The 55590-nt window shown below is 69.3% G+C and carries 53 protein-coding genes, 1 tRNA gene and 1 riboswitch (2 of these 55 running past the window's edge); of the genes, 32 read left to right on the top strand and 22 right to left on the bottom strand.

Translation table 11 applies throughout. The features are described 5' to 3' along the window. Nucleotides 1-645: the 5' portion of a protein TolQ gene (gene tolQ / locus MFF13_RS02320; RefSeq protein ID WP_147750589.1), read on the bottom strand. The gene continues 72 nt to the left of window position 1, outside the view; 645 of the gene's 717 nt are visible here — the first part of the coding sequence; it begins with the start codon at nucleotides 643-645; its stop codon lies off the left edge, out of view. A 438-nt stretch (nucleotides 646-1083) separates the two neighbouring features. On the opposite strand from tolQ, the gene MFF13_RS02325 reads away from it, so the two are divergent. Further along, nucleotides 1084-2337: a methyl-accepting chemotaxis protein gene (locus MFF13_RS02325; protein WP_238270648.1), complete on the top strand. Its 1254-nt coding sequence runs from the start codon at nucleotides 1084-1086 to the stop codon at nucleotides 2335-2337. Nucleotides 2338-2411: 74 nt separating this feature from the next. On the opposite strand, the gene ybgC is transcribed toward MFF13_RS02325, so the two are convergent. Next, nucleotides 2412-2831 carry a tol-pal system-associated acyl-CoA thioesterase gene (gene ybgC / locus MFF13_RS02330; protein ID WP_238270657.1) on the bottom strand — a complete coding sequence of 140 codons (420 nt, stop codon included), beginning with the start codon at nucleotides 2829-2831 and terminating at the stop codon, nucleotides 2412-2414. Nucleotides 2832-3363: 532 nt separating this feature from the next. On the opposite strand from ybgC, the gene MFF13_RS02335 reads away from it, so the two are divergent. The 8 genes from MFF13_RS02335 to MFF13_RS02370 all read left to right on the top strand — a co-directional run bounded on the left by MFF13_RS02335 (nucleotide 3364) and on the right by MFF13_RS02370 (nucleotide 10017). Next, nucleotides 3364-3720: a septal ring lytic transglycosylase RlpA family protein gene (locus tag MFF13_RS02335; protein ID WP_238270665.1), complete on the top strand. Its 357-nt coding sequence runs from the start codon at nucleotides 3364-3366 to the stop codon at nucleotides 3718-3720. Between the two features lie 77 nt (nucleotides 3721-3797). Continuing rightward, nucleotides 3798-4112, top strand: a complete 315-nt coding sequence (locus MFF13_RS02340) for a polyhydroxyalkanoic acid system family protein (RefSeq protein ID WP_147762711.1) — start codon at nucleotides 3798-3800, stop codon at nucleotides 4110-4112. A gap of 107 nt (nucleotides 4113-4219) precedes the next feature. Then, nucleotides 4220-4432 (top strand): hypothetical protein, encoded by a 213-nt coding sequence (locus tag MFF13_RS02345; RefSeq protein ID WP_147750585.1) that lies wholly within the window; start codon nucleotides 4220-4222, stop codon nucleotides 4430-4432. Between the two features lie 67 nt (nucleotides 4433-4499). After that, nucleotides 4500-6311, top strand: coding sequence for an ABC-F family ATP-binding cassette domain-containing protein (locus tag MFF13_RS02350; RefSeq protein WP_147762712.1), 1812 nt, complete (start codon nucleotides 4500-4502; stop codon nucleotides 6309-6311). Between the two features lie 121 nt (nucleotides 6312-6432). Continuing rightward, nucleotides 6433-8454: a BON domain-containing protein gene (locus tag MFF13_RS02355; RefSeq protein ID WP_238270667.1), complete on the top strand. Its 2022-nt coding sequence runs from the start codon at nucleotides 6433-6435 to the stop codon at nucleotides 8452-8454. A gap of 22 nt (nucleotides 8455-8476) precedes the next feature. Beyond that, nucleotides 8477-8764 carry a hypothetical protein gene (locus MFF13_RS02360; protein ID WP_306422386.1) on the top strand — a complete coding sequence of 96 codons (288 nt, stop codon included), beginning with the start codon at nucleotides 8477-8479 and terminating at the stop codon, nucleotides 8762-8764. 91 nt (nucleotides 8765-8855) lie between these two features. Beyond that, nucleotides 8856-9188 carry a hypothetical protein gene (locus tag MFF13_RS02365; protein WP_147762715.1) on the top strand — a complete coding sequence of 111 codons (333 nt, stop codon included), beginning with the start codon at nucleotides 8856-8858 and terminating at the stop codon, nucleotides 9186-9188. Between the two features lie 112 nt (nucleotides 9189-9300). Further along, complete coding sequence (locus MFF13_RS02370; protein ID WP_238270678.1) at nucleotides 9301-10017, top strand: YidB family protein; 717 nt, start codon at nucleotides 9301-9303, stop codon at nucleotides 10015-10017. A 340-nt stretch (nucleotides 10018-10357) separates the two neighbouring features. Here MFF13_RS02370 and fabF read toward each other — a convergent pair whose 3' ends face one another. The 5 genes from fabF to MFF13_RS02395 all read right to left on the bottom strand — a co-directional run bounded on the left by fabF (nucleotide 10358) and on the right by MFF13_RS02395 (nucleotide 14940). Next, nucleotides 10358-11620 carry a beta-ketoacyl-ACP synthase II gene (fabF, locus tag MFF13_RS02375; protein WP_147763876.1) on the bottom strand — a complete coding sequence of 421 codons (1263 nt, stop codon included), beginning with the start codon at nucleotides 11618-11620 and terminating at the stop codon, nucleotides 10358-10360. Between the two features lie 99 nt (nucleotides 11621-11719). Further along, the gene (locus tag MFF13_RS02380; protein ID WP_066926221.1) at nucleotides 11720-11959 is read right to left on the bottom strand and encodes an acyl carrier protein; all 240 of its coding nucleotides are present in this window, start codon (nucleotides 11957-11959) and stop codon (nucleotides 11720-11722) included. A gap of 302 nt (nucleotides 11960-12261) precedes the next feature. Further along, nucleotides 12262-12999, bottom strand: a complete 738-nt coding sequence (gene fabG, locus MFF13_RS02385; protein WP_147763879.1) for a 3-oxoacyl-[acyl-carrier-protein] reductase — start codon at nucleotides 12997-12999, stop codon at nucleotides 12262-12264. Nucleotides 13000-13184: 185 nt separating this feature from the next. Beyond that, nucleotides 13185-14120, bottom strand: a complete 936-nt coding sequence (gene fabD, locus MFF13_RS02390; RefSeq protein ID WP_147763875.1) for an ACP S-malonyltransferase — start codon at nucleotides 14118-14120, stop codon at nucleotides 13185-13187. A gap of 97 nt (nucleotides 14121-14217) precedes the next feature. Beyond that, nucleotides 14218-14940 (bottom strand): carbonic anhydrase, encoded by a 723-nt coding sequence (locus MFF13_RS02395; RefSeq protein ID WP_147763874.1) that lies wholly within the window; start codon nucleotides 14938-14940, stop codon nucleotides 14218-14220. Nucleotides 14941-15117: 177 nt separating this feature from the next. Here MFF13_RS02395 and rpoZ point away from each other — a divergent pair, with 177 nt between their 5' ends. From rpoZ to MFF13_RS02415, 4 genes are all read left to right on the top strand, one after another. Beyond that, nucleotides 15118-15528, top strand: coding sequence for a DNA-directed RNA polymerase subunit omega (gene rpoZ / locus MFF13_RS02400; RefSeq protein ID WP_147727742.1), 411 nt, complete (start codon nucleotides 15118-15120; stop codon nucleotides 15526-15528). Between the two features lie 169 nt (nucleotides 15529-15697). Further along, nucleotides 15698-17944: a RelA/SpoT family protein gene (locus MFF13_RS02405; RefSeq protein WP_147814170.1), complete on the top strand. Its 2247-nt coding sequence runs from the start codon at nucleotides 15698-15700 to the stop codon at nucleotides 17942-17944. 172 nt (nucleotides 17945-18116) lie between these two features. After that, nucleotides 18117-18707 (top strand): orotate phosphoribosyltransferase, encoded by a 591-nt coding sequence (gene pyrE, locus MFF13_RS02410; protein ID WP_238270687.1) that lies wholly within the window; start codon nucleotides 18117-18119, stop codon nucleotides 18705-18707. A 339-nt stretch (nucleotides 18708-19046) separates the two neighbouring features. After that, entirely contained in the window at nucleotides 19047-19709 is a 663-nt protein-coding gene (locus MFF13_RS02415; protein ID WP_147753490.1) for a LabA-like NYN domain-containing protein, read from the top strand. Here the strand turns inward: MFF13_RS02415 and MFF13_RS02420 are convergent. The 3 genes from MFF13_RS02420 to dapA form a co-directional block, all read right to left on the bottom strand. Next, nucleotides 19706-20278: a peroxiredoxin gene (locus MFF13_RS02420; protein WP_147763871.1), complete on the bottom strand. Its 573-nt coding sequence runs from the start codon at nucleotides 20276-20278 to the stop codon at nucleotides 19706-19708. The genes MFF13_RS02415 and MFF13_RS02420 overlap by 4 nt on opposite strands. Nucleotides 20279-20481: 203 nt before the next feature. Then, complete coding sequence (smpB, locus tag MFF13_RS02425) at nucleotides 20482-20955, bottom strand: SsrA-binding protein SmpB (protein WP_147753492.1); 474 nt, start codon at nucleotides 20953-20955, stop codon at nucleotides 20482-20484. Between the two features lie 21 nt (nucleotides 20956-20976). Further along, entirely contained in the window at nucleotides 20977-21876 is a 900-nt protein-coding gene (gene dapA / locus MFF13_RS02430; protein WP_147763870.1) for a 4-hydroxy-tetrahydrodipicolinate synthase, read from the bottom strand. 203 nt (nucleotides 21877-22079) lie between these two features. Between dapA and MFF13_RS02435 the strand changes: the two genes are divergently transcribed. The 4 genes from MFF13_RS02435 to MFF13_RS02450 all read left to right on the top strand — a co-directional run bounded on the left by MFF13_RS02435 (nucleotide 22080) and on the right by MFF13_RS02450 (nucleotide 27217). Beyond that, nucleotides 22080-24404 carry a lytic transglycosylase domain-containing protein gene (locus tag MFF13_RS02435; protein WP_147763869.1) on the top strand — a complete coding sequence of 775 codons (2325 nt, stop codon included), beginning with the start codon at nucleotides 22080-22082 and terminating at the stop codon, nucleotides 24402-24404. A gap of 156 nt (nucleotides 24405-24560) precedes the next feature. Then, nucleotides 24561-25388: an ABC transporter ATP-binding protein gene (locus MFF13_RS02440; RefSeq protein WP_238270689.1), complete on the top strand. Its 828-nt coding sequence runs from the start codon at nucleotides 24561-24563 to the stop codon at nucleotides 25386-25388. A 25-nt stretch (nucleotides 25389-25413) separates the two neighbouring features. Further along, nucleotides 25414-26202 (top strand): ABC transporter permease, encoded by a 789-nt coding sequence (locus MFF13_RS02445; RefSeq protein WP_147763867.1) that lies wholly within the window; start codon nucleotides 25414-25416, stop codon nucleotides 26200-26202. A gap of 13 nt (nucleotides 26203-26215) precedes the next feature. Next, on the top strand, nucleotides 26216-27217 hold the full coding sequence (locus tag MFF13_RS02450) for an ABC transporter substrate-binding protein (protein ID WP_147763866.1): 1002 nt from the start codon (nucleotides 26216-26218) through the stop codon (nucleotides 27215-27217). Nucleotides 27218-27238: 21 nt separating this feature from the next. Here MFF13_RS02450 and MFF13_RS02455 read toward each other — a convergent pair whose 3' ends face one another. Beyond that, nucleotides 27239-28663, bottom strand: coding sequence for a hypothetical protein (locus tag MFF13_RS02455; protein WP_147828212.1), 1425 nt, complete (start codon nucleotides 28661-28663; stop codon nucleotides 27239-27241). Nucleotides 28664-28913: 250 nt separating this feature from the next. Then, nucleotides 28914-31616 (bottom strand): excinuclease ABC subunit UvrB, encoded by a 2703-nt coding sequence (gene uvrB / locus MFF13_RS02460; RefSeq protein WP_238270698.1) that lies wholly within the window; start codon nucleotides 31614-31616, stop codon nucleotides 28914-28916. Between the two features lie 196 nt (nucleotides 31617-31812). Between uvrB and MFF13_RS02465 the strand changes: the two genes are divergently transcribed. Next, nucleotides 31813-32055 carry a hypothetical protein gene (locus tag MFF13_RS02465; protein ID WP_147763863.1) on the top strand — a complete coding sequence of 81 codons (243 nt, stop codon included), beginning with the start codon at nucleotides 31813-31815 and terminating at the stop codon, nucleotides 32053-32055. A gap of 15 nt (nucleotides 32056-32070) precedes the next feature. On the opposite strand, the gene MFF13_RS26340 is transcribed toward MFF13_RS02465, so the two are convergent. From MFF13_RS26340 to MFF13_RS02475, 3 genes are all read right to left on the bottom strand, one after another. Beyond that, a complete protein-coding gene (locus tag MFF13_RS26340) occupies nucleotides 32071-32193 on the bottom strand; it encodes a hypothetical protein (protein WP_281406043.1) in 123 nt (40 codons plus the stop codon). Between the two features lie 90 nt (nucleotides 32194-32283). After that, entirely contained in the window at nucleotides 32284-32595 is a 312-nt protein-coding gene (locus MFF13_RS02470) for a hypothetical protein (protein WP_147763862.1), read from the bottom strand. A 98-nt stretch (nucleotides 32596-32693) separates the two neighbouring features. Then, entirely contained in the window at nucleotides 32694-33224 is a 531-nt protein-coding gene (locus MFF13_RS02475) for a metallophosphoesterase (RefSeq protein WP_147763861.1), read from the bottom strand. Nucleotides 33225-33426: 202 nt separating this feature from the next. Between MFF13_RS02475 and MFF13_RS02480 the strand changes: the two genes are divergently transcribed. Then, nucleotides 33427-33503, top strand: a tRNA-Pro gene (locus MFF13_RS02480). Nucleotides 33504-33690: 187 nt separating this feature from the next. On the opposite strand, the gene MFF13_RS02485 is transcribed toward MFF13_RS02480, so the two are convergent. Further along, entirely contained in the window at nucleotides 33691-34332 is a 642-nt protein-coding gene (locus tag MFF13_RS02485) for an SspB family protein (protein WP_147763860.1), read from the bottom strand. Between the two features lie 322 nt (nucleotides 34333-34654). Here MFF13_RS02485 and MFF13_RS02490 point away from each other — a divergent pair, with 322 nt between their 5' ends. Continuing rightward, nucleotides 34655-35467: a CPBP family intramembrane glutamic endopeptidase gene (locus MFF13_RS02490; protein WP_238270700.1), complete on the top strand. Its 813-nt coding sequence runs from the start codon at nucleotides 34655-34657 to the stop codon at nucleotides 35465-35467. A 7-nt stretch (nucleotides 35468-35474) separates the two neighbouring features. Here the strand turns inward: MFF13_RS02490 and MFF13_RS02495 are convergent, their stop codons facing one another. Beyond that, entirely contained in the window at nucleotides 35475-35912 is a 438-nt protein-coding gene (locus MFF13_RS02495) for a response regulator (protein ID WP_147763859.1), read from the bottom strand. 217 nt (nucleotides 35913-36129) lie between these two features. Between MFF13_RS02495 and argJ the strand changes: the two genes are divergently transcribed. Genes argJ through MFF13_RS02510 form a run of 3 tightly spaced genes read left to right on the top strand, consistent with a single transcriptional unit; the run spans nucleotide 36130 to nucleotide 38509 of the window. Then, a complete protein-coding gene (argJ, locus tag MFF13_RS02500) occupies nucleotides 36130-37380 on the top strand; it encodes a bifunctional glutamate N-acetyltransferase/amino-acid acetyltransferase ArgJ (RefSeq protein WP_147763858.1) in 1251 nt (416 codons plus the stop codon). Further along, on the top strand, nucleotides 37377-38084 hold the full coding sequence (locus MFF13_RS02505; protein WP_147831254.1) for an SIMPL domain-containing protein: 708 nt from the start codon (nucleotides 37377-37379) through the stop codon (nucleotides 38082-38084). Before argJ ends, MFF13_RS02505 begins: the two co-directional genes overlap by 4 nt. Further along, nucleotides 38081-38509, top strand: coding sequence for a (deoxy)nucleoside triphosphate pyrophosphohydrolase (locus tag MFF13_RS02510; RefSeq protein ID WP_147751604.1), 429 nt, complete (start codon nucleotides 38081-38083; stop codon nucleotides 38507-38509). Before MFF13_RS02505 ends, MFF13_RS02510 begins: the two co-directional genes overlap by 4 nt. A 6-nt stretch (nucleotides 38510-38515) precedes the next feature. On the opposite strand, the gene MFF13_RS02515 is transcribed toward MFF13_RS02510, so the two are convergent. Beyond that, nucleotides 38516-39049 carry a GcrA family cell cycle regulator gene (locus MFF13_RS02515; RefSeq protein WP_147763856.1) on the bottom strand — a complete coding sequence of 178 codons (534 nt, stop codon included), beginning with the start codon at nucleotides 39047-39049 and terminating at the stop codon, nucleotides 38516-38518. A 415-nt stretch (nucleotides 39050-39464) separates the two neighbouring features. On the opposite strand from MFF13_RS02515, the gene MFF13_RS02520 reads away from it, so the two are divergent. From MFF13_RS02520 to flaF, 3 genes are all read left to right on the top strand, one after another. Further along, a complete protein-coding gene (locus tag MFF13_RS02520) occupies nucleotides 39465-40652 on the top strand; it encodes a patatin-like phospholipase family protein (RefSeq protein WP_147813199.1) in 1188 nt (395 codons plus the stop codon). A 78-nt stretch (nucleotides 40653-40730) separates the two neighbouring features. Next, nucleotides 40731-42356: an ABC-F family ATP-binding cassette domain-containing protein gene (locus MFF13_RS02525; protein ID WP_147813197.1), complete on the top strand. Its 1626-nt coding sequence runs from the start codon at nucleotides 40731-40733 to the stop codon at nucleotides 42354-42356. 82 nt (nucleotides 42357-42438) lie between these two features. Beyond that, the gene (gene flaF, locus MFF13_RS02530) at nucleotides 42439-42798 is read left to right on the top strand and encodes a flagellar biosynthesis regulator FlaF (protein ID WP_147751609.1); all 360 of its coding nucleotides are present in this window, start codon (nucleotides 42439-42441) and stop codon (nucleotides 42796-42798) included. A gap of 348 nt (nucleotides 42799-43146) precedes the next feature. Here the strand turns inward: flaF and MFF13_RS02535 are convergent, their stop codons facing one another. Next, nucleotides 43147-43536 (bottom strand): flagellar biosynthesis repressor FlbT, encoded by a 390-nt coding sequence (locus tag MFF13_RS02535; protein ID WP_147751610.1) that lies wholly within the window; start codon nucleotides 43534-43536, stop codon nucleotides 43147-43149. A gap of 241 nt (nucleotides 43537-43777) precedes the next feature. Between MFF13_RS02535 and MFF13_RS02540 the strand changes: the two genes are divergently transcribed. After that, entirely contained in the window at nucleotides 43778-46048 is a 2271-nt protein-coding gene (locus MFF13_RS02540) for a DUF1522 domain-containing protein (RefSeq protein ID WP_147763853.1), read from the top strand. 251 nt (nucleotides 46049-46299) lie between these two features. Here MFF13_RS02540 and MFF13_RS02545 read toward each other — a convergent pair whose 3' ends face one another. Together MFF13_RS02545 and thiC are read right to left on the bottom strand one after the other, a co-directional pair. After that, on the bottom strand, nucleotides 46300-46467 hold the full coding sequence (locus tag MFF13_RS02545; protein ID WP_210248451.1) for a hypothetical protein: 168 nt from the start codon (nucleotides 46465-46467) through the stop codon (nucleotides 46300-46302). A gap of 376 nt (nucleotides 46468-46843) precedes the next feature. Continuing rightward, on the bottom strand, nucleotides 46844-48733 hold the full coding sequence (thiC, locus tag MFF13_RS02550) for a phosphomethylpyrimidine synthase ThiC (protein WP_147761449.1): 1890 nt from the start codon (nucleotides 48731-48733) through the stop codon (nucleotides 46844-46846). A 74-nt stretch (nucleotides 48734-48807) separates the two neighbouring features. Next, nucleotides 48808-48916: riboswitch (TPP riboswitch) on the bottom strand. 118 nt (nucleotides 48917-49034) lie between these two features. On the opposite strand from thiC, the gene MFF13_RS02555 reads away from it, so the two are divergent. From MFF13_RS02555 to MFF13_RS02565, 3 genes are all read left to right on the top strand, one after another. After that, a complete protein-coding gene (locus MFF13_RS02555; protein WP_147761448.1) occupies nucleotides 49035-49871 on the top strand; it encodes an alpha/beta hydrolase in 837 nt (278 codons plus the stop codon). Between the two features lie 66 nt (nucleotides 49872-49937). Next, nucleotides 49938-50306, top strand: a complete 369-nt coding sequence (locus MFF13_RS02560) for an HNH endonuclease family protein (protein ID WP_147761447.1) — start codon at nucleotides 49938-49940, stop codon at nucleotides 50304-50306. Between the two features lie 174 nt (nucleotides 50307-50480). Further along, on the top strand, nucleotides 50481-51566 hold the full coding sequence (locus tag MFF13_RS02565) for an acyltransferase family protein (protein ID WP_147761446.1): 1086 nt from the start codon (nucleotides 50481-50483) through the stop codon (nucleotides 51564-51566). A 37-nt stretch (nucleotides 51567-51603) separates the two neighbouring features. On the opposite strand, the gene MFF13_RS02570 is transcribed toward MFF13_RS02565, so the two are convergent. Continuing rightward, nucleotides 51604-51855: a PilZ domain-containing protein gene (locus tag MFF13_RS02570; protein WP_147761445.1), complete on the bottom strand. Its 252-nt coding sequence runs from the start codon at nucleotides 51853-51855 to the stop codon at nucleotides 51604-51606. Nucleotides 51856-52132: 277 nt separating this feature from the next. On the opposite strand from MFF13_RS02570, the gene MFF13_RS02575 reads away from it, so the two are divergent. Together MFF13_RS02575 and MFF13_RS02580 are read left to right on the top strand one after the other, a co-directional pair. Then, the gene (locus tag MFF13_RS02575; protein WP_238270711.1) at nucleotides 52133-54334 is read left to right on the top strand and encodes a transglycosylase domain-containing protein; all 2202 of its coding nucleotides are present in this window, start codon (nucleotides 52133-52135) and stop codon (nucleotides 54332-54334) included. A 189-nt stretch (nucleotides 54335-54523) separates the two neighbouring features. Further along, nucleotides 54524-55590: the 5' portion of a sensor domain-containing diguanylate cyclase gene (locus MFF13_RS02580; protein WP_238270713.1), read on the top strand. 538 nt of this gene lie beyond the right edge of the window; 1067 of the gene's 1605 nt are visible here — the first part of the coding sequence; it begins with the start codon at nucleotides 54524-54526; the stop codon falls past the right edge of the window.

A 55590-nucleotide genomic window follows, 5' to 3' on the forward strand; every position in this document is an offset into this window, starting at 1 on the left:
CAGGCGCGACTGCTGCTTGGAGACCGTGGCCTGGAGCTTGTTGTAGGCCAGCACGGCGGGAATCGCCGCGAACAGGCCGATCGCGGTGGCGAATAGCGCCTCGGCGATGCCCGGCGCCACCACGGCGAGCGAGGTGTTCTTCGAAGCGGCGATCGAGGTGAAGGCGGTCATGATGCCCCAGACCGTGCCGAACAGGCCGATATACGGGCCGGCCGAGCCGATGGAGGCGAGGAACAGCAGGCGGCCCTCGAGGCGCTCGACCTCGCGCTGGATCGTCACGTCGAGCACCTTGTCGATGCGCTGCGACAGTGACTGGATCTGGCGGCCGGTGCCCTCGAACGAGCGCTTCCACTCGCGCATCGCCGCGACGAACAGGGCGGCAAGGCCCGTGGCCGGGCGGTCGTTGAACGAGCGGTACAGTTCCTCCAACGAGCGGCCGGACCAGAACGCGTCCTCGAACGCGTCCATCTCGTCCTTGGTGCGGCGGAACAGCAGCGTCTTGTCGACGATGATCGCCCAGCACCAGATCGACGATCCGAGCAGGCCGATCATGACGAACTTGACGACGACGTGGGCCTGCAGGAACAGCCCGAGCAGCGTCATGTCGGCGACGGGCGCAGCCTGCATCGCATCGGCTGGGTTCATGGTCGGTGGTCCTCACGTCCCCATGGCGGAGCGGCTTCCGAGGGGGAAACCCTCGCGACATCCGGCTGAACCATGGGCGATGCCTGAAAAATCGCCCGCGAATCTGTCGAAAGTAGGGTCGTCGCCGCAGCGCACCCTCGACGTCTCGGCCGAGTGAAGCGCCGAACGCGGTTAAGGAAGCGTTGCACGCCGGACCAGGGCGGATCGCAGAATAAGGATGTTATTTCAATCGAGCGAGACACTACTCAAATCGAAGGCGACGAAAGTATTTGTTTTATATTAAATGTATTTGATTTCTCATCCTAAGGTTGTAATCTTTATATTCGTCAAAATACCGAGTAAATTAATGGCTTTTTTACCCTGATCGGCGATTCATGGTCGAAGATCCTCGTCAACGCGCTCGTGGTGGGCCCGAGCTTGGGTCATCGATGGGTTTCCATGGCATTCCTGACATTGCGCCGGAGCGCGAAGGCTCCTTCCGTCGAGACGATGACCGAGTCGCCGCATGCGGTCGACTTCGAAGCGGTCCTCGGAGCCTTGCCCACCAACGTTCTGGTGTTGAATCCGACCACCGCGGCGATTACTTATGCGAACAAGCGGAGCGTGGAGACGCTGAACGCCCTGCGGCAGCACCTGCCGTCCGTCGTCGATCCCAACCGCATGGTCGGCCAGTCGATGGACGTGTTCCACAAGAACCCCCACCACCAGCGCTCGATCGTCGGCGATCCGTCGCGGTTGCCGTGGCGCACCAAGATCAAGCTCGGCCCCAAGACCCTCGATCTTCACGTGTCCGCCGTCCACGCCGCCAACGGCGAGTACATCGCCGCGGTGCTGTCCTGGGCCGACGTGTCGCCGCTCACGGACGGGATCGCCAGCTTCGACCGCACGATGCAGGCCGCGCTCAATCAGACCGCCGCCGCCACGGGCGCGATGCGGCAGGCCGCCGACAGCGTGCTGAACGCCACCGGACAGACCTCTGAGAGCGCGGGACGGGCGGCCTCCAGCGCGGCGGAGACCACGGTCAACGTGCAATCGGTGGCCGCGGCCGTGGAGGAGTTCAGCGCCTCCAATGCCGAGATCACGCGGCAGATGACCCATTCCAGCAGCGTGACGGCGCAGGCCGTGACGGAGGCGCAGCAGGCGATGGAGAACGTCAGCACCCTGTCTGAGACCTCGCAGCGCATCGGTGTCGTCGTCGGGTTGATCAACTCGATCGCGAACCAGACCAATCTCCTGGCCCTGAACGCCACCATCGAGGCGGCACGCGCCGGCCCCGCCGGCCGGGGCTTCTCGGTGGTGGCGGCCGAGGTCAAGGAACTGGCCGCGCAGACGGCCAAGGCGACGAGCGACATCTCCGATCAGATCAACATGATCCAATCCGCCACCCGGATGACCGTTTCGTCGATCGAGCGGATCTCCGAGGTGATCAAGGGAATCGATGCCGGCTCGACGACGGTCGCCGCGGCGGCCGAGGAACAGGCCGCCGCCTCGGCCGAGATCAGCCGGAGCGCGCGCGACGCCGCCGACCTGACCACCGAGGTGAGCGGCGGGATCAGCGAGGTGGCGGCCAGCGCCGCGACCTCGACGGATTCAGCGCAGACCGTGCTCCAAGCCACCACCGACATGGACAACCAGATGGCCGAGGTCACGCGGGCGGTCGCGACGTTCCTGGAGGAAGTCCGGCGGATCTGATCGCGCCGCCCCCCTTCACGAGAACGTCTTCGAGCGACGCCGCTGCCGACTCGCTCGAAGGCGAAGCGCGTGCATCAAAGGCTGTCGGGAGCGGACAACGCCCGGCGCAGACCCGGGGGCAGGCGGATCGCCCGGCCCTCGCGGACGCAGGCCACGACCACGGACGCGCGGACCAGGAGGTCGTCGCCGCGGAGCACCTCCTGGTGAAGGTGCATCGAGGCGCCGCGCAACTCGTGCGTGCGGGTGAGGATCGTCAGCGCGTCGTCCATCCGCGCGGGCTTCAGATAGTCGATCTCCATCCGGCGCACGACGAAGACCAACCCGTCGGCCTCGCGATGCAGTTCGGATTGGTCGCCCGCCAGCCCGCGCAGCAACTCGGTCCGGCCGCGCTCCATGAAGCGCAGATAGCTCGCATGGTAGACGAAGCCCGAGAAGTCGGTGTCCTCGTAGTAGACGCGCACCGGCAGCGCGTGGGCTTCGATCGATGACGTCACGGTTCGGCGCCGCTCCTGCGCAGACTTCCAGAGGGACAGGCCTGACGAGCCGGCGCCTTGCATTCGGACGAGGCTACCACGTTTGCCGATCGTCGGGACCTTAGTACCGGGTTGGCTCGGTGTTTGGTCGCCTGCCGCGGTTCCGAGGACGCGTCCGCGAAAGCCGGCCGATCGATCGCAGGCTCGCCCTGAACCGAGCCAAAAGCGCCGTCCCGATCCGCCGCGACGCAACGGCCAAGCTCAGTCCTCGGGCGGGCGGCAGGGTTTCGCTGAGCGCAGATCTTCGCCGCCTTACGCGGGTTTGGCGGCTCCCGCCGAAGCCTGTCGAAGACTATACCGCAGCGTAATCGCGCATTCACGCGTAGAAAAATCGAAGTCTTGGATGCATGATCGTTGCTTGAGCGATCGAATGTTAAGCTGCGTTGAGGAATTCGGCCGGAATGTGATCTGGATGCCCAAAATGTGCGGGTCTTATTTCAGCCCCGTTCGGTCTCGATTGGCGCCGCCCTCGTCAACGACCAAGGACCGAAGCATGCACATCCGACCCGTCGCCAAGATCGCCGCCGCCACCCTCGGAACCGCCCTGTCGCTCGTCGCCGCCACCCAGCCGGCCGCCGCCCAGAGCGGAGGCGCGTCCTGGTACGGCAGCGGCCATCGCACCGCGAGCGGCGAGCGCTTCAACCCGAACGGGATGACCGCCGCCCACCGCAGCCTGCCCTTCGGCACCCGCGTCCGCGTCGAGAACCAGCGCACCGGCCGGTCCGTGGTGGTGCGGATCAACGATCGCGGGCCGTTCGTGCGTGGCCGCATCATCGACCTCTCCCGCGGCTCGGCCCGGGCGCTGGGTATGGGCGGTACCACCTACGTCTCGCTGCACGTCATGAACTGATGCGGATGCCGGCCGGCGTTGCCGCGCGCGCCGGCCGGCCCCATCTCCGAGCCTGAACCGGAGACGCAGCGGACATCATGGCAAAACCCCTCATCGTCGACATCCCGCACGACCTCGGCCGCGACGAGGCGCGCCGCCGCATCGAGACCGGCGTCGAGCAGGGGCGGGCGCTGCTCGCCAAGAGCGGCATCAGCATCGAAAATCTCACCTGGACCGGCGACCGGCTCGATTTCGCGATCTCCGCGATGAAGCAGAACATGAACGGCCAGATCGACGTCGGCCAGGACAGCGTGCGGGTCGAGTGCCACCTGCCGTTGTTGCTTGCGCTCTTCGCCGACAAGGTGAAGCGGATGGTCGGCAAGGAAGGCAACCTGCTCCTGACCAAGAAGTAGCGCGCAAGGCGGCGCGCGCCGGAACACCCGGGGCGACCCCGCCGTTCACGCTCGTCACGCGGCGCGCGCTCAAGACGCGCCGCGACGTCAAGCGAGGAGCGTTTCCCATGGCCGATCCCGGCGCGATCCCCGAGGTGCCGACGAACCCGACGCCTGCCCCCGACACGCCCTACGACCCGCCCACCGTGCCGAGCCCGGGCCCGAGCCCCGAGATCCCGGGCGACAGCCCGAGCGAAGCGCCCGGCATCACCCCAGCCGAGGTTCCGGTGACCACGCCCGGCATGCCGACGCCGACCGGCCCCGCGAACCCGGTTGCCTGAGCGCGCTCCGGTTTACTTGAGCCGACTTCGATTTGTGGTGAGGCGGCCGCGCTGCCATAAGCCCGGCATGGCCGCCCCACCGCTTCTGACCCTTCAAGACGTCGCCCTCACCTTCGGCGGCACGCCCCTGATCGAGGGGGCGGGTTTCTCCGTCGCGCCCGGCGAACGCACCTGCCTCGTCGGCCGCAACGGCTCGGGCAAGTCGACCCTGATGAAGATCGCCGCCGGGCTCGTGGAGCCCGATCGCGGCGTCCGCTTCGTCCAGCCGGGGACGACGATCCGCTACCTCGCGCAGGAGCCGGATTTCTCCGGGTTCGCCACCACCCTCGAATTCGTCGAATCGGGCCTCGGCGATGGCGACGCGCATCACCGCGCCCGCTACCTGCTCGAAAGCCTCGGCCTCGACGGCAGCGAGGACCCGACGCGGCTCTCGGGCGGCGAGGGCCGCCGCGTGGCGCTGGCGCAAGCGCTGGCACCCGAGCCCGACGTGCTGCTCCTCGACGAGCCGACCAACCACCTCGACCTGCCGGCGATCGAATGGCTCGAGGCCGAGCTGAAGGGGACGCGCGCCGCGATGGTGCTGATCAGCCACGATCGGCGCTTCCTCTCGGCCCTGTCGCGCGCCACGATCTGGCTCGACCGCGGGGTCACCCGCCGCATCGAGCAAGGCTTCTCCGGGTTCGAGGCTTGGCGCGACGCCTTCTTCGAGGAGGAGGAGCGCGACCGGCACAAGCTCGAGCGCAAGATAAACGACGAGGAGCACTGGCTCCGCTACGGCGTCACCGCCCGGCGCAAGCGTAACGTCCGCCGCCTCGGCAACCTGCATGCGCTGCGCAAGGAGCGCCGCGACGACCGCCGGCCGGTCGGCACCGTGACGATGCAGGCCGGCGAGGCCGAGGCCTCGGGCACGCTGGTGATGGAGGCCAAGAACGCGAGCAAGAGCTATGGCGAGCGCCGGATCGTCGCCGACCTGTCCCTGCGGGTGATGCGCGGCGACCGCCTCGGCATCGTCGGCGCGAACGGCGCCGGCAAGACCACGTTGATCAATCTGCTCACCGGCAAGCTGCAGGCCGACGACGGGAGCGTCCGCCAGGGCACCAACCTGAAGATGATGTTGCTGGACCAAGCCCGCGCGGTGCTGGAGCCGAGCATGACCGTCACGGAAGTGCTCACCGGCGGCAGCGGCGACGCGGTGGTGGTGAACGGCGTCAGCCGCCACGTAGTCGGCTACCTCAAGGACTTCCTGTTCACCCCCGAGCAGGCGCGTACCCCGGTCTCGGTGCTCTCGGGCGGCGAGCGCAACCGCCTGCTGATCGCCCGCGCGCTGGCGCAGCCGGCCAACCTCCTGGTGCTCGACGAGCCGACCAACGACCTCGACCTCGAAACGCTCGACCTGCTGCAGGAGATGCTCGGCGACTATTCCGGCACCCTGATCTTGGTGAGCCACGACCGCGACTTCCTCGATCGCGTCGTCGGCAGCGTTCTGGTCTCGGAAGGGGAGGGGCGCTGGGTCGAGTATGCCGGCGGCTACACCGACATGGTCAACCAGCGCGGCGTCGGCGTGCAGGCCCGCGCCGGCGCCAAGGGAAAAGCCGAGGCGCGCGGAAAGAGCGAGCCGCGCGAGAGGGCGGATGCCGCGCCTGCTGCCAAGGGCAAGCTGAACTTCAAGGACCAGCACGAGCTCAAGACGCTGCCTGCCCGCATGGAGAAGTTGCAGGGCGTGATCGCGCAGCTGCGCACGGTGCTGGCCGATCCCGGCCTCTATGCCCGCGACGCGGCCCGGTTCGACAAGGCGTCGGCGATGCTCGCCCAAGCCGAGACCGAGCTGTCTGGGGCGGAGGAGCGCTGGCTCGAACTGGAGATGCTGCGCGAAGGCTGAGACCATCCCGGCCTTCATGATGCCGCGATGGCGGTCCATGCCGTCCGGCAAGCCTCGGGGGCGTCGCCGGTGTTGCGACATCGTCCGCTCGCCATGATCCGCTCGTAATGAACCGCTCGCCATGACACACCAAGGCCTGCGTTCCGCGGGCTGGCTCCTCGGGTTGCCTGGGCTCGGCCTGATCTGGGTCGGCGCGACGCTGTATGCCGCGCCGGATATCGCCGCGCGGATCGCGGCGGCGGGCGAGACGGTGGCTCAGGCGACCGAGGCGGGATCGCCCGAGCCGTGGCTGCGCGTCTCGGTCCGCGGGCGTGATCTCGTCGCCGAGGGCGAGGCGCCGGGGCCGGCCGCCCGCGCGGCGGCGCTCGCCCGATTGGAGGCGCTTCCCGAGCCGCGCCGGATCGTCCCCGAGATCGGCCTGATCGAGACGGCCGCGCCCTTCGCCTGGAGCGCGACCCGGACTGCGCCGGATCGCATCGCGTTCTCTGGCAGCCGCCCGGCGGAGATCGGCCGCGCCGCCTTGCGGACGCGTCTGGCCGCCGAGATCCCCGATGAGACCGCGATCGACGACGCGGCGCATGCCGCCCGCGGCGCGCCGCCGGATTTCCCGGCGGCAGCAGCCTACGCCGTCGCGCGCCTGCGCAACCTCGCCGCCGGCGGGACCGCGACGGTGACCGACCTCTCGATCGCGTTCTCAGGTGCGGCGTTGGACCTCGCCGCCTACGACGCCCTGCGCACTGCGCTGACCGACCCGCCGCCCGGCTACACCATTGGGCGCATCGACATTGTGCCCGCGCGGGCCGACGACTTCACCATGAGCGTGTCGCGAAACCCCGGCGGCGGGCTGGTGCTAGACGGGTTCGTGGTTTCGGAATCCGCGCGGGCCGAGATCGGGCGCCTAGCCGGCGAGATCTCCGACGGCACCGCGGTCACGGACCGGATGCGCACCGCACGGGGCCTCGCTAAGGACGTCGACCCGGATGCGCTGGCGAAATTCCTGATCCGCCTGGTCGGGCTGATGCAGGGCGGCGGCGCGCGCTTCGACGGCGCGCGGGTGTCGGTGGCGGGCGATGCCGTGGACAGCCAGGCCGTCGGCGAGATCGAGGCGGTGATGCGGGACGCCCGGCCCGCCGGGGTCGGGGCGGGCTCGGTCGCGCTTGCGGTGAAGCCGCTCTCCCCCTACCGCCTCGCGATCCGCCGCGAGGCTGACGGCGTCAGCCTGTCCGGCCACCTGCCCGATGCCGAGGCGCGCGACCGGCTGCTCGCCGTGGTGCGCCCGCGCTTCTTCCGCGAGCGCATCATCGACCGCACCCGCATCGCCGACGGCGCGCCGCCGGACCTCGCTGCGGCTCTCACCGCCGCGGTGCCGGTGCTGGCGAGCCTGTCGAGCGGCGAGGTCGCGGTCGCCGACCGGACGCTGATCCTCTCCGGGACGAGCCTGTATCGCGAGGCCGCGGCGCGGGTCGCCGCGACCCTGCCGGCGGCGATGCCGGCGGGATGGACCGCGAGTGTGGCGGTGGTGCCGAAGAACCCGGCGCCGACGCGCGACCCCGAGACCTGCCGCAGCGCCGCGACGGCGCTCGTCGGCGGCACCGGCCTGCGCTTCGCGCCCGGCTCAGGCGCGTTGTCACCGATCTTCTATCCCGTGCTCGATCGCCTCGCGGAGCTTGCCAAGACCTGCCCGTCGCTGCGCATCGCGGTCGCCGGCCACGGCGATCCGGCAAAGACCGCCCCGCCGGACGCGAAGGTGGCGGACGCAGCCCAGACGCAGGGTATCGCGAGTGCGGCGCCCAAGCCCGAGGCCGGCAAGGCTGCGTTGGCCAAGCCCGAGCCCACTAAGTCCGGTGAGACCAAGCCGGCCGCGAAGGCGGTGCCCGCAAAGGACGCCAAGGGCTCGAAGGACACCAAAACTTCGAACGACGCGAAGAGTTCGAAGGACGCCAAGGCGGCGAAGGACACCAAGCCGGCCAAGGACACGAAGGCCGGCAAGGAGACCGCCGAGGCGCCGGAGCCCGACCTGCCGCGGCTGCGCGCCGGTGCGGTGGTCGAGTACCTGCTCCAGGCCGGCGCTGGGCTCGACCAGGTCGTCGTCGCCGACAAGCTCTCGGAGCGGCCGGGCATCGCCTTCGCCGTGCTGCCCTGACCTCCGGAAAGGTTTTGCCGTGATGCTCCTCCTCGCCGGCCTGTGGCCGGGATCGTTGGCCGCACTCGTGCTCGGCCTCGCCGTCGGCGGCTTCACTGGGTTGCCGGCCCGGCCGGCGATCCCCGCCGCGCTCGGGGTCGCGACCCTGGCCCTGGCCGCGCTCGCCATCGCGGGGATCGTGCCCGGCGTGCAGGGTTTCTGGCTGGAGAGCGCGGTGGCGATACTGGTGTCCTACCTCGCCGGCTGCGCGTTGGGTGCGCTCGCCCGGAGGTCCGCCCGGGTGCGACCGCACGATCCCCCGACAAGCTGAGGATGGCGCGGAACCAAGGCGCCCCGATCCGGCGTTGCCCCTCCAGACAGAGCCTTCGGGCTCACCGGAGACACGCAACGGACCCCACGCCATGAGACTCGATCGCTCCGCTCGACGCCACATCGGCCTGCGCCCCCGCGCCGGCCTCGCCGCCACCGCCCTGCTCGTCGCCGGCCTTGCCGCGTCCGGCGCGGTCGCCCTGCTCGGCGATTTCGTCGAGCCGGCCCGCGCCCAGTCCGCCGCGAGCCACATCGACCAGCCCACCCCTGCGACCCTGCCGAACGGCGCCAAGCGCGCGAACGGCGACGTCGCGGCGCCGCACGCGCTTAAACCCAGCACCGACGTGATGGACACCGGGACCCTCCCCGACGCGCGGACGAACCCGATGCAGCACTTGCCGGACCGGACGCGCGCCGCGCACTGACCGTCACGACGCAACCTCGTCCCCCCCCCCCGCCGTTGATCGGCGGGGGCTTTTTCATGCGCTCCTGCGGCGGGGTCTCGCGCTCCGTCCCTCACAGGCGAAGGAAAGCACCATGGGTCTGCTCGATTCGGTGATCGGCGGCGTGCTCGGGCAGGTGCTCGGCGGCGGACGGGGCAATGCCGGCAACGCGGGCGGCGGTGCGATGTCGCCGATCGTGAAGGCCCTGCTGATGCTGCTGCTCGCCAAGGGCGCGAGCGGTGGCCTGGGTGGAGCGCTCGGCGACATTCTCGGCGGCGGCCAGCGCCGGCCGGAGCCCGGCCCCGACACTGAGCGCTCTGGCGGCGCCGGACCCTACGGCCGCGATCCCGGCCATTCGGCCGACGACGGCGCCGGCCAGGACCCCGGCGACATCGGCGGCTTCGACCAGGAGGGCGGCCGTCGCGACCCGCCGCTGCCGCCCGGCGACTTCAGCGACCTCTCGGGCATGCTCGACGGACCCGGCGACCGATCCCAGGTTCCTCAACCAGGACATGTCGTACATGAAACGGCGGGCGATCTCGGCGGGCTCGACGGCCTCGTCGATCGCTTCCGCCAGGGCGGTTTGGGCGACGTCATCGACTCGTGGATCGGCCACGGCAGCAACCGCAGCATCGAACCCCACGACCTCGCCCGCGCGCTCGGCCCCGACACCCTCGGCGCTCTCCAAAACCAGACCGGGATGGACCGGGACTCGCTGCTGTCCCAGCTCTCTCAGGTGCTGCCGGAGGTGGTGCACGGGCTCACGCCGCAGGGACGGGTGCCGGATTTGGGGGAACGGAAGTCTTGGTAATTAGAAGCTGTAATTTTTAGGGTTATTTAAGCATACACGATGCCTGCACGAATAAGTGCGATCATCGTGTATTTTTCAGGGGTATACATTGCATCTAGCCAGTGAGCCCAAGTATTGTGCTTTTTAGATCAAAATTTATACGTGAGGTAATATGGAGAGTTACAAGCATATGGTACGAAATACTGATTTTCTGGATGAAATTATATTTTTGACAAGCAGCCGAACAATCTTATAATTATTTCCCCAGATGTTTCATGGGTCAAATAATTAGAGCTCCAGCCATCACGCGGGCTCTTTTCAAGTAAGCAATTCGGTGCTGTGCTCAGACGCGTCGATGAATTCAGGCGACCCGCCGCACCACCAAGCTCGCATTCGTCCCGCCAAACCCGAACGAGTTCGACAGCGCGATGTCCACGCGCTTCCGCTTGGCCTCGTGCGGCACGAGGTCGAGGGCGGTCTCGACGCTCGGGTCGTCGAGGTTGAGGGTCGGGGGGATCACCCCGTCGCGGATGGTCAGGATCGAGAAGATCGCCTCGATGGCGCCGGCCGCGCCGAGGAGGTGGCCGACGGCGGACTTGGTCGAGGACATGGCGATGCCGGCGGCCGAGGCGCCGAGCAGGCGCTCGACGGCGCGCAGCTCCAGTTCGTCGCCCATCGGCGTCGAGGTGCCGTGGGCGTTGATGTAGTCGATCGCACCTGGGTCGATGCCGGCGCGCTTCACCGCGGCCGTCATGCAGCGGAAGGCGCCGTCGCCGTCCGGGGACGGGGAGGTGATGTGGTAGGCGTCGCCCGACATCCCGTAGCCGACCACCTCGGCGTAGATCTTGGCGCCGCGGGCCTTGGCGTGCTCGTACTCCTCGAGCACCACCACGCCGGCGCCTTCGCCCATCACGAAGCCGTCACGCGCCTTGTCGTAAGGGCGGGAGGCCTTGGTCGGCGTGTCGTTGAAGCCGGTGGAGAGGGCGCGGCAGGCGGCGAAGCCCGCGATCGACAACCGGTCGACCGGCGATTCCGCGCCGCCCGCGACCATCACGTCGGCATCGCCCAGCATGATCAGCCGAGCCGCGTCGCCGATGGCGTGCGTGCCGGTGGAGCAGGCGGTGACGACGGCGCTGTTCGGGCCTTTCAGCCCATGCGCGATCGAGACCTGGCCCGAGGCCATGTTGATGATCCGCCCGGGGATGAAGAACGGCGAGATCCGCCGCGGGCCCTTGTCCTTGAGGGTGACCGACGCGTCGTAGATGCCGCCGATGCCGCCGATGCCCGAACCGATCATCACGCCGGTGGCGCACTGGTCCTCGTAGCTCTTCGGGTGCCAGCCGGAATCGTCGAGGGCTTGGCCGGCGGCCGCCATCGCGAAGACGATGAACGGGTCGACCTTGCGCTGCTCCTTCGGCTCCATCCAGGCGTCGGGATTGAATGTGCCGTCGCCGCCGTCCCCGAGGGGCACGGTGCAGGCGATGCGGCAGGCGAGGTCGGAGGTCTCGAAGGTGGTGATCGGGCCGGCGCCGCTGTCGCCGGCGATCAGCCGGCTCCAGGTGTGCTCGACACCGCTGCCGAGCGGCGTGACCATCCCTAGACCCGTAACCACCACCCGCCGCATCGCGCTATCCCGAACCCGTTCCGCTTCAACAACGAGTGCGGCGCGTCGGGCGTTTCCACCCCGCCCGCGCCGCGTCGACCCGAAGGATGTTTCGACCGCTCAGGCGGCCGAGTTCTTCTCGAGGAACTTCACCGCGTCGCCGACCGTCTGGATGGTCTCGGCGGCGTCGTCGGGGATCTCGACGTTGAACTCTTCCTCGAACGCCATCACGAGCTCGACGGTGTCGAGGCTGTCGGCACCGAGGTCGTCGATGAAGTTCGCGCCCTCGACCACCTTCTCGGGCTCGACGCCCAGGTGCTCGACGACGATCTTCTTCACGCGCTCAGCGATATCGCTCATCGTTGCTGGTCCTCGGTACTTCACGTTACGTGGGTGAAAGGAATGGCGCCGTTGCCGCCGTTGGCCCTTGGTGTCGGGCCGGACTTGTCTCTGGCGGCCGGTGACCGATCGCGCTGGGTCCTGAAATCCTGTTGGCCTTGGACTCGGAACCCGCCGAACCGTCAACCCCCTGCACGGCAGCCGGGGTGTTAACACAGGGTTTCGACGCTGGCGAGGCCCGGTTCACGAAGCGTTCATCGGTGCGGTTCGCGCGCCGATTTCGCCGCGTTTTCCGCAGGATGGAGGGGCCTCGCGCGATGGCGTCACACCATCGCCATGCCGCCGTTCACGTGCAGCGTCTGGCCGGTGACGTAGGCCGCCTCCTGCGAGGCCAGGTAGACCACTGCGGCCGCCACCTCTGCGCCCTCGCCGAGGCGCCCCGCGGGCACGCGGCCGAGGATGCCCTCGCGCTGCTTCTCGTTCAGAACGTCGGTCATCGGCGAGGCGATGAAGCCGGGGCTGACGCAGTTCACCGTGACGTTGCGCGAGGCGACCTCGGCCGCCAGCGCCTTGGTGAGCCCGACGAGGCCGGCCTTGGCCGCCGCGTAGTTGCCCTGGCCCGGGTTGCCCGTGGTGCCGACCACCGAGCCGATGTTGACGATCCGCCCGGCACGCCGGCGCATCATGCCCCGCACCGCCGCCCGCGACAGCCGGAACGCGGCCGTGAGGTTGACGGCGATGACCTGGTCCCACTCCTCGTCCTTCATCCGCACGAAGATGTTGTCCCGGGTGATGCCGGCGTTGTTGACCAGGATGTCGAGCCCGCCGAGCGCGGCTTCCGCCGCCGGCACCAGCGCCTCGACGGCGGCGGTGTCGGACAGGTTCGTCGGCAGCACGTGGGCGCGCTCGCCGAGTTCGCCGGCCAGGGCTTCCAGCGCCTCGGCGCGGGTGCCCGACAGGGCCACCGTGGCCCCCTGCGCATGCAGCGACCGCGCGATGGCGCCGCCGAGCCCACCGGTCGCGCCGGTGATGAGGGCTTTTTTCCCGGTGAGGTCGAACATGGGGATCACCTGTTGGTCGAGTTGGTTTCTATCGGCGGCGTTTTGGGGCCTGTCACGGTCGGCGTGACCGGCCCCCTCTCCCTTGCGGGAGAGGGTTGGGGGTGAGGGGTATGCCCTCTCCGGAAAGACCTGACCCCTCACCCTGTCCCTTTCCCGAACGCGAGAGGGGACCCGCGCTGCCTTCCCTAGCTCCGAGGGAATGCAGCCACATCCTCCGGCGTGCCGACCGGCGTCGCGGATGCGCCCGATGCGATCCGCTTGACGAGGCCGGACAGCACCTTGCCGGAGCCGACCTCGTAGAACGTGTCGACGCCTGCTGCGGCCATGGCCGCGACGCTCTCGCGCCAGCGCACCGTGCCCGTCACCTGCGCCACGAGGTTTTGGCGAATCGCGGCCGGATCGGAGACCGGGGCGGCGAGCACGTTGGCGTAGAGGGGGACGATGGGCGCGCGCAACGTCACCGCGTCGAGGGCCGCGCGCATGGCATCCGCGGCGGGCTGCATCAGGCGGCAATGGAACGGCGCGGAGACGTTGAGCATCACCGCCCGCTTGATCCCGCGTGCCTGCGCGATCGCCACGGCGCGCTCCACCGCGGCCTTGTCGCCCGACAGCACGACCTGGCCGGCGCCGTTGTCGTTGGCCACATCGCAGACCACGCCATCGGCGGCCTCCGCCGCGATCGCGGCAGCGGTCTCGGTGTCGGCGCCGATCAGCGCCGCCATGGCGCCGTCGCCCGGGGCGACGGCCGCTTGCATCGCCTCACCGCGGATGCGCAGCAGGCGCGCGGTGTCGGCGATCGTCAGGCTGCCGGCGGCGGCCAGCGCCGAATACTCGCCGAGCGAGTGGCCGGCGACGAAGGCGACATCCCGCGCGAGGTCGAGACCGCGCTCGGCCTCCAGAACCCGCAACGCCGCGAGGCTCGCGGCCATCAGCGCCGGCTGGGCGTTGGCGGTCAGCGTCAGCGCCTCGATCGGACCCTCGAACATCAGGCGCGCGAGCGGCTGGCTCAGCGCCTCGTCCACCTCCGAAAACACTGCGCGCGCCTGCGGGAAGGCCTCTGCCAGCGCCTTGCCCATGCCGACGGCCTGGCTGCCCTGGCCCGGAAAGATAAGTGCCCGCACGGTCGCTCCGTCGCCTACCCCGTTGCTCGGAAAGGGCGGCGCAGTCGCACCGCCCGCCGCAGGTGTCAACAATGCAGCGCACAAACCGGCGAGGGTGTCAGCCCTCGTCGAAGAAGTCGACGTTGCCGGTGTCGAGGCTGTAGGCGGCCCCGACGATGCGGAGCTTGCCCGCCTTCAGCGGATCGAGCAGCGACGGCTCGGAGGCGGTGCGCAAGCGGGAGACCACGCGGCTCACGTTGGCGCGCACCGCGTGCTCGACGAAATCGCCGGCCTTGTCGCGAACCGAGAGGACGGCCGGAACGATCGGCTCGATCATCCGCCCGATCGAGCCGGCGAACTGTGCGTTGTCCCGAACCACGCTCACCGCCGCCTCGACGGCTCCGCAGCGGCTGTGGCCCATCACCAGGACCAGTGGCACGCCGAGCTGCGAGACCGCGTACTCGATCGAGCCGGTGGCGGCTGTGTCGGCGGTGTTGCCGGCGTTGCGCACGATGAACAGCTCTCCTAGGCCGCGGCCGAACAGGATCTCGGGCGAAACGCGCGAATCGGAACAGCTCACCAGGACACAGAACGGCGTCTGCCCGAGGGCGATCTCGATGCGGCGCTCGCGCCCCTGTGCCGCCCGCACCGGCGAGTCGGTGAGATAGCTGGCGTTGCCGTCCTTCATCACCTTGAGCGCCTGATCGGGGCTCATGTCGGTCTTCTTGGAAGACAGGCTCGCGGCGAAGGCACTGGTGGGCAGGGCGGTGGCGGCGAGAGCGGCACCGCCGAGGTGGCAGCCGCAGCCGAGGAGGTGGCGCCGGCTCAGGCGATCGGTCATGTCGTGCTCCCGCATGCCGGACGACGACCCGCTCCGGTCGATCGTTTCTGACTGTTTCCGAGCGAGACTGTAAAGGGCGTCCGCTTCCAAACCGCTGTGCTTGTTGCCAAACCGCATCCGGTGTATGAGCCGGCACCGCCCGACATCCCCCGTATCCGCTGGAAGGAGCCGCTGCGCATGGCTCGCGTCACCGTCGAAGATTGCATCGAGAAGGTCGAGAACCGGTTCGAGCTCGTCCTGCTCGCGAGCCACCGCGCCCGCCTGCTCGCCGCCGGCGCCCCGCTTACCGTGGACCGCGACCGCGACAAGAACCCGGTCGTGGCGCTCCGCGAGATCGGCGACGAGACGATCACCGCCGACGACCTCAAGGAACAGTTGATCCATTCGATGCAGAAGTACGTCGAGGTCGACGAGCCGGAGGCCGAGGCCGTGCCGCTGCTGTCGAGCTCGCCGACCGCCGCCGCGGTCTCGCCGACCGCCGCGAGCGACGATTCCGCGCCGCAGTTCGACCGCATGAGCGAGGAAGACTTGCTCCGCGGCCTCGAGAACCTCGCGCCCCCGGTCGAGACCGACGACGAGGGCGAGTAGCCCCGGCGCCGTCACGCGATGGCGTAGATCAGGCCCGGCGGCGACGCCGGGCCTTTTGCTTGGCGCGAGCCTTCATGTATCTCGCCCTGCGACGCGATCGGGGCTGGCGCAGGCCCGCGGCTTGCGTGAGACTTCGGTTCGAACCGGATCGGAAAGGGTCTCCCGGCGGATGATGCGCCAGTACGAACTCGTCGAGCGGGTGAAGCGCTACAACCCCGCGACGAACGAGGCGCTGCTCAACCGAGCCTACGTCTACGCCATGCGTGCGCACGGCACGCAGAAGCGGGCGTCGGGCGATCCGTTCTTCGCCCACCCGCTCGAAGTCGCCGCGATCCTCACGGACCTGCGCCTCGACGACGCGACCATCGTCGCGGCCGTGCTGCACGACACCGTCGAGGACACGGCGGCGACCCTCGACGAGATCCGCGAGCTGTTCAGTCCGGAGATCGGCGCGCTGGTCGACGGCCTGACCAAGCTCAAGCGCCTCGACATGGTCTCGAAGCGCGCGGCCCAGGGCGAGAACTTCCGCAAGCTGCTGCTCGCCGTGGCGGCGGACGTGCGCGTGCTGCTCGTCAAGCTCGCCGACCGCCTGCACAACATGCGCACCCTCCAGCACATGCGCGCGGACAAGCGCGAGCGGATCGCGCAGGAGACGCTGGACATCTACGCGCCGCTCGCCGGCCGTATGGGCATGCAGGAGCTGCGCGAGGAGCTGGAGGACTTGTCCTTCCGCAACCTCAAACCCGACATCTACGCCACCGTCACCCGGCGGCTCTCCGACCTCACGGCGAAGTCCGAGAGCCTGGTCGACACGATCGAGCGCGACCTGACAGCGAAGCTGTCCGCCCGCGGGATCGAGGCTGCCGTCACGGGCCGGCAGAAGCGCCCGTTCTCGATCTGGTCGAAGATGGAGCGAAAGTCCGTCGCCTTCGAGCAGCTGTCCGACGTGTTCGGCTTCCGCGTCGTGGTGGAGACGCTGGACGATTGCTACGCCGCACTCGGCGTCGTGCACACCACTTGGCCGATGGTGCCGGGGCGCTACAAGGACTACATCTCCACCCCGAAGCAGAACGACTACCGCTCGATCCACACCACGGTGATCGGTCCGAAGAGCCAGCGCGTCGAGCTGCAGATCCGCACCCGCACGATGGACGACATCGCCGAGTACGGCATCGCCGCCCACGCCCACTACAAGGAGGCCGCCAAGCTTCCCGCCGGCCGCGAGTCGGAAGGCGGCGTCGCCCCACGCCTCGCCGCCGAAAGCGGCGCATACCAGTGGCTGCGCCGCACGATCGAGCTGCTGGCCGAGGGCGACAGCCCCGAGGAGTTCCTGGAGCACACCAAGCTCGAGCTGTTCCAGGACCAGGTGTTCTGCTTCACGCCGAAGGGCCGCCTGATCGCCCTGCCGCGCGGCGCCACGCCGATCGACTTCGCCTACGCGGTGCACACCGATGTCGGCAACTCCGCTGTGGGCGCCAAGATCAACGGCCGGATGGCGCCGCTGCTGCACGAGCTCGCCAACGGCGACGAGGTCGAGATCTCGCGCTCGGACGGGGCCGCGCCGCCGGCCGCCTGGGAATCGCTCGTCGTCACCGGCAAGGCCCGCGCCGCGATCCGCCGCGCCACCCGTTCGGCGGTGCGCCGGCAATATGCAGGCCTTGGCCGCCAGATCCTCGACCGTGCCTTCGAGCGGGCGGGCAAGAGCTTTTCCGACGACAAGCTGCGCGGCGCGCTCCCGCGCCTGGCCCGCACTTCGGTCGAGGACGTGTTCGCGGCGGTGGGGCGCGGCGAGATGTTCTCGGGCGACGTCGTGCGCGGCGTCTACCCGGACTACAAGGACGAGCGGAAGACCGGGCCGGCGGGGGTCGCGCAGCCGGTCGTCAACGGTGCCGGCCGGCTGATCCGCACGAAGGACCAGACCATGCGCCTGACCTTCCCCGGCGGCGGCACGGCGGACGGCACCGACGCGATTCCGATCCGTGGGCTGGCCGGCGACTTGCCCGTCAGCTTCGCACCGGATGGCGGTGCGGTGCCCGGCGACCGCATCGTCGGCATCCTTACGCCCGGCGTCGGCGTGACGATCTACCCGATCCAGTCGGCGGCGCTGGCCGCCTTCGACAACGAGCCCGAGCGCTGGCTCGACGTGCGCTGGGACATCGAGGCGGACGCCACCGAGCGCTTCCCGGCGCGGCTGGCCACCCAATCGATCAACGAGCCCGGCGTGCTGGCGCAGATCGCCCAGGTCATCGCCGACCACGACGGGAACATCGACAACCTATCGATGAAGCGCCGCACCCAGGACTTCACCGACATCGTCATCGACCTCTCGGTCTGGGACCTGCAGCACCTCAACGCGATCGTCGCGGAACTCAGGGGCAAGCGCACGGTGAGCCGGGTGGACCGGGTGAACGGATAGGGCTGCCGTTCGTTCGGGCCGCCCCGGCATGATGGGGAGGATCTTTTGGACGGCGGCCGCTCGGCTGGGCGCCGCCGACGCCGCACCCTGCACGGTCAGCGGCTTGCCTCCCCCTGCCGCCGCTGCCACAAGCGCAGCGTCTGCATCCAATCCCGCCAGGAGCCACGCGCGCATGAGTCTGGACGAAGTCTTGGCGGAATTCCGCGATGCGGGCGCGCTGCTCGAAGGCCATTTCATCCTGAGTTCCGGCCTGCGTTCGGCGGTCTTCCTGCAGAAGATGGCCATCTTCTCCGAGCCGCCGCGCACGGAGCGCCTGTGCAAGGCGCTGGCCGCCGTCATCACGGCGCGGTTCGGCAAGGTCGACATCGTCGTCTCGCCAGCGATCGGCGGTATCGTGCCGGGCTACGAGACCGCACGCCACCTCGAGGCGCGGGCGATCTTCGTCGAGCGCGATCCCGGCGGACCGTTCACCCTGCGGCGCGGCTTCAGCATCCCGGCGGGCCAGCGCGCGGTCATCGTCGAGGACATCGTCACGACGGGGCTCTCCGCCCGCGAATGCCTCGCCTCGCTCCAGGCGGAGCCCGGCGAGGTCGTCGGGGCCGCCTGCCTGATCGACCGATCGGGCGGCCGCGGCGAGATCGGCCTACCCCTGGTCTCGCTTGTAACCCTCGATATCCCGGCCTATCCCCCCGACGCCCTGCCGCCGGAACTCGCCGCGCTGCCGCCGGTGAAGCCCGGAAGCCGGGTGATGACGAAGGCTTGATCACGACCGAGCATCCGGTGGATCTAATCTGATCTGCCGGGAGATAGATGTCGATCAGTCGTTGCTTAATTGTTCTCAAAAGTATCGACGAGGTTGCATTACCACAAGCGATGGGCGGCCGATTTTATGCCCGAGCTTGACACGTTCGTCGGCGCCCCTCAAGAATACCGAGCGGTTACTATTGCGAACCGTCGCCTGCGTTTTGAAAAAAATAAATTCGATTTTCATCCGTTTGTGCGATTTGGCAGCCGTAACATTGATGCGTGTCGTTCGCCTGCATCGTAGGCGCGGCACGCGGCGTGATTTTCCTGTGTCGATATTTCAAAGATGGATCGTGCCATGAGTGCACTACAACGCAGCGCCTTGTTCATCGACGGCGCCAACCTCTACGCCACGACGAAAGCTCTCGGGTTCGATATCGATTACAAGCGGCTGCTGAAGGAATTCCAGGGCCGGGACAACCTGATCCGGGCGTTCTACTACACCGCCATGGTCGAGGATCAGGAATATTCCTCGATCCGTCCGCTGATCGATTGGCTCGACTACAACGGCTACCGCGTTGTGACCAAGCCGGCCAAGGAGTTCACCGACTCCCTTGGCCGCCGCAAGATCAAGGGCAACATGGACATCGAGCTCGCGATCGACGCGCTCGAGCTCAGCGCCTACATCGACCACATGGTGCTGTTCTCCGGCGACGGCGACTTCCGGTCGCTCGTCGAGGCGATGCAGCGTCGCGGCGTGAAGGTGACGGTGGTCTCGACCATCCAGACCCAGCCGGCGATGATCTCCGACGACCTCCGGCGTCAGGCCGACGAATTCGTCGACCTCGTCCAGCTGATCGGCAAGGTCGGCCGCGACTCGGGAGAGCGTCAGGTCCGCCCGGCCGGGGACCGCATGCGCGACAACGCGGAGCGGCCGACGCGCCCGAATCCCGGCCTCGAAAGCCGCTACGGCATCCGCCAGGGCCAGAACGGCGCGCCGGACGCGCCCGACGCCGACTAGGGCTTCATGGCCTCCGCATCGAGCCAGGCGATCACGTCGGCGGCGCTGCGATCGGGCGGGAACACCGGGTAGAACACCTTCGTCACGACTCCGTCGTCGATGACGAGGGTGAGCCGCCGCAGCAGGATGGTGCCAGCTGTCTCGAGGGTCGGAAGGCGCACCGCCATGGCGTAGGCGCGGGACGCGTCCGACAGCAGCGTGAATGGCAGTTGCAAGCGCTCCACCGCCTCGCGCTGGTAGGCGCTCGTCTGCGTCGACAGCCCGTGCACCTGCGCGACGCCCCGGGCCTTCAGATCCTCATGCAGATCGCGAAAGCCGCAGGCCTGCGGGGTGCAGCCGCGCGCACCGGGGATCGCATCCCAGTCGGGCACGAGGTTCGGCTTCCCCGGCTCCCCGGTGCGCGGATAGGCGAAGACCACCGTGCGGCCGGCGCACTTCGCCAGCGAAACGCGAGTCCCGTCGGTCGCGGCCAGCGACACGTCGGGCAGGCGCATCTCGACCAGATGCGCCGCCGCGCCGTCGTCGATCGGGGCGGGGAGGTCGGCGGGCAGGGCAAGGTTCGGATCCATGGCGTCGCTCCGACTCAAGGGGAGAGGCGTGCGAGAAGCGGCGTTACGGCTCGCACTCTCAGGCGTACCGTCGAACTCTAACATTGCGTGAGGCATCCGCGCCTTCCCTCCTCCGCAAAGGGGGAGGGGAGGTGCGTTGGGGTTTTGGCGCGATCCGTGTTCCCGTTGCCCGGCGTGGCGGCCTGCGTGCAGCGATCCGAGACCTACCCCCGGTCGCGTAAAATCCGAGCGCGATCGCGCTGCCAGTCGCGCTCCTTGCTGGCCTCGCGCTTGTCGTGGGCCTGCTTGCCCTTGCCGAGGCCGAGCTCGACCTTCGCACGGCCCTTTTCGTTGAAGTAGATCTTCAAGGGCACCACCGTGTAGCCCTGGCGCTGCGTCGCGCCGATCCACTTGTCGATCTGGCGGCGATGCAGCAGCAGGCGCCGCGGGCGCTTGGTCTCGTGGTTGAAGCGGCTCGCCTGGACGTATTCCGGGATGTAGGCGTTGAACAGCATCAGGTCGCCGCCGGATGGCCCAGCATAGGCCTCGCCGATGGTCGCGCGGCCGCTGCGCAGCGATTTCACCTCGGTGCCGGTCAATGAGATACCGGCCTCCAGGGTGTCCTCGATCGCATAGTGGAAGCGTGCGGCGCGGTTGTCGGCGACGATGCGGCGGTTCGGTTCGGGTTTGGGAGCCATCGGTTTCTTTGGTGCGCGGCGTCAGCTGGCCAGGAGGCCGGCATGGCGTAGGGCCGCGTCGACGATCGCCTTGGTCTCGTCCGAGACCGGAACCAGCGGCAGGCGCACGTCGGCGCTCATGTGGCCGAGACGCTCCAGGGCATACTTCACCGGGGAGGGGTTCGATTCGGCGAACAGCCCGACCTGGAGCGGTAGCAGCCGGTCCTGTAGCTGCAGCGCCTTGGCGTAGTCGCCGGACAGCGTCGCCTCCTGTAAGTCGGCGCAGAGCCTCGGCGCCACGTTCGAGACCACGGAGATGCAGCCGTGGCCGCCGTGGGCGTTGTAGCCGAGCGCGGTCGCATCTTCGCCTGAAAGCTGGATGAAACCCTCGCCCATGGCCTGGCGCTGAAGGCTGACGCGATCGATCTTGGCGGTCGCGTCCTTCACCCCGGCGATGTTCTTGAGTTCGAACAGGCGCGCCATCGTCTCGACGCTCATGTCGACGACGGAGCGCGGAGGAATGTTGTAGATGATGATCGGGATGCCGACCGCGTCGTTGACGGCCTTGAAGTGGGCGTAGAGCCCGTTCTGCGTCGGCTTGTTGTAGTAGGGCGTGACCACGAGCACCGCGTCGGCGCCCGCCTTCTCCGCGTGCCGCGCCCGCTCGACCGCCTCCGTCGTGGAGTTCGACCCGGCGCCGGCGATCACCGGCACGCGGCCGCCGGCCTCGTCGATGCAGGATTCGACCACGCGGTCGTGCTCGCTGTGGGTGAGCGTCGGGCTCTCGCCGGTGGTGCCGGTCGGGACCAGGCCGTGGCTGCCCTGCTCGATCTGCCAAGCCACGAACTTTCGGAACGCCGCCTCGTCGAAGGCGCCGTCGCGGAACGGCGTCACCAGTGCGGTCATAGAGCCCCGCAGGCGGCGCGCAGTGGTCTCGGTCATCTCGGGCGTCCCAGCCGGTCACTTCGCCCGGTCCGGCAGTCGCCGGTGGTCCGGCGCCATGTTGCGGGCGGCGCAGACATAGGGCTTCCGCCCCCCCCGCGCAAACCCTTCGCGCACGCGGTTAATGCGTTCTTAACGCTCCGGCCCGAGGCTGTCCTTTGCCGGCATCCGTCGAAACCGGGTCCCAGGGAGTGACCGCATCCATGGCGTCCCTCACACGCTCGCAGATCGTCGCCCTCGGCCTCGCGCTGACCGCGGGCGTGGCGCTTGCCGCCCCCTCCGCGGGCCTGCCCTCCGCGGACTTGCCGGCCGCGCCGGCGCCGGCCGCCTCGCAGCCGACGCCGCCCGCCAGCGACGCCATCGCGCCCGCGAGCCAGGTGGAGGGCGCGAAGGCCGCGCCCGACCCGGTCGCCGCCGACGCGCTCAAGCTCGATCCCAAGACCGCGAGCGAGGCCGGCCCGTCGAAGCCGCTCGCCACCGGGCAGGCGCTTCCGCCCGGCGCTGCGGCCTACGCTTCCGCCGATCCCGACGCGCCGGTCGCCTTCCCGCTGCCGGACGCCACCGTGACGCCGGCCGCCCCCGTGCCGGAGGTGCCGGGCCTCGGCCCGATCGCGCGGGTCGGCGACACCGACGTCGCCCAGCTGCGCCAGGCGATCGACTTCTACCGCAAGGGCAAAGTCGCGGACGGCGACCGCCTGCGCGACGGCTTCTCGGACCCCGCCGCCAAGGCACTACTCGAATGGGTCGCGATCCGCGCCGGCGCGGGCATCGGCTTCGAGCGCACCGTCGCCTTCACCCGCGCCAACCCGGATTGGCCAGCCGGCCCGCTGCTGCGGCGTCGCGCCGAGGAGGCCCTGCTCACCGAGCGCAAGAACCCGGCGACGGTGCGCGCCTTCTTCGGCGCCTCCCGGCCGGCGAGCGCGCCCGGCAAGTTCGCCCTGGCGCTCGCCTTCAAGGCGGACGGCCTCGACGGGGACGCCGCCGACCTCGTGCGCGACCTGTGGCGCTCCGAGACCTTCGGCCGTTCGCTCGAAGGCAAGGTCGCCGACGCCTTCCCCGGCGTGCTCACCCGCATCGACCACCGCTACCGCATGGAGCGCGCGCTGCTGAAGGAGGACTGGGAGGCGGCCGGCCGGGCCGCGACCTACGCGGGCGGCGCCTACGCCAGCCTGGTGCGGGCGCGACGGGCCGTCGAGGACAAGAGCTCGGGAGCGGCCTCGGCGCTAGCCGCGGTGCCGCCGTCCCTGCGCAACGACAGCTCGTACATCCTGTCCCGCGCCCAGTTCCTGCGCCGGGCCGACAAGCCGGCCGAGGCGGCCGCCGTGCTGGCGACCGCGCCGAGCAACCTCGACGTGCTCGTCGATGGCGACGAGTGGTGGGTCGAGCGCCGCATCGTCGCGCGCAAGCTGATCGATCTCGGCGACGCCAAGACCGCCTACGCGGTGGCGAGCGCCAACCCGGCCCGCACGGTGGAGAAGCGGATCGAGGCCGAGTTCCACGCCGGCTGGATCGCCCTGCGCTTCGGCGGCGACCCCGAGGCCGCCGCCCGCCACTTCGCGCTGGCCGCCGGCATCGCCGAGACGCCGATCTCGATTGCCCGCGCCGCCTACTGGCAGGGCCGGGCGGCGGACGCCCTCGGGCAGGCCGAGTCGGCCAAGGGATTCTATGAGACCGCCGCGCTGCAGCCGATCGCCTATTACGGGCAACTCGCTCGGGCCAAGCTCGGCCAGACAAGCCTCGCGCTCCGCGCGCCGGCCGATCTCGACGGCCCTGCGCGCGCCGCCTTCGACGACCGGCTCTGCATCCGTGCCCTGCGCCTGCTGGCGGCGGCTTCGCTGAAGGAGATGGCGCTGCCGCTCTACATCGACACCGCGCAGCGCCTGACGGATGCCCGCGAGGTGCAGGCGCTCGGCGACCTCGCCGTCGAGATGAAGGACGCCCGCGCCCTCGTCGCCGTCGGCAAGCTCGCGGTCCAGCGCGGGCTGCCGCTGGACGCCCACGCCTACCCCACCATCGGCATCCCGACCTACGAGGCGTTCGGCTCGGTGCCACTGGTCGAGAAGGCGATGGTGTTCGCCATCGCGCGCCAGGAGAGCCAGTTCGACCCCCGCGCCCAGTCCGGCGTCGGCGCCCGCGGCCTGATGCAGATGATGCCGGCCACCGCCCAGCGAACCGCCCGCCGGGTCTCTGCGGCCTACGATCCTGAGCGGCTCGGCACCGACGCGATCTACAGCGCGCGCCTCGGCCAGGCTCATCTCGGCGAGCTGATGGAGGATTGGCGCGGCTCGTACATCCTCGCCTTCGCCTCGTACAATGCCGGCGGCGGCAACGTGAAGAAGTGGATCGACGCCTACGGCGACCCACGCAAGGGCGACGTGGACGCGATCGACTGGGTCGAACGCATCCCGTTCACCGAGACCCGCAACTACGTCCAGCGGGTGATGGAGAATCTGCAGGTCTATCGCACGCGCCTCGACAACAAGAGCGCACTGCTGATCGACGGCGACCTGCACCGCGGGGCGCGCTGAGGAGGCGTCCGCAGCGCAGGCGCTTTCCCTTCCCCTCTGCGGGGCATGGAAGGTTGCGAGTGATGTCAGAGCGCAACCCCTTGGCCTGCCGCCTAGGCCCCTCTATCGAGACCCGATGACCTGCCGGATCCCGCGCGGGCGCCGGGGGAGGGGAGCGTGGACGATCGAGACTTCTCGCCCACCGGCAGACCGAACGCCCTCGACTTCGAAGACGTCGCGATCGCGTTCCCCCTGAAGGGCGGCCGGCGCTACGTCGCGGTGGAGGGAATCGACCTCGCGGTCGCGCCCGGGGAGTTCGTCGCCGTCGTCGGCCCGACCGGGTCCGGCAAGTCGACCCTGCTTAACGCCGCGGCCGGCTTGCTGAAGCCCGCGTCCGGCCGCGTCGCGGCGTTCGGCGCGCCGCTGCGAGGCCTGAACGGCCGGGCCGGCTACCTTTTCCAGTCCGATGCGCTGATGCCGTGGAAGACCGCGCTCGACAACGTCGCCGTCGCCCTCGAGCCGAAGGGCGTCCCCCGCGCCGCGGCCCGCGCAGGGGCGGGCGAGTGGCTCGGGCGCGTCGGCCTCGCCACCTTCGCCGACCGCTATCCGCACACGCTCTCGGGGGGGCAGCGCAAGCGCGTGGCCCTCGCTCAGGTGCTGATCCGCGACCCCGAGCTCCTGCTGATGGACGAGCCGTTCGGGCCGCTCGACGCGCAGACCCGGCAGATCATGGGTAACCTGCTGCTCGACCTCTGGGCCGCCGACCGCAAGGCGGTGCTGTTCGTCACCCACGACCTGGAGGAGGCGATCGGCCTGGCGGACCGGGTCGTGGTGCTGTCGGCCGGGCCGGCGGCGCGGGTCGTCGGCGACTTCCCCGTCGCCCTGACTAGGCCGAGGGACATCGCCGAGATCCGCCTCGACCCGCAGTTCCACGCGCTCTACCAGCGGATCTGGTCTTGCCTGCGCGTCGAGGTCTCGCGCGCCTACGCGAACGGGCCGGCATGACGCCTCACCCTTCGGAGACCCGCCGGTGAACCGTTTCGGCCTGCTCGCGCTCCAGATCCTCGTCGGGGTAGCGGGCTTCGCGATTTGGCACGTGCTCACCGTCTACCCAGTGCTCGGCCAGCCGCGGCAGATCCAGTTCTTCTTCTCGACTCCCGGCGCGGTGTTGGCGCGGACCTGGACCGAGATCACGTCGCCCGAGATCTGGGGCCACATCGCGATCACTCTGCAGGAGACGGTGCTGGCCTTCGCGTTCGGGGCTGCGGGCGGCATCGCCTTCGGCTTCCTGTTCGCGCGCAACGCGTTGCTGGCCGCGGTGTTCGACCCCTACATCAAGGCGGCCAACGCCCTGCCGCGGGTGGTGCTGGCACCGATCTTCGCTCTGTGGTTCGGCCTCGGCATCTGGTCCAAGGTGGCCCTCGGGTTCACGTTGGTGTTTTTCATCGTGTTCTTCAACGTCTACCAGGGGGTGCGCGAGGTCAGCCCGATGGTACGCGACAACGCCCGCATGCTCGGGATGAGCGAGCGCGGGCTGCTGCGCCACGTCTACTGGCCGTCGGCGCTCACCTGGATGTTCTCCTCGCTCCACACCGCGGTGGGCTTCGCGCTGGTCGGGGCGGTGGTCGGCGAATATCTCGGCGCGTCGGCCGGGCTCGGCTACAAGATCCACGAGGCCGAGAGCGTGTTCGACGTGACGGGCGTCTTCGCCGGGATGCTGATCCTCACCGTGTTCGTCGTCCTGATCGACGCCCTCGTCACCCTGGCCGAGAACCGCCTCCTGGCCTGGCGCCCGCGCGGCCCGCAGGGACGGAACTGAAAGGACGTTTGCGATGCACCGCCGCTCATTCCTCGCCGGATCCGCCGCGGTGCTCGCCGCTTGCAGGGACGCGCAAGCCGACACCGTGAAGGTGCGGATCGGGGTCGGCGGCAAGCCGCTGCTCTACTACCTGCCGCTGACGGTTGCCGAGCGGAAGGGCTACTTCGCGGAGGAGGGCGTCGAGGCCGAGATCTCCGATTTCGGCGGTGGCGCCCGCTCGCTGCAGGCGCTGGTCGGCGGCTCGGTCGACGTCGTCACCGGGGCCTACGAGCACACGATCCGCATGCAGGCCAAGGGTCAGGACGTCCGCGCCGTGTGCGAACTCGGTCGCCTGCCGGCGATCGTCATCGCCGTGCGCAAGGACCTCGCCGGCACGGTGAAGTCCGTCGCCGACTTCAAGGGCCGGAAGGTCGGCGTGACCGCGCCGGGCTCGTCCACGGCGCTCGCGGTGCAGTTCGCGATGATCAAGGCCGGGCTGAAGGCCACCGACGCGCCGCTCATCGGCATCGGCGGCGGGGCCGGCGCCGTCGCCGCGATCAAGCGCGGCGAGATCGACGCGATCGCCCACCTCGACCCGGTCATCGCCAAGCTGGAGGCCGACGGCGACATCCAGATCCTCGTCGACACCCGCACCGAGGCCGGGACCCGCGCCCTTTTCGGCGGACCGAACCCGGCGGCGGTGGTCTACACCAAGCAGGATTGGATCGAGCACCACCCGGCGGCGATGCAGCGGGTGGTCAACGCTTTCGCCAAGGCGCTCAAGTGGCTTGCCACAGCCTCGCCCGAGGCGATCGCCGACCTCGTGCCCGCCACCTACCAGTTCGGCGACCGGGCGCTCTACGTCCAAGCGGTGGGCAAGTCGCTCGAAAGCTACTCGCGCACCGGCATCCCGACCCAGGAGGGCATGACCAGCGTCCTCGACCTGGTGCGGACGCTGGACGCGGAGATGCAGAGTGCGCAGATCGACCTTGCGACCACTTTCGACGACCGCTTCATCAAGCGCGCGATGGGCTGATTACGGCAGGGCCGCGGGCGCTCAGAATTCGCCGCCAAGACCGGCTCGCACCCCGTGGCCGCCGTCTCCGCCGTAGGCGTAGCCGACGTTGATCGCCAGCGGGACCGCAGTCGGCAGACGGTGAGAGAGCGCCGCGCCGCCGGCCCACTCGCCGCGGTAGGTCGCGCTGTTCAGCACCCAAGTGGTGCGGCCGGGGGCCGAGGGCATCGAGGCGGTCGGCATCGCCAGCGCGGTGGCGACGCCCTGGCGGGCCTCGCGACGCGTCTCGGTGCTATACTGCGATAGGGCGTTGGTGCGCGATTCGAGGGTGCCGACGCGGGCCTCGACTCCGCCGAGCCGCCCCTCCGCCGAGTCGAGGCGGGAGCCGAGGCCGGCGATCGTGCTAGGGCCGTAGCCCGAGGTGGCGAGGTTTCCTGCGGTGTCCGAGGTGACGAACCGCGTCTCGCCGGACTGGGCCGCGGCGCTCTGGGCCGACCCGATCCCGCCGAGCGTATAGGTATTTGAGCCGTTGCCGATCGCGACCTGGTTCGCGCGGGTGGTCCGGGCGCCGGGGCCGATGGCGATCGCGTTGGCTTGTGTCGCCGAGGCGCTGCGGCCGATGGCGATCGACCCGTCGCCGGCGGCGTTCGCCTGCGTCCCGAGCGCCGTCGCGCTGCCCCCCCCGGCGGAAGCACCATAGCCGGCCGCGAGCGCGTCCGCGCCGCCTGCGGCCGGAAGCGGGAACGAGCTGGTGTTGTTACCGCGGATCGGCAGCTTCTCGACGTTCGACAGCCGCAGCTCGAACAACGCGACGCGGGTGGGGTCGTAGGTCCCGCCGGCGCCGGTTCCGCCAGCGCCGGTGCCAGTGCCACCGCCTGTGCCCGCTCCACCGGTGCATGGATTGCAGGCGGTTCCGCCCCCCGTGCCGCCGGTGCCGGTTCCAGTGCCGCCGCCGATGGTCACGCCGACGCCGGCGATGGAGCCCCCGCCGACCGTCGCCCCGACGCTTGCGACAGTTCCTCCGCCGACGGTCGCGCCCACGTCGACCAGGGTGCCGCCGCCGACCGTTGCGCCGACAGTAGCAACTGGTCCACCACCAACTGTGGCGCCGACGCTTGCGACGGTTCCCCCGCCGACCGTTGCGCCGACATCGGCGACCGAGCTACCGCCGACGGTGGCTCCGACATTGGCGACGCTGCCACCACCGACGGTCGCTCCGACGGTGGCGAGGGAACCACCACCGAGCGTTGCATCAACGGTCGCCAAGCTCCCGGTGGTTCCGTTCACCACGGAGGTCACCGTATCGAGCGTTCCGCGCAGGAGCTGGGCCTGGGCCAAGCCGGAGGTGCCCAGGAGAAGCACCCCACTCAGCATCGGAATCGCGATGACGTCGTGCGGGCGAAGGGCGGCGCGACCCTGCGCGAGCGTGGACGGACGCGCGGAGGCGCGGTTCTGGCGACGAGACATGGGAGCACTCCGACTGGGACCCATGCCGGGAGGCTGCATCGCGTCGTAAAACACAACGCGAGAGACCCATTGCATGGCTCATGCAATCTGAGCGCGAATGCTTAACGAGAGTTTGAAAATACAACCCGCGGTTGTTTTTTTCGTGTCGGCCGCAGGCGTGTATCGGATGCAGCCGCGGGTGCCCGACCCAAGCCTCCACTTAAAAACGATCGGCTTGTCGAGGTCGCGTCCGGACCTGCGACCGGCGCGTTCAGCGCCGGCCGCCGCCACCCTTGTATTTCGGCTTCTGGCCGCCGAGCCCCTGGGTCGAGCGCGGCTTCGGCCGCTCGGTCCAGGCGACGGCGTTCGCCGGCAGCTCGCGGTCGGTGCCCGGCCCCATGTTGTCCAGGGTCGGCTTCGAAATGCGCGTGCCGGAGCCGCGCGGCGCCCTGCGGCCGTACTTGCCGGCGTCCCGCTCCACGTCGGCCTGCCGCGCCATCGGGTCGTCGGAGATCATCAGCTCCGTCGCCTGGAGGCGCTTCAGCTCGTCGCGCAGGCGTGCGGCCTCCTCGAAGTCGAGGTCGGCGGCGGCGGTGCGCATCCGCTTCTCCAGGTCGGCCATCACTGCCTTGAGGTTGTGGCCGACGGTGATCTCCGCCATCCCGGTGTCGACCTGGACGCGGTCGCGCTCGAACACGCTGCTGAGGATGTCGCTGATCCCGCGCTTCACGCTCTGGGGCGTGATGCCGTGCTCGAGATTGTAGGCGAGCTGCTTTTGCCGCCTGCGCTCGGTCTCGGCCATCGCCCGTTCCATCGAGCCGGTGATGTGGTCGGCGTAGAGGATGCAGCGCGCGTCGGCGTTGCGGGCGGCGCGGCCGATGGTCTGCACCAGCGAGGTCTCGGAGCGCAGGAAGCCTTCCTTGTCGGCATCGAGGATGCAGACCAATGCGCATTCTGGGATGTCGAGGCCCTCACGCAGCAGGTTGATGCCGATCAGCACGTCGAAGGCGCCGAGCCGCAGGTCGCGGATGATCTCGATGCGCTCCAGCGTGTCGATGTCGGAGTGCATGTAGCGCACGCGAACCGAGTTCTCGTGTAGGTACTCGGTCAGGTCCTCGGCCATGCGCTTGGTCAGCGTGGTGACGAGGGTGCGGTAGCCAGCGAGCGCAACCTCGCGCACCTCGCCGAGCAGGTCGTCGACCTGGCTCCGCGCCGGGCGGATTTCGATCACCGGGTCGACGAGGCCGGTGGGGCGGATCACCTGCTCGGCGAAGACGCCGCCGGTCTGCTCCATTTCCCACTTGCCGGGCGTGGCTGAGACGTTGACCGTCTGCGGCCGCATCGCGTCCCATTCCTCGAATCGCAGCGGACGGTTGTCGAGGCAGGAGGGCAGGCGGAAGCCGTATTCGGCGAGCGTCGCCTTCCGGCGGAAGTCACCCCGGTACATGCCGCCGATCTGCGGAACGGTGACGTGGCTCTCGTCGGCGAAGACCAACGCGTTGTCGGGCAGGTACTCGAACAGGGTCGGCGGCGGCTCGCCGGGCTTGCGGCCGGTGAGGTAGCGCGAATAGTTCTCGATGCCGTTGCAGGCGCCCGTCGCCTCGATCATCTCGATGTCGAATGTGCAGCGCTGCTCGATGCGCTGGGCCTCGATCAGACGGCCCATCTTGGTCAGCTCCTCGACGCGGCCGTTGAGCTCGTTCTTGATCCCCTTGATCGCCTGCTGCAGCGTCGGTCGCGGCGTGACGTAGTGCGAGTTGGCGTAGACCTTCACGAACTTCAGCTCGTTGATCTTCTTGCCTGTGAGCGGGTCGAACTCGACGATCCCCTCGATCTCGTCGCCGAACAGGCCGATGCGCCAGCCGCGGTCCTCCAAGTGAGCCGGCCACAGCTCGATCACGTCGCCGCGCACCCTGAAGGTGCCGCGGGCGAAGTCTGACTGGATGCGCTTGTACTGCAGCGCCACGAAGTCGGCGACGAGCTGGCGCTGCTCGATCTTCTCGCCCAACGTCACCGTGAACGACATCGCCGTGTAGGTCTCGACCGAGCCGATGCCGTAGATGCACGAGACCGACGCGACGATGATGACGTCGTCGCGCTCGAGCAGCGCCCGGGTCGCCGAGTGCCGCATCCGGTCGATCTGCTCGTTGATCGACGATTCCTTCTCGATGAAGGTGTCCGAGCGCGGCACGTAGGCCTCGGGCTGGTAGTAGTCGTAGTAGGAGACGAAATATTCCACTGCGTTGTCGGGGAAGAAGCTCTTGAACTCGCCGTAAAGCTGCGCCGCCAGCGTCTTGTTCGGCGCGAGGATCAGGGCCGGTCGCTGAGTCTCCTCGATGATCTTCGCCATCGTGAAGGTCTTGCCCGAGCCGGTCACGCCGAGCAGCACCTGGTCGCGCTCATTGGCTTTCACGCCCTTCACGAGCTCGGCGATGGCGGTGGGCTGGTCGCCCGCCGGCGTGAACTCGGATTCGAGGCGGAACGGCTTGCCGCCCTCGGACTTCGCCGGCCGGTCCGGCCGGTGCGGAACCCAAGTCTCCCCGTTCTTGAACAGCGGGTTGCCCTCTTCGAGCAACCGCTGCAGGGCATCCACCGTCGCCGAGACGCCGTCGGAGGCCAGCGATGATTGGTCCGGTGCGCCTTCCGGCGCCGGCCCGTCTTCGGGCGGGGTCAGGCCGAGCGCCTGCGCAAGAGCCGGATCGATCTCGGCACCGGGTGCGGTGGTGAAGCCGCGCTGCGGCGCTTCGCCGAAGCCGGTGGGTTCTCTCGCTTCAGTCTTCGGAGCCGGCTTCGCCTTGGCTGGCTTGCGCTGGCCCGGCCGCGGAAGCTCCGCCTGCCGCTCGGACTGGATCTGGGGCTTGCGGGCGAGGGCGGGACTCAGCAGCTGCGCCAGGAACGGGTCGAGCGGCTGAACGTCCGGCCGGTCGGCCTTTCCGGTCGCTGAGACGTGCCGGGGCTTCTTCGGTATTGCCATGGGAGAAATATGGCGTGGCCAGTGCCATGACGGAAGGGGCACCACCTCCGCGTGAGGTGTTCATCCAGGGGCCGATCGGCGCATGGAGTGATCCCTGCCAAGAGACGACGGCCGATCCCGCCGCAATGCCGCCGGCTTGCGCGATCACACGCGGCGTGCGGGCCGTGGGTGGGTCGGACCGCGGGAATCGTGTGGGATGATGAACTTCGTTCTGGGAGCTGTGGCCGGGGCGTTGATCGTCGGCATCGCCGCGATCGCCGGCGCACGCAACCCGGACATCCAGCAGCGGCTTGGCCTGTTCCCCGCCACGCCGATGACCCTGATGGCGGCTCCGCCACGGGCGGAGCCGGCATGCCCGCCGCCCGTGGCGGCCGCGCCGACCATCGGCACGCAGGAGATGCTCTTCAATCGGCGCCGGTTCTGGTCCGTCGCGCCTTGAGCATGTCCGTCCGGCTCAGACGCTGCTCAGCAGGAACATGAGCATGGTCGTCGCGGCGGTGGTGCTCAGGAACCCGCAGAGCGCGGCGGCGAAGGAGGGACCGGTCGGGACGGCAACGGTCTGGGTCTCGGTGGTCATGGCGGCTGGCCCTGTCGGCGACGTGCAGCGTCGCGCTCGATGTGACGATGGTGGGAACGAAGAGGCTTTGCGGTGCGGGCGCGCACCCGGTCAGTCGCAGCGGTTTACGCGTTTGGCGATGCGAAGGTTTCGCAACTCGGTGCGAAGATCGATCGCGACAACGCCGGCGCCGCAATCCTCGAAGCCGTCGCGGGCGTCGTTGTAGCGGTCGCCGACCTCGTCGAGCGTGTCGCAGACGCGGTCGTGGTTTCCGAGCCGGGCTTCCTGCCTCGCCTGGTAGCGAAGGGCCGAAGCCTCGTCGATCTTGGCGCGAGCCTCGAGGCACGCCGGCGCCGCGAACGCCGGGGCGAGGGAGAGGACCAGGCCGAACACGGCCAGCATCGGTGTGTCAGATCGGGTCATGGGCCACCGTGAAGACAATCACGTAAGCAGTACGCTGGAAGAGGCGAAGTATTCGACCGGTGTCTTTCAACCGCCGGTATGAGCGCACAACGGCGGAGCTAGACCGATGGTTCCGCTTTCGCTGCGCTGCGGCTGCGGCGCGAAATCAGGATCGCGGCAAGGTCCACCGGCACGAACCCCTGGGCGTCAACGCCGACATCGTACTGTTTGGGCGCAGTGCGCAGCTGCCCGTGGGAATGGCCGTGCAGGTTGAGCACGCCGCGGCCGATGCCGTTCCAGGTCCGGAAGGCGTAATGGCACAGCACCAAGCCGCGACCCTCCACCGCGATCTCCGCGTAATGCGCGATCGAGGCCCAGCCCGGCGCGTCGAGGGTGTCGGGGCCGTCGTTGTTGCCGACGATCAGGTGCTTCACGCCGTGAAGGCCGGCGAGGATCGCGTGGACTCGCTCCCGCGGCGGTCCGAGGGCAAAGTCGCCGAGATGCCAGACGCTATCGTCGGCGCCGACGACCCGATTCCAGTTCGCGATCAACGCGGCGTCGTGCGTCGCGAGGTCGGCGAAGGGCCGGCGATCGAGCCGCAGGATGCGCGGATCGCCGAAATGGGTGTCGCTCGTGAAATAGACCGCCACCGCCGACCTCCCTGCGCTGCACCGCGTCGTGTCCGATCCGGCCGGCATCGCGCAAGAGGCTTCTTCGCCTGCGCCCGCTGCGGCCTAGCATGCTGTTTCGGCGAAGCGCAGGAACGGGGCTTGCGTGCCCCGGAGCGGAAAGCTAAGACCCGCGGACCCTTCGGGGTGTCGGTGCTCGAACGGCCCGACGGAGCGGACGTGACGGAGTATAGCGCAGCCCGGTAGCGCACCTGTCTGGGGGACAGGGGGTCGCAGGTTCAAGTCCTGCTACTCCGACCAATAAAACGGGACGTCGGCCGAAAGGTGGATGTCGCCGCTCCGAGAAAAGGCCGGCGCCACCAAGCGCCGGCCTTTTTTTGTTCGCTTGCCGGATGTTTGAACCGCCGCTCCCGTTCACGACTGCGTCTTCGAAGCTTCCGCCTCGCGAAAGCCCCGAGGGGCGAGGTCCCAGGTGGAGCGATGCAGCTCAGCTCTTCTTGCGGAACGCGTCGAGGCTGACGACCTCGGCGCTCGCCTCGCCACCGTCGCCGTCCTTCTTCGCGGCCTTGGCGGCGACACGCGGCTCCTTCTCGTCCGCCTTGCTGGCGTTCTGCGCCGCGGGGAGGGCGGGGATGACCTTCGGGACGTTGCTGCCGATCGCGGCGATCCCGGTTCCGGCTTTCGGCTTCATCTCGGTGGGCTCGGAGGCCGCGCCGCGCGGGCCGGCCTTCGCGGCGCTCGGCGCCGCGTCCTCGCCGGCGACCTCGGCGGTTTCGTTCAGGTCGAACTTGAGGCCGAACTGGACCGACGGGTCGAAGAACCCCGACAGGGCATCGAACGGCACCAGAAGACGCTCGGGCACGCCCGAGAACGACAGCCCGACCTCGAAGCTGTGCTCGGTGACGCCGAGATCCCAGAACTGGTGCTGGAGGACGATCGTCATGTCCTGCGGATACTTCTCGCGCAGTGCCTGCGACATCCGCACGCCCGGGGCCTCGGTGCGGAAGGAGACGTAGAAGTGGTGCTCGCCCGCCAAGCCCTCGCGGGCGGCGTCGGTCAGCACCTTGCGCACGACGCCCCGGAGGGCGTCCTGGACCAGGAGATCGTAGCGGATCAGGTCGTCTGCCATCTTCGGTCGCTCTGTGCGGTCTGCCCGACGACCTGTCGCGCGGGACGCGTACCGGATCGGATGAGAAAGGAAGGCGGCTTCCGTCGCCGGAGGCCGGGATACCGAGCGGCCGACGTGCGCCGTCGCGACACCCTGCCGACCACCGCGCCGGCGGACCTGCCCGGTCGTCCGGCCCGGCAGCGCCATCGTGTCCGATGGCAGGGGGCTACGGTGGACGAAGCGGATCCGATAGGTTCGAAGTGACCGGCGCGTCGCCAAGAGCGTTCGTCGCCATTCCGGCCTTTCGACCGGACGAGAGAACATAGAGGGGATCGCCGCGGTTTTGAAGCCCGATCATGGCGCCCTGCCCGTCGACGCCGCCGCACCGTCCGAACCGGGCCGGCGATGGGTCGCGGCCGGGCGCCTCGCCCTGAACCTCGTCGTCCTGGTCGGGATGCTCCTGCTCTACCTCGCGGTGGCCAGCCTGATGTCGCTGGCCGCGGTGCGGGTGGGCGCCGACCTGCTCGCCGGGATCGACCCGTTCCTCGACGCGGTGCGGCGTCCCTATGTCGGCGCCACCGAGCTCGTCTGGCGCGAACTCGCCGTCGATGTGCTCCGCCAAGTCTTCTTGGCAGGTCTCGTCGTGACGGGGGCGCTTGGCCGCGACGGGTCCGCCTGGCGGCGCAGGCTGGCGCTGGACCGCGAGCGCCCGAACGGGATGCGGCCGCGCACCCTGCTGCTGATCCTCCTGCTCTGGCCGATCGTACACATCGCCTGGGTCACCGGGACGGCCGAGGCGTTCGGCGCCGCCTTCGGAAGCGGCGTGCGGCTCTCGCCGATGCTGAGCCCTGCCGCCGTCGCGGTATGGCTCAGCTACGTCGTGGTGCTGGCGCCGGCCGCGGAGGAGATGCTGATGCGCGGCGAGGGCTTCGCCGCCGCCCGCCGCTTCCTGCCACCCGCGGCGACGATCCTCGTCACGGCACTAGTCTTCGCGCTGGCGCACGTCTCGGCCTGGGGTTTGGCGCGCCCGGTCTCGCTGGCGCCGCTGGCATTGATGCTCGGCTGGCTGCGCTGGCGCACAGGCCGCCTGTGGCCGTGCATCGCGCTCCACGGCTGGAGCAACCTCGCGCTAATCGCCTACGTGCTGTGGCCTTAAACCGGCGTCAGGCCGACCGGCTCGCCAGCGCTTCGCGCACGGTGCTCGCGACGGCGTTGTTGCGGAGGTCGCGCGGAATCAGAATCGCGTCCGGGAAGAGGTGCGAGGCGTCGTCCGACATCTCCTCATAGTAGTCGCTCGCCAGGACGATGCGCAGACCCGGCCGGAGGGCACGGGCCTCGACGGCGAGGCGCGAGCAGCACAGGTCGCCTTCGAGGCCGACATCGGCGACGAGCACGTCCACCGGCAACCCGAGGACGAGAACCGTGAGGGCATCGACACCGCTGTCACAGGCCGTGGCCTGATAGCCTGCGCGGCGTATCTGATTGGATACCTCATCCCGCCAGCGCTTCTGCCGGCCGGCGACGAGGACTTGGACCCCATAACAGCCGCCTGGGGGCTGGGGGGCGTTCACGAGCGTTTGTGCGCTGGTGTTTTGCGGCATTCCGCGTTCGACTCGGCGTTCGCGTTGCATCGCAGCATGCTAGGCCGGGACGGCGCGGTCGCGCAAGCCCCCCGCCGCGATTGCGCCTTATTCCCAAGCCGGCACGCCCAGGAAGCGGGCATGCGCTCCGATCGGGCAGGCGGTTGACCGCTGCGGGGCTCGCGGGGCAACAGGACCCCGTCGCCGGCGATGCCGCGATCGAATGGAGAGGGTATCGATGTCGTCCGCAAAGTCTCCCTCCGTCTCCCCGCTCGCGCCGGCCTCAATGCCGACCCTGCCAGCGATCCGCGGCGTCGGGCTCGCCACCGCCCAGGCCGGCATCCGCTATTCCGGCCGCACCGACGTCCTTTATGTCGGCCTCGACGCCGGCACCGCGGCCGCCGGCGTGTTTACCCGCTCGCGCTGCCCCTCCGCGCCGGTCGATTGGTGCCGCGAGGCGCTTGCCGCCGGCTCGGCGCAGGTGCTGGTCGTGAACTCCGGTAACGCCAATGCGTTCACGGGGTCGCGAGGACGGGACGCGGTGGCGCTGACGGCGCGGATCGCCGCCGCCGCCGCCGGTTGCACCGAGGGCGAGGTCTTCGTCGCCTCCACCGGCGTCATCGGGGAACCCCTCGATGCGACCAAGTTCGAGGGCGTGCTGGCCGAGTGCGCCGCCCGCACGGCCGCGGGAGCCGAGGCCTGGGACGCCGCCGCCCGGGCGATCATGACCACCGACACCTTCCCGAAATCCGCGAGCCGCACGGCCGAGATCGACGGCGTGGCGGTGACGATCAACGGCATCGCCAAGGGCGCCGGCATGATCGCGCCCGACATGGCGACGATGCTCGCTTTCGTGTTCACCGACGCGGCGCTGCCGCAGCCGGTGCTTCAGGCGATGCTGACGGCGGGCGCGGACAAGAGCTTCAACTGCGTGACCGTGGACGGCGACACCTCGACCTCCGACACGCTGATGCTGTTCGCCACCGGTGCCGCCGCCACGGTCCCGGTCTCGGACGCGGCGGACCCGCGGCTCGCAGGCTTTCGCGCGGCCTTGGACGACCTGCTGATCGAGCTGGCGCAGCTCGTCGCCAAGGACGGCGAGGGCGCGCGCAAGTTCGTCACCGTGGAGGTCGGCGGCGCCGAGAGCGACGCCTCGGCGCACCGCATCGCGATGTCGATCGCCAACTCACCGCTGGTCAAGACCGCGGTCGCCGGCGAGGACGCCAACTGGGGCCGCGTTGTGATGGCCGTCGGCAAGGCCGGCGAGCCCGCCGACCGCGACCGCCTTGCGATCTGGTTCGGCGACGTGCGCGTCGCCGTCGCCGGGGCGCGTGACCCGGATTACAGCGAGGACGCTGCGAGCGCGGTGATGCGCAAATCCGATGTCGTCGTCCGGGTCGACCTCGGCCTCGGAGCCGGCAAGGCCCGGGTTTGGACCTGCGACCTCACCAAGGGCTACATCGAGATCAACGGGGATTACCGCTCGTGAGGCGCGTCGCCACTGCACTCATTATCCTGCCCGTCGTCGCGGCGCTGCCGGCGCATGCCGACGACGACGCCTGCCGTCGCGGCATCACCGTCACCGGCCGGGCTCAGACGACGCGGGCGCCGGACTTCGCCGAGGTGACGGTCGGCGTCGAGGCGCGGGCGGGCAACGCCGCCGCGGCCCTCGACGCGACCTCTAAGGGCGTGGCCGGCGTCGTCGCGCTCGGCCGCGAGGTCGGCATCCCGGTCGGCGACATCGGCACCGCCGCGGTCGTGCTCGAGCCTGCTACCCGCACGATCACCCGACCGAACGGCACGAGCCAGGACGAGCCCGACGGCTACCGGGCGTCGAACCGCGTCACCCTGCGGCTCGCCGATATGAGCCGCCTCGGCGACCTGCTGCGACGATCGCTCGAAGCGGGGGCCAACCGGATCGATTCCATCGGCTTCGGGCTGACCGATCCCGACCGCGTCGAGGCGGCCTTGCAGGTCGACGCGGCGCGCACTGCCCGCACGCAGGCTGCGGCGCTCGCCGAAGCCGTCGGCGCGCGGCTGGGCAGCCTCTGCTCGCTCGTCGCGAACCGCACGTCCGTCCCGATGGGACTTCAGGCGAGCCGCGCTGTGGCATCGCCGAAGCGCGTCCCGATCGAAGCAGGGACGATCAGCAGTTCGGCCGAGGTCACCGCCACCTTTGCGATCGGCCGATGAGCACCGCCGTGCCTGCGCCGGTGCGCCTGCTCCTCGTCGTCGCCGTGGCGCTTGTCGACCACGATGGCCGCGTGCTCGTCAGCGAGCGTCCGCCCGGCAAGCAGCTGGCGGGGCTTTGGGAGTTCCCAGGCGGCAAGGTCGAGCCAGGCGAGCGCCCCGAGGCGACGCTCATCCGCGAGCTCGCCGAGGAGATCGACATCCGCGTCGAGGAACCGTGCCTGGCGCCGCTCACCTTCGCGAGCCACGCCTACCCGGACTTCCACCTTCTGATGCCGCTCTACGTCTGCCGTCGCTGGAACGGCACGCCGCGCTCGCTCGAGGGGCAGGCGATCAAGTGGGTGCGCCCGCGCGACCTCCGCGACCTCGCCATGCCGCCGGCCGACGAGCCGCTGATCCCCTACCTGATCGACCTTCTCGGCCCCTGAGGTCTCTTAGCGGAAGCCGGCCACGCGGCGGTCGCGCTTGCGCTCGGCCGCCGGCTGATAGGCGATCTGGGCGTGGTGCGTGCAGTAGGGCAGGCCGGTGATCGAGCGCGCGCCGCAGAATCCGAATTCCGGCGTGGTCGGGTCGCCGATCGGCCAACGGCACATCGATTCCCGGAGGTCCATGATCGTCACCCGCTGCGAGGCGGCGAGCGCCACGGGCTCGGGCTTGGCGGCCGGGACGGGGAAGTCCGGTGCGAGCCGGTGCGAAAGGATCGCTACTGGCTCGGGCGCCTCGACCTCGACCACGGCGATGGCCGTCTCGATCTCGACCTCCTGGGCGGGCTTGCGCCGGGCGGCCGTCGCATCCTCGACCGGCTTCAACACGCGGCCGGACAGCCCGAGCCGGTGCACCTTGCCGATCACCGCGTTGCGGGTGACGCCGCCGAGCTGCGCCGCGATCTTGCTCGCGCTCTGGCCGTCTTCCCACAGCTGGCGCAGCAGCGTCACCCGCTCGTCCGTCCAACTCAAGATGGTATCCATGGTCTCGCCCCTCCCGATCTGAACCCGCGGGCTGCCTCGATCCCCGGCAGTGAAGGCGCGGATCGGACGCGACCTGTCCTCGCGATCCGGCCGCTCCCGAAGCTCGGGACAAGGCCGGCGCGAAGCCCGTCGTGCGCGCCGCTGGTCATGACGCCGTACCCCCCTGAGGCATCCGGCGACGCAGTCAACCTACAGGACCGTTCTCCGCCGATGCAAGGGCGCGGGAACCGGAGCGAAGGCTGTCCACCGACCAATGTCCGCACGGGAACCCAGGCGTTCCGGACGGCACGCGTGTGACCCTGGTGCACCACCTGTGGGCGTACGGTTCCATTGCCGCCGAAGGCCAGGAACGGTACTATGGCCAAGCTCGTTCGCTTGCCGTGACGGCGCTCGTCGGGCTTGGGGTTTTTTGACGATGTCGCGTCGATATGGTTGGCTGCGCGAGTGCCTCGTGCTCGCTTTTGCGGCCCAGCTTGCCGCCTGCTCCTCGGTGCCGAGGATTCCGTACACGGCCGCCGAGGCGGCGGTGGCCGGCGTGCCAGGCATCCCCGGCGCGCGCGTGTTTTCCGACGCCTCGGTCGAGACCTTCACCGAGATGGCCGCAACCCCCCAGAACAAGCGCCAGGGCTTCAGCTATCTCGCCCTGTCCGGCGGCGGCGGGGACGGCGCCTACGGGGCCGGCGTGCTCAACGGCTGGTCGGCTTCGGGCACGCGGCCGGAATTCTCGCTGGTGTCGGGCGTCAGCACGGGATCGCTGATCGCGCCGTTCGCGTTCCTCGGCACCTCGTACGATTCCTATCTCACTGACATTTACACCAGCGGCATCGCCGGTACCCTGGTGCAGAGCCCGAGCGTGGTGAACGTGCTGTTCGGCTCCGGCCTGTTCGGCGACGGGCGCCTGCGCGACCTCGTCGGCCGCTACGTCAACGCCGACCTGCTCGCGGCCATCGCCGCCGAGCACGCCAAGGGCCGCCGCCTGCTGGTGGTGACGACGAACCTCGACAGCCAGCGCGCCACGATCTGGAACATGGGCGCCATCGCCGCGAGCGGCGCGCCGAACGCGGTCGACCTGTTCCGCGACGTGCTCACCGCGTCGGCGAGCATCCCGGCGGTGTTCCCGCCCCAGCTCATCGACGTGCAGGCCGACGGGCGCGCCTTCCAGGAGCTGCATGTCGACGGCTCCGTGGTCACGCCGGTCTTCACCCTGCCGCAGGCCCTGCTGCTCCGCGACAAGCGCCTGCAAACCGGGCAGCGGGGGCGGATCTACGTCATCATCAACGGCCGCCTGGAGCCGGAATTCGACGTGACGCAGAACAACACCCTGTCGATCGTCGGGCGCTCCTTCACCACCGCGAGCCGTGCGCGCAGCCGCCAGACGTTGGCCGCAACGTACGCCTTCGCCCGCGAGAACGGCATCGGCTTCAACCTCACCTACATCCCGGAGGACGGGCCTAAGCTCGCCACGCCGGACGGCTTCGACACCACCTACATGCGCAACCTCTACGAAGCCGGCTTCGAGCGCGCGAAGACCGGGCGCTTCTGGGAGAACACGGTGCCGGCCGCGCCCCTGACGAAGGCGATCGCCACCGCCGCCACACGGTAGGGCCGCGTCGCTCGCACTATTTGCTGCAGTGCGGTAGGGAGTGGGGAGCGCCTCCGCTCCCACCCCGTGACCCCTATCATGCTGCAGATCGATGACCTGACCTTCAACATGTGGGGGCGGCGCTTCTTCACGAAGGCTAGCGTGGCGATCCCGCCCGGCGCCAAGGTCGGGATCGTCGGGCGCAACGGCGTCGGCAAGTCGACCCTGTTCAAGATCGTGCTGGGCGAGTTCCAGCCGGATTCTGGTACGGTGTTCCTGCCCAAGACCGCGCGCATCGGCGCCGTCGATCAGGAGCATCCGGCGACGCCGGTCAGCCTGATCGACACGATCCTCGCCGCCGACGTCGAGCGCGACGCCCTCTACGCCGAGCTCGAGACCGCCGAGCCCGAGCGCATGGGCGAGATCTACGGCCGGCTGATCGAGATCGATGCCGACCGGGCGCCGGCCCGCGCCGGCGAGATCCTGGCGGGCCTCGGCTTCTCGGTGGCCGACCTCGAGCGGCCCATGTCCGAGTTCTCCGGCGGCTGGCGCATGCGGGTCGCGCTGGCGGCGGCGTTGTTTACCGCCCCCGATGTGCTGCTGCTCGACGAGCCGACGAACTACCTCGACCTCGAAGGCGCGCTGTGGCTGGAGGCGCGGCTGAAGCGCTATCCGCATTCGGCGCTGATCATCAGCCACGACCGCGAGCTGCTGAACAACTCCGTCGATTCGATCCTGCACGTCGCCAACGGGCAACTCGAACTCTACGCCGGCGGCTACGACGACTTCGAGCGGCGCCGCGCCGAGAAGGCCCGGCTCCAGCTCTCGGCCAAGGCCAAGCAGGACGCCGAGCGCGCCCATCTTCAGAGCTTCATCGACCGCTTCAAGGCGAAGGCTTCGAAGGCGGCGCAGGCGCAGTCACGGGTCAAGCGCCTGGCCAAGCTCGAACCGATTGCGACGACGATCGAGGAGCACGTGGCGCCGTTCCACCTGCCGTCGCCGAAGCGCCCGCTGGCGCCGCCGCTGATGCATCTCACCGACGTCGAGGTCGGCTACGGCGACGACCCAGCGATCCTGCGCGACCTGAACCTGACCCTCGACATCGACGACCGCATTGGCCTGCTCGGCGTCAACGGTGCCGGCAAGTCGACCTTCGCCAAGATGGCCGCCGGCGCCCTCGACATCCGCTCGGGGCGGATGACACGCGAAGGCCGAGTGCAGGTCGGCTGGTTCCACCAGCACCAGATCGAGGCGATGGACCCAAAGGACACGCCGCTCGCGATCATCCGGCGCGAGCGCCCGGAGGACAGCGAATCTGCGCGCCGCGGCAAGCTCGCGAGCTTCGGCCTCGCCTACGAGAAGCAGGAGACCACGGTCGATTCGCTCTCGGGCGGCGAGCGGGCGCGGCTGCTGCTCAACCTCGTGGCGATGCGGGCGCCCCACCTCCTGATCCTCGACGAGCCGACCAACCACCTCGACATCGACAGCCGCCGGGCGCTGCTCGATGCGCTGAACGATTACGAGGGCGCGGTCATCCTCATCACCCACGACCGCTCGCTGATGGAGCTGGTCGCCGACCGCCTGTGGCTCGCGGCCGACAACACGGTGAGACCGTTTGCCGGTGACATGGACGAGTACGCCAAGTTCGTCCTCGATCGATCCCGCGCCGGCAAGAGCGCGCCGGGGCAGGGGCGCGAGAAGAAAGGTAAGAAGCGGGCGGCGTGACCGGCGCGCTTACAGGTCGTTAACGCCGGTCTGCAATAAAGGCGCTCCGTGCCCGCCGGCCCGCGGGGGGAGCCGCCGATCGATGAGTTTCGCTGCAAACGCCTATGCCCGCACCGCGCAGAGCGTGCTCAGCCCGCGCGAGGCTGAAGCCGCCGTGCTGATCAAGGCCGCGCGCCAGCTCGAATCGGTGCGCGACAACTGGAACGATGCCGGCGGCTCGCTGAACAAGGCTCTGAACTTCAATCAGAAGGTCTGGACGCTCCTCGCGACCGGCGCGACGGCTCCGGAGAACCCGCTGCCGTCCGAGGTCAAGGACAACATCGCCGGCCTTTCGGTGTTCGTGTTCCGGCGGATCGTCGACACCCTCGTCGAACCGAAGCCCGAGAACCTGACGGCGCTGATCAACATCAACCAGCAGGTCGCCGCGGGTCTGCGCACCTGATCGCCGAATAAGCTGCGCCTCCGCGACGGGGGCGCGGCGTCGGTCTGCACGACCGGTACGATGCGGTCGACGAGACCCGAGCTGTGCCGTGCGCGCGTGGATGGCCTTCGATCGCGCACCGCCGGATGCCGAAGGCCGTGCGACGGCCGACCACACCTGCCAAGTCATCTTGAATTGCGGACGGGAGCCGGAAGCGTCCGAAAAGACTTCCCGCCTTTGCCCGCTCTATAAAGAGCGCCTCCGTGGTTTGAAGGCGTGGCCATTTCCGGACGGTGTCGTGCCGTGAAGACGCCGACTGACCATCCGTTTTCCCCCGATCGTACCATTGCCTCGGTTTGAAACCGAAATTCAAGCCTTGAGCCGCTGCGCGAGCTCCAGCTCGTACTGGATCAGCTCCTTGCACCGCTTGAGCGCCCGGTAGAAGTCGGCGCTCGCGATATGCTCGTGCATGTCGTGGATGTACGGGGCCATGCTCGGGGCTGCCTTCATCAGTTCGGTGGCCTGGACGACGAAGGCGTCCTCGGCCTCAGGCGGGTTCGAGGCGAGGTACATCACGGTCAGCGTGAGGTAGAGCCGCTTGCAGGCCGTGTCGGCCTCGCTTTCCAGGATGATGTCGCTCTCGCGCAGGAACGGCGTCACCGTCTCGATGACGAAGCTGGAGCGGCGCGATCCGTTGCGGATCGCCGTTCCGCCGATCAGCAAACGCTCGAACGGCTTTAGCTCGATCTTGAGAGGCATGGATCACCCGGGTTTCGCTCGGGCGAGCTTTGCAGAATTCGGGTAAACGTTTCGTAAATCCATCCCACTTGTTCGTTGGGCAAGTCATTCATACGTATACGAAATTCGAGATAGCTGGATATACGGTGTTCGCGAGGAGAGATTCCTTCACCATCCACATTAAGCCGATGGCAACGCGGACGTGGTTTCTGGCGGCAGCCTCCAAAATGGGAGGCGCACCGATCAGAATGGATCGAATCTCATGTCTTCAGGCATCACGCTTTCGTCTGCGACGCGTCAGAACCTCCTCGTCGCCCAGGATACCGCCAGCCTGCTGGCGACGACCCAGAACCGGCTGTCGACCGGCAAGAAGGTCAATTCGGCCCTCGACAACCCGACCTCGTTCTTCACCTCTCAGGGCCTCGACAGCCGCTCGAACGACCTCTCGAACCTGCTCGACTCGATCTCGAACGGCGTCCAGGTGATCCAGGCCGCCAACACCGGCCTCACCTCGCTGCAGAAGCTGGTCGACTCGGCGAAGTCGGTCGCCAACCAGGCGCTTCAGAGCACGATCGGTTACTCCACAAAGTCGAACGTCTCGACCACGATCACCGGCGCGACCGCTGCCGACCTCCGTGGCACGACCTCGTATGCAAACGCTCTGGCTTCAAGCAACGGGATCTTCAGTGGTGCTGCAGGCGGTACGACCGCTGCAACCGGATCGACGACGCTTGGTGGCACGCTCGCTGCGAAGGTCGGCACTGCAGCCACCGCGGGCGACGGCTCGGCGGCACTGACCCCCAGCATAACCCTGATCGCCTCCGGCGGCGCCACGGCCACGGGTCTTGCGGGGAACGCTCAGCCTGCCGATGGCGATACGCTCTCGGTGAACGGAAAGACCATCACCTTCCGCGCCGGCAGCGCGCCGACCGGCACATCGATCCCGGCCGGCTCGGGCACGAGCGGAAACGTCCTGACCGACGGTACCGGAAACTCGACTGTCTACCTCGGAACGACCACCACGCCCGCCGGTACGGTCGGCGACCTTCTGACGGCGGTCGATCTCGCGAGCGGCGTCAAAACCGCCGTCAACAGCACCGCCGGTGCCGCGACGATCACGACGAGCTCTGGCCAGACCGTTTCGAGCATCACGACTGGTGCCGTGACTCTGAACTCTTCGACCGGCTCCGACCTCAACGTCACCGGCAAAGCGGATCTCCTGAAGGCCCTGGGTGTATCCACGGCGACGGGTTCGAACCCGGCGACGGTGACGGCAACGCGTGCGACGGTTTCGACCTCGACCTCCAGCCTGATCCAGGACGGGTCGACCCTGAACGTGAATGGCAAGACCATCACGTTCAAGAACGCTCAGACCCCGGCGGCTGCGAACGTTGCATCCGGCTCGGGCGTGTCCGGCAACGTCGTGACCGACGGCAGTGGCAACTCGACCGTCTTCCTCCAGGCCGGCTCGATTGCCGACGTCCTGAAGGCCGTCGATTTCGCAACCGGCGCGCAGACCGCCACCATCGCTAGCGGCGCCGCCACGCCGGCTGCCGTCTCGGGCGTCGCTGCCTCCAGCATCTCGGGCGGCGTTCTCAAGCTCAGCACAGGAACCACTTCCGACCTCAGCATCACCGGCACAGGCAATGCGCTGTCCGCGCTCGGCCTGGCTGGCAATGCCGGGACCGACACCACCTTCACCGCATCCCGGTCATCGACGCCCGGTGGCTTGTCCGGCAAGACGCTGACCTTCGGATCGCTGAATAAGGGGACTGCCGTCAACGTCACCTTCGGCGACGGTACCAACGGCACGGTCAAGACGCTGGATCAGCTCAACACCCAGCTTAGCGCCAACAACCTGTCGGCGACGGTGGATGCGAGTGGCAAGCTGACGATCCAGACCACCAACGACCACGCGTCCTCGACCATCGGCAGCACCGCTGATGGTGGCGCAATCGGCGGCACCGCCGCGAGCGTTTTCTCGGCGGCCGCTGCACCGGTGGCTGACGCGAACTCCCAGGCCACCCGCTCTTCGCTCCTGAGCCAGTTCAACTCGATCCTCGACAACATCAAGACGACGGCTCAGGACTCGTCCTTCAACGGGGTCAACCTGCTGAACGGTGACACGCTGAAGCTGACCTTCAACGAGAAGGGCAGCTCGACGCTGAACCTTCAGGGCGTCCAGTTCGACGCCGCCGGCCTGGGTCTGTCGAAGCTTGGGCAGAACGGCGCCAACGAGTTCGAGGACAATTCGGCGACCAACAACGTGATCTCATCGCTGTCCACCGCCTCCTCTGCGCTGCGGGCCCAGGCTTCGACCTTCGGCTCCAACCTCTCGGTGGTGCAGAACCGTCAGAGCTTCAACAAGAGCATCATCAACGTGCTGCAGACCGGTTCGTCGAACCTCACCAGCGCCGACCTGAACGAGGAGGCTGCCAACTCCCAGGCCCTCTCGACCCGCAACTCGCTGACGATCTCGGCGCTGTCGCTGGCCAACCAGGCCCAGCAGAGCGTCCTGCAGCTCCTCCGCTAAGCGCCACGGCGGCCGCCCCGATCCGGGCGGCCGTCCTCTTCCCGACGGAACACCGTTGCGACTCTGGCTCCTGTGGCTTTCGGCTCCGGGGGCCATTTTCGTGGCCGCAAGGCGAATTTGGCTCCTCGGATCTGGGCTTGCGCCGACGGGTTGGGCGACGCAATCGGCAGGTGGAAACGAGAAAGGCCGGGCTCCTGGAGCCCGGCCTTTCTCGTTTCCGATCAGTGCGTTCGTCGTGTCCGGTTCGCGCCTCAGGCGGTGCGGTCGACGGGCCGCTCGGCCTGGGCTTTGGCCGCCGCGGCTTCCGCGTAGGCACGGCTCTTGAGGACCGCCGGATCAGGCAACTGGACGACGACGTTCCCGTAGCTCGAATCGATGACTTGGTAGACGATGCTTTTCGTGTCGGCGTCGACGGTCACCCGACGCTCGGTCTTCCCGGCCGGCGGTGTCTCGACCGGCTTCGGATTCTGGACAGCTGCGGGAGACCGGCCGTCGACGCGGATGTCGAGGCGGACTGCGGGATCGAGCGGAGGGCTGGGTGCCGCCCGCGGATCGTTCGCCGCCACCGCCGGGGCGGGGGAGGGCGGCGGAGTGGAGGCTATCGGACTCGGGCCGGATACGCGCATGGCACGCTCCTCATCACATTGCTGATGAGGTCCAGCAAAGGTCCGCCGCGTGAAGGAGACCTTAAGACTTGCGTCCCCTGCACCGTTGCCGTCCGCCAGGTTGAACGGACCGGCAACGATGTCGGAAGACTTTTAACGAACGGTCGAAGCGGACCGTTCGCCCATACTGCTACTCGGCGGCGTCGACGTAGAGCTTGCCGCCCTCGGCCAGGAACTCGCGGGACTTCTCCGCCATCCCGGCCTCGCGCTCGGCGCTCGTCAGGATCGGTGCGGTGTTCAGCACCTCGCCCGCAGCCTCCATCGCCAGCACCTCGGCGCGCAGGTCCTGCGTGATCTTCATCGAGCAGAACTTTGGCCCGCACATCGAGCAGAAATGCGCGACCTTGTGGGCGTCCTTGGGCAGGGTCTCGTCGTGGTAGGCGCGGGCCGTGTCCGGGTCGAGGCCCAGGTTGAACTGGTCCTCCCAGCGGAAGTCGAAGCGCGCCTTCGACAAGGCGTCGTCGCGCAGCTGCGCCGCCGGGTGGCCCTTGGCGAGGTCCGCGGCATGCGCGGCGATCTTGTAGGTGATCACCCCGGTCTTCACGTCGTCGCGGTTCGGCAGGCCGAGGTGCTCCTTCGGCGTGACGTAGCAGAGCATCGCGCAGCCGAACCAGCCGATCATCGCCGCGCCGATGCCGGAGGTGATGTGGTCGTAGCCCGGCGCGATGTCGGTGGTCAGCGGACCGAGGGTGTAGAACGGCGCCTCGCCGCACTCGGCGAGCTGCTTCTCCATGTTGACCTTGACCTTGTGCATCGGCACATGCCCTGGCCCTTCGATCATGGTCTGGCAGCCCTTGTTCCAGGCGATCTTGGTGAGCTCGCCCAGGGTCTCGAGCTCGGCGAACTGCGCCGCGTCGTTGGCGTCGGCGATCGAGCCGGGCCGCAGGCCGTCGCCTAGCGAGAACGAGACGTCGTAGGCGCGGCAGATGTCGCAGATCTCCTCGAAGCGCTCGTAGAGGAACGATTCGCGGTGCCCGGCCAGGCACCAGCGCGCCATGATCGAGCCGCCGCGCGAGACGATGCCGGTGACGCGCCGCGCGGTGAGCGGCACGTGGGCGAGGCGCACGCCCGCGTGAATGGTGAAGTAGTCGATGCCCTGCTCGGCCTGCTCGATGAGCGTGTCCTTGAACACCTCCCAGTCGAGCTTGAGCGGGTCGCCGCCGACCTTCTCCAGCGCCTGGTAGATCGGCACCGTGCCGATCGGGACCGGCGAGTTGCGGATGATCCACGAGCGGATGTTGTGGATGTTGCGGCCGGTCGAGAGGTCCATGACCGTGTCGGCGCCCCAGCGGATCGACCAGACCAGCTTCTCGACCTCTTCCGCCGCCGAGGAGGTCACGGCCGAGTTGCCGATGTTGGCGTTGATCTTCACCAGGAAGTTCCGGCCGATCGCCATCGGCTCCAGCTCGGTGTGGTTGATGTTGGCCGGGATGATCGCCCGGCCGCGCGCGACCTCGTCGCGCACGAATTCGGGGGTGATGAACGGCGGCACCGAGGCGCCGAAGCTCTCGCCGTCGGCGAGCGCGGCATGCGCTCGGTCTAGCATCTGCTCGCGGCAGAGGTTCTCGCGGTGGGCGACGTAGATCATCTCCTCGGTGACGATCCCGGCGCGGGCGAACTCGTACTGGGTCACCATCTGGCCGGGCTCCGCCTTGCGGATGGTCCGCTCGGCGGGGCAGGGGGCCACGAGCTTGTCGGCGGGCACGAACCCGTTGTCCTCGGGCTTGACGACGCGCGGCTGCACGGCGGCGTAGCCGCGCTTGGCGATCCAGGCGTCGCGCACCGGCGGCAGGCCCTTGGCGAGATCGATGCGGGCGTTGGTCTCGGTGTAGGGGCCGGACGGGTCGTAGACCCGCACCGCCGGCTCGTTCGGGTCGGTGAGCACGATCTCGCGGAACGGCACCCGGATGTCCTCCCGGCCGGCCACGCTCGCGTAGACCTTGTGCGAACCGGTGACCGGACCCGTGGTCACGGTCTCGGGGCTACCTTTGACGTCTTTGGACAGGACGGGCGCATTCATCGTCGGATCTCCCGGCATTGGGGCGATGCGGCGCGCCGCGACGGAGATGCGATGAAGCGGCGGGCGCCGGATGAGGCGCCGCAGGTTCCCGTCCCTCCGCCGGTACGAGCCGGATCAGGTTCAAGGGTCAGGACGTCGCGTCCACTCTCAGCCCCCGGTCGTGGGGCCCCCCTCGGAATGGTTCGAATCTCCGCGGGCCGCCGGACTTTGTCAATGCGCCGGCCGGATCAGGCGGAAACGGACGGATGCCGACGTCGTCTCGGATCGGTGTAGGGTCCCGCGGGAAACGCGACGGAGCCCCATGCGAATCCTGCTCGTCCTGGCGGCCGCCGCCCTCGGCCTGTTCGCGTTGATGCTCGGGGCGCTCGGCCTGTTCCAGCGCAGCCTGATCTATCCCGGCGCCTTCATCGCCGGCCCGCGGGCGCGGCTGCCTGTGCCGCCGGGCACGCAAGCCCTGTCCCTGCTCACCGCCGACGACGAGCGCCTGCACGCCCTGTGGCGCGCGCCGCGGCCGGGATGCGGCGTCGTGGTCAGCTTCCACGGCAACGGCTCGCGGCCCGAGCCTGCCGCGGCGCGGTTCTCCGCCCCTCCTTGGTCCACCGCCGGCTGGGGCGTGCTGGCGATCTCTTATCGCGGGTATCCGGGTTCGACCGGCGCGCCGAGCGAGGACGGGCTGATCGCCGACGGGCTCGCGGCGGTGGCCGAAGCCGTACGGCGCGCGCCCGGCGCCCCGATCCTGCTGCACGGCCATTCCCTCGGTGCGGCGGTCGCGGTCGCGGTGGCCGAGCGGGTGCCGCATCTCGGGCTCTACCTGGAGGCGCCCTTCGATTCGCTGCCCGGCATCGTCCGCCTCGCCTTCCCCTACGCGCCGACCTTCCTCCTCCGCGATACCTGGCGCTCCGACGCGCGCATCGCCCGGGCCGGCGGCCCGGTGCTGATCGTCCACGGCACCGAGGACGGCGTCGTCCCGGTGAAGCTCGGGCGCCGGCTTGCGACGGCGGCGGGGGAGGGCGCGCGCTTCGAGTCTGTGGCGGGCGACCACGTCTCGGTGCTCGGTACCCGAGACCGGCTGGCCGAGACGATGTTCGGCGATTCCCTTCGCGCAGCATGCCCGACGCCCGCCGCAGCGACGCCGTGACGCCGCGCCCCGAATTTGCGCCGATCCCATATTCTGGAGGGCGCGGATGTGGAGGGAGACGGGGCTTTGGGGCGACGCGAACGGCGCTGGCGCGAGGATGAACCAGACCCGTGGGCCCGCAGCCCTGAACCGGTGATCTGCCCGCTCTGCGAGCGGCCGATCCCGCCGCGCGCCCGGTCGAGCCTGCACCACCTCGTGCCGAAGCTGAAGGGAGGCACCCACGGCATTACGGTCCGGCTGCATCAGGTTTGCCACTCGGCGATCCATGCCCGCCACAGCGAAGCCGAACTCGCACGCCGGCTCGCCGACGTGGCCGCGCTGCGGGCCGAACCGGAGATCGCCCGCTTCATCGCCTGGGTGCGGACCAAGCCCGATGACTTCCACGCCGCCACGCGGATGACGCGCGACCGCCGCGCGGCCAAGCGCAAGAGCTGACCACAGAAAGAGCTGACCACAGCAAGAGCTGACCAGCGCCGGATCTGGTCCCGCCCCGCAGGCGCCCTCGGTTTACCCCTCGTTCGCCATGTTGCGCGATGGCGCCAGCCGGCTCAGGCGGCCTTTACGGGTCTCGCTTCAGGGTTGCGTCCGCGCAACGTTCGGGAGGCGGCGATGTTTGGGGAGGCGGGCGCGGCTGTGCCGGCGGAGGCGCTGCGTCTCGCCTGGGTCGACGTCGCCAAGGGCATCTGCATCCTCCTCGTGGTGATGATGCATTCCACCCTGGGGACCGGGGCGGCGATGGAGGGCGAGGGGTTCCTCCACACGGTGGTGACTTTCGCCAAGCCGTTCCGCATCCCTGACTTCTTCCTGCTGTCGGGCCTGTTCCTCGGACGGGTGATCGATCGCCCGTGGCGCCTGTTCGCCGACCGGCGCGTGGTGCACTTCGCGTATTTCTACGGGCTCTGGGTCGTGATCCAGTCGCTGGCGAAATACCCGGCGATCGTCGGCGAGGCCGGCCCCGGCGCCTTCGCCACCCACCTCCTGAACGCACTGGTCGAGCCGTACTCGACCCTATGGTTCATCTACCTGCTCGCGGTGTTCTCGGTCGCGACCAAGATGCTGCGTCGCGTGCCGCCCGCGGTGCTGCTGGCCGGCGCCGCGCTGCTGCAGGTCGTGCCCATCGCCACCCCATCCTACCTCGCGGAGGAGTTCTGCGCCCGCTACGTCTACTTCCTGGCCGGGTACGTCTTCGCCGATCGCATCTTCGCCCTGGCCGACCGGGCGGCGGCGGCCCCGCGCATCGCCTGCACGTTCCTGCTACTCTGGGCGGGCATCGAGGCGTGGCTCGCCTTCACGCCGTCGAGCCTTCCCGGCTACCCGACCCTGGCCAGTCTGCCGGTGGTCGCCCTGATCGTAGGCGGAGCCGGCGCCCTCGCCATCGTCTCGGGCGCGGCGCTCCTGACGGCGGCCGGCGGGCCGGTCGCCACTTCCTTGCGCGCCTGCGGACGGCGCTCGATCGTGATCTATCTGGCGTTCTTCCTGCCGATGGCCGCGACGCGGACGCTGCTGGTCAAGGCCGGGCTGATCGCCGACGTCGGGCTCGCCAGCCTGACGGTGATGGCGGTCGCCGTGATCGTGCCGCTGGCGCTGGAGCGTGCGGTGCGCGGCACCGCGCTTCGCGTCCTGTTCGTCCGTCCGAAGGCGTTCCACATCGCGACCGCAGCGAACTCGCAGGCGCCGGCGCTTCAGGCGGCCTGATCTGCCCCGTCCGAGGCCATCGCAGCGTCCTCAGGCCTCAGCCTTCGAAACACACCCCCAGGCGGCGGCCCTCGCGCCGCACGACGCGGCAGCGCCGCGGCGGCTCGTAGGCGGTCACCTGCAGCGTGAACCGGTCCGGCACGACGACCTCGGGCGCAAGCTCGAGCTGAGCGCCGGTCGCCGACACGTCCCAGACGAGACATTCCTGCGCGTCCGCACCACTCTCGGCGAACAGGCTCGCGACCTGGAAGGCATCCTTGCGCGGGGTGTTGCGTCGATTGTCGCTCATGGCATCACCCGAGGATTGGAGGCGGAGCGCATCATGCGCGCCGAGGCTTAGCAAATGCCCCAAGCGGCCGAGCGCAGACCGTCGGCGCGCCACCGCGGATCCCGGGAGAATCCTGCCGGCCCAAACCCAAGTGCCTGATCCTCAACGACTTCTGAAAATCGGCGGTTAACATCCCTTAAACCCGCCGCATTTACCGTGCGGAACCGGGCCTCCGACGATCGCCGCGCGCAGCCTTCGCGTCGCGCGTGCCCACGGGGCCTCAGGACAGACGGGACGCATGGCGAACGGACGCGGACGGGACGGCCGGGGCGAACCGAACTTCGACGTGCCCGAAGGGCGCGGCGCAGGTCGGGGCGGCGCGGACCTGCGCCTGTCGCGGGACGATCGCCCGGGAGGCGGCGTGGCGAGCAGAGTTCGGGACGGCGAGGACAAGGGCAGCCGCCGGGCGAAGCCCGCAGCAAAAAGCGGCGCGCGCCGCAGCGGGGGCAAGAAGGCCCGCAGGCGATCCCTGCTCGGGCGCCTCGTCTACGCCGGGTGGGTGCTCGGCCTATGGGCGGTGGTCGGCATCGCCGGCCTCATCGCCTACCACGCCTCGCAGCTGCCGCCGATCGACCAGCTCGCGGTGCCCAAGCGCCCGCCGAACATCGCCATCCTGGCATCCGACGGCTCGCTGCTCGCCAACCGCGGCGAGACCGGCGGCCGCGTCGTCGGCATCAAGGAGCTGCCGACCTACCTTCCGCGCGCCTTCGTGGCGATCGAGGACAGGCGCTTCTATAGTCATTTCGGCGTCGACCCGGTCGGCATCCTGCGCGCCATCGGCCAGAACCTGACGCGCCGCGGCGTCGCCCAGGGCGGCTCGACGCTGACGCAGCAGCTCGCCAAGAACCTGTTCCTCACCCCCGAGCGCTCGGCCTCGCGAAAGATCCAGGAGGCGATCCTCGCCCTCTGGCTGGAGCACAAGTACACCAAGGACGAGCTGCTCGAGCTCTATCTGAACCGGGTCTATTTCGGAGCCGGCGCCTACGGCGTCGAGGCGGCGGCGCAGCGCTACTTCGGCAAGCCGGCCAAGAACGTCAGCGTCGCGGAAGCCGCGATGCTCGGCGGCCTCGTCCAGGCCCCCTCGCGGCTGGCGCCGAACCGCAACCTGCCGGCAGCCCAGGCGCGCGCCGCCCAGGTCGTCGCGGCGATGCAGGAGCTCGGCTTCATCACCGCCCAGGACGCCAAGGTCGCGCTCGCCCAGCCGGCGCGCCCGGCGAGCAGCCGCGGCGGCGGCTCGGCGAACTACGTCGCCGACCTGGTGATGGACGTGCTCGACGACTTCGTCGGCACGATCGAGGGCGACATCGTCGTCCAGACCACGATCGACACCACCCTGCAGGCGACCGCCGAGAAGGCGCTCGTCGACGAGCTCAACGCCAAGGGCGGGCGCTACAACGTCGGCCAGGGCGCGCTCGTCTCGATGCGGCCGGACGGCGCGATCCGCGCGCTGATCGGCGGGCGCGACTACGCGCAGAGCCAGTTCAACCGCGCCACCATGGCCAAGCGCCAGCCGGGCTCCTCGTTCAAGCCGTTCGTCTACCTCGCCGCGGTCGAGCGCGGGGCGACGCCGGACACGGTCAAGGAGGACGCGCCGATCAAGATCGGCAACTGGCAGCCCGAGAACTATTCGCACCAGTACGAGGGACCGGTCACCCTGCGCACCGCGCTCGCCCTGTCGCTCAACACGGTCGCCGTGCGCCTCGGCCAGGAGGTCGGAGCCAAGGCGGTGGTGCAGACGGCGCAGCGGCTCGGCATCACCTCGCCGCTGCAGGCCAACGGCTCGATCGCGCTCGGCACCTCGGAGGTGACGCCGCTGGAGATGGTCGGGGCCTACGGTGCCTTCGCCAACGGCGGCACGGGGGTGATCCCCTACGTCGTCGCCGGGGTGAAGGGCGTCGACGGCAAGGTCCTGTACAAGCGCGGCGAAGGCGGCCTCGGTCGCGTCATCGATCCGAACGCCGTCGGCATGATGAACGCGATGATGCACGAGACCTTCGTGATCGGCACCGCCAAGAAGGGCGACATCCCCGGCTGGGATCTGGCCGGCAAGACCGGCACCAGCCAGGATTTCCGCGATGCCTGGTTCATCGGCTATTCCGGCAGCCTGGTCACCGGGATCTGGCTCGGCAACGACGACGGCGAGCCGACCAAGAAGGCGTCCGGCGGCAACCTGCCGGTGGAGATCTGGAAGACCTACATGAGCGTCGCCCTGAAGGGTCAGACGCCGGTGCCGCTGCCCGGCCTCAACCGCTGGCGCAAGGCGCCCGAGACGACGGCCTCGGTGGCGAGCGCGCCGAACCCGGGCAACATCCTCGGGCAGATCTTCGGCGAGCCGCCCGCACCCGCCCCGGCACCCCGGGCCACAGCCGCGCGGCGTCCGGCGGCCCGCGACGCGGACGACCGGAACTTCATCGAGAAGCTGTTCGGCCTCGGCGATTGATCGTCGGTGTAGGCCTCGGAAAGGCCTCGCCGGCATCGCTTGCAACGTCAGAGGGGTGCGCCGGACTTGCGATTGACGAAGCGTTCAGCATGTTGATCAGTCTTTCTACTACAGATTGGGCGCGTTAGGCTAAAATACTTCTCTCGCTTGCATCATCGTCGTGAGGCTTCGAGTTTGGGTCCGCGGTCTATGTCTGCCAAATCGATGTTTGCCAGCAAGGCGAAGCTTTCCAGGTCGGTGCTCGCCGACCTGGCGTCCGCCGCGACGGCGCCCCTGCGGAAGGACCGTGCCTCCCTGTTGATCGCCCGGTTCGGCATCGGCGTCACCGCCTGCCTCGCGATCCTCGGCGCCTACCTGATCTACGACCTGCGCGACGGCGCGTGGCGGCGCGCCGAGACGAACGCACAGAACCTGCTCGGCATGATCGAGGAGGCCGTGTCCCGCAACGTCGTGATGTACGACCTGTCGCTCCAGGCCGCCGCCGTCCGCGCCACCCAGCCGAACCTGATCGAGCTGCCGCCCGACCTGCGGCGCGAGGTGCTGTTCGACAACGCCGCCTCGGCGGCGGGCCTCGGCGTCATCGCCCTGGTCGACTCCTCCGGCCAGGTCCAGATCACCTCGGACCCGGAGACCACGAGCCGCCACTCGGTCGCCGACCTGCCCGAGTTCCAGCGCCTGAAGGCCGACCCGCAGGCCGGGCTGGTGATCACCGGCCCGCGGACGTCGCGCATCTCGGGCCGGTCGATCATGGGCCTGAGCCGGCCGATCGTGAAGGCGGACGGCACGTTCGGGGGGATGGTGAGTGGGGCGATCCACCTGTCGTACTTCCAGTCGCAGTTCGCACGGCTGCGGATCGATCCGGGCGCCCACATCAACGTCTTCCACCAGGACGGGACGCTGATGCTGCGGCATCCCTACGGGGCAGGCTACGTCGGGCGCAACGTCGCGGACGGGCCGGCCTTCCTGCGGCACCGCGAGGAGCGGCGCGGGATGTTCGTCGGCACCTCCACGCTCGACGGCAAGGACCGCCTCTACGCCTTCGCCAACCTCGAAGGCCTGCCGCTCGTCGTCAACGTCTCGACCGGCGTCGACAGCATCCGCGCCGTCTGGCTTTCGAAGGCGCTTTGGATCGCGGCGCTGATCCTGGGCCTGATCTGCGTCACCCTGGGCTCGATGCTGGTGCTCCACCGGGAGATGACCCAGCGCACGGTGGCGGAGGATTCCGCGCGCACCGCCAACGCCGAGCTGTCGCGCCT

This window comes from Methylobacterium cerastii, assembly GCF_022179125.1.
GTDB lineage: Bacteria > Pseudomonadota > Alphaproteobacteria > Rhizobiales > Beijerinckiaceae > Methylobacterium > Methylobacterium cerastii.

Bases quoted from the DNA above. Each gene is read 5' to 3' on its own strand.
- MFF13_RS02465 (WP_147763863.1), top strand. From the start codon at position 31,813: ATGATGAACTTCGTTCTGGGAGCTGTGGCCGGGGCGTTGATCGTCGGC.
- MFF13_RS02535 (WP_147751610.1), bottom strand. From the start codon at position 43,536: ATGCCTCTCAAGATCGAGCTAAAGCCGTTCGAGCGTTTGCTGATCGGC.
- MFF13_RS02325 (WP_238270648.1), top strand. From the start codon at position 1,084: ATGGCATTCCTGACATTGCGCCGGAGCGCGAAGGCTCCTTCCGTCGAG.
- MFF13_RS02340 (WP_147762711.1), top strand. From the start codon at position 3,798: ATGGCAAAACCCCTCATCGTCGACATCCCGCACGACCTCGGCCGCGAC.
- MFF13_RS02405 (WP_147814170.1), top strand. From the start codon at position 15,698: ATGATGCGCCAGTACGAACTCGTCGAGCGGGTGAAGCGCTACAACCCC.
- MFF13_RS02495 (WP_147763859.1), bottom strand. From the start codon at position 35,912: ATGCCGCAAAACACCAGCGCACAAACGCTCGTGAACGCCCCCCAGCCC.
- MFF13_RS02345 (WP_147750585.1), top strand. From the start codon at position 4,220: ATGGCCGATCCCGGCGCGATCCCCGAGGTGCCGACGAACCCGACGCCT.
- MFF13_RS02380 (WP_066926221.1), bottom strand. From the start codon at position 11,959: ATGAGCGATATCGCTGAGCGCGTGAAGAAGATCGTCGTCGAGCACCTG.
- thiC (WP_147761449.1), bottom strand. From the start codon at position 48,733: ATGAATGCGCCCGTCCTGTCCAAAGACGTCAAAGGTAGCCCCGAGACC.
- dapA (WP_147763870.1), bottom strand. From the start codon at position 21,876: ATGACCGAGACCACTGCGCGCCGCCTGCGGGGCTCTATGACCGCACTG.
- pyrE (WP_238270687.1), top strand. From the start codon at position 18,117: ATGAGTCTGGACGAAGTCTTGGCGGAATTCCGCGATGCGGGCGCGCTG.
- MFF13_RS02470 (WP_147763862.1), bottom strand. From the start codon at position 32,595: ATGACCCGATCTGACACACCGATGCTGGCCGTGTTCGGCCTGGTCCTC.
- MFF13_RS02525 (WP_147813197.1), top strand. From the start codon at position 40,731: ATGCTGCAGATCGATGACCTGACCTTCAACATGTGGGGGCGGCGCTTC.
- MFF13_RS26340 (WP_281406043.1), bottom strand. From the start codon at position 32,193: ATGACCACCGAGACCCAGACCGTTGCCGTCCCGACCGGTCCCTCCTTC.
- MFF13_RS02570 (WP_147761445.1), bottom strand. From the start codon at position 51,855: ATGAGCGACAATCGACGCAACACCCCGCGCAAGGATGCCTTCCAGGTC.
- MFF13_RS02515 (WP_147763856.1), bottom strand. From the start codon at position 39,049: ATGGATACCATCTTGAGTTGGACGGACGAGCGGGTGACGCTGCTGCGC.
- MFF13_RS02540 (WP_147763853.1), top strand. From the start codon at position 43,778: ATGTCTTCAGGCATCACGCTTTCGTCTGCGACGCGTCAGAACCTCCTC.
- MFF13_RS02485 (WP_147763860.1), bottom strand. From the start codon at position 34,332: ATGGCAGACGACCTGATCCGCTACGATCTCCTGGTCCAGGACGCCCTC.
- smpB (WP_147753492.1), bottom strand. From the start codon at position 20,955: ATGGCTCCCAAACCCGAACCGAACCGCCGCATCGTCGCCGACAACCGC.
- rpoZ (WP_147727742.1), top strand. From the start codon at position 15,118: ATGGCTCGCGTCACCGTCGAAGATTGCATCGAGAAGGTCGAGAACCGG.
- MFF13_RS02395 (WP_147763874.1), bottom strand. From the start codon at position 14,940: ATGACCGATCGCCTGAGCCGGCGCCACCTCCTCGGCTGCGGCTGCCAC.
- MFF13_RS02435 (WP_147763869.1), top strand. From the start codon at position 22,080: ATGGCGTCCCTCACACGCTCGCAGATCGTCGCCCTCGGCCTCGCGCTG.
- MFF13_RS02510 (WP_147751604.1), top strand. From the start codon at position 38,081: ATGAGCACCGCCGTGCCTGCGCCGGTGCGCCTGCTCCTCGTCGTCGCC.
- MFF13_RS02335 (WP_238270665.1), top strand. From the start codon at position 3,364: ATGCACATCCGACCCGTCGCCAAGATCGCCGCCGCCACCCTCGGAACC.
- MFF13_RS02565 (WP_147761446.1), top strand. From the start codon at position 50,481: ATGTTTGGGGAGGCGGGCGCGGCTGTGCCGGCGGAGGCGCTGCGTCTC.
- MFF13_RS02365 (WP_147762715.1), top strand. From the start codon at position 8,856: ATGAGACTCGATCGCTCCGCTCGACGCCACATCGGCCTGCGCCCCCGC.
- MFF13_RS02455 (WP_147828212.1), bottom strand. From the start codon at position 28,663: ATGTCTCGTCGCCAGAACCGCGCCTCCGCGCGTCCGTCCACGCTCGCG.
- MFF13_RS02520 (WP_147813199.1), top strand. From the start codon at position 39,465: ATGTCGCGTCGATATGGTTGGCTGCGCGAGTGCCTCGTGCTCGCTTTT.
- MFF13_RS02360 (WP_306422386.1), top strand. From the start codon at position 8,477: ATGCTCCTCCTCGCCGGCCTGTGGCCGGGATCGTTGGCCGCACTCGTG.
- MFF13_RS02575 (WP_238270711.1), top strand. From the start codon at position 52,133: ATGGCGAACGGACGCGGACGGGACGGCCGGGGCGAACCGAACTTCGAC.
- fabG (WP_147763879.1), bottom strand. From the start codon at position 12,999: ATGTTCGACCTCACCGGGAAAAAAGCCCTCATCACCGGCGCGACCGGT.
- MFF13_RS02420 (WP_147763871.1), bottom strand. From the start codon at position 20,278: ATGGATCCGAACCTTGCCCTGCCCGCCGACCTCCCCGCCCCGATCGAC.
- argJ (WP_147763858.1), top strand. From the start codon at position 36,130: ATGTCGTCCGCAAAGTCTCCCTCCGTCTCCCCGCTCGCGCCGGCCTCA.
- MFF13_RS02370 (WP_238270678.1), top strand. From the start codon at position 9,301: ATGGGTCTGCTCGATTCGGTGATCGGCGGCGTGCTCGGGCAGGTGCTC.
- fabF (WP_147763876.1), bottom strand. From the start codon at position 11,620: ATGCGGCGGGTGGTGGTTACGGGTCTAGGGATGGTCACGCCGCTCGGC.
- uvrB (WP_238270698.1), bottom strand. From the start codon at position 31,616: ATGGCAATACCGAAGAAGCCCCGGCACGTCTCAGCGACCGGAAAGGCC.
- MFF13_RS02350 (WP_147762712.1), top strand. From the start codon at position 4,500: ATGGCCGCCCCACCGCTTCTGACCCTTCAAGACGTCGCCCTCACCTTC.
- MFF13_RS02355 (WP_238270667.1), top strand. From the start codon at position 6,433: ATGACACACCAAGGCCTGCGTTCCGCGGGCTGGCTCCTCGGGTTGCCT.
- MFF13_RS02555 (WP_147761448.1), top strand. From the start codon at position 49,035: ATGCGAATCCTGCTCGTCCTGGCGGCCGCCGCCCTCGGCCTGTTCGCG.
- MFF13_RS02415 (WP_147753490.1), top strand. From the start codon at position 19,047: ATGAGTGCACTACAACGCAGCGCCTTGTTCATCGACGGCGCCAACCTC.
- MFF13_RS02450 (WP_147763866.1), top strand. From the start codon at position 26,216: ATGCACCGCCGCTCATTCCTCGCCGGATCCGCCGCGGTGCTCGCCGCT.
- flaF (WP_147751609.1), top strand. From the start codon at position 42,439: ATGAGTTTCGCTGCAAACGCCTATGCCCGCACCGCGCAGAGCGTGCTC.